The following is a 55,757-nucleotide window of genomic DNA, read 5'->3' as shown; positions in this document are numbered from 1 at the left end:
AATAGCGGAAGAGGGTGGGAGAATTTGAGCTCATGACGTCACTTTGGAGCCGTGTCGGGCTGGCACTTGCGCTGGCCGGGATGACCCAAATCGGCGCCGCGACGATCCGGTCCGTCGAGCAGCCGAAGCCGGCGCCGGTGAAGCGGCAGGCGCAGGCGGCGCAACTTGTCGCCCAGCCGGTAACAAGAGCGCCCGTCGCACCCGCCTACCTTCGCGACCGGATCGATGCGCTCGGCAACGCCTTCGACGGCCGTGTCGGAATCGCCGTCAGGTCGATCGACCAGGGGTGGCAAACCGGCTGGAAGGACAATGAGCTTTATCCGCAGCAGAGCGTGTCCAAGCTCTGGGTATCCCTCACCGCGCTCGACGCGGTCGACAAGGGGAGGGTGCGGCTCGACGACAGGGTTACCCTCACCCGGTCCGACCTGACCTTGTTCCACCAGCCGATCCGGTCGCTGATCCTGGGTGGCGGCTACACTACGACGCTTTCCGACCTGATGGTTCGTGCGATCACCACCAGCGACAATACGGCCAACGATAAGCTGATGCGCTCGGTGGGCGGAGCGGCCGCGGTTCGAAAGATGATCGCCGACAAGCGCCTCGGCGCGATCCGATTCTACGACGGCGAGCGTGCGCTCCAGAGCAAGATCGCGGGACTCCTGTGGTCGCAGAGCTATTCGGTCGGCAACGCCTTCTTCGAGGCTCGCAACGCCCTGCCGCGCTCTGTCCGCCGGGCCGCGCTGAACCGCTACATCGAGGATCCCTATGACGGCGCCTCGCCCAGCGCGATCGTCGCCGCACTCGCTCGCCTGAAGCGCGGCGAGCTCCTGTCGCCCGAATCAACGGCTCGGCTGCTCAACATCATGGGCAACACCCACACCGGCCCCAACCGTCTCAAGGGCGGGCTGCAGCCCGGCTGGACGCTCAGCCACAAGACCGGGACCGGCCAGGAGCTCGACGGAGTGCAGGCGGGTTATAACGATATCGGAATCCTGACCGCCCCGGACGGCCGCGCCTATTCGGTTGCGGTGATGATCAAGAAGACTTCCACTCCGCTGCCGGTTCGGATGAAACTGATGAACAACGTGGTGAAAGCAGTGATCACTCAGCACGACATGCAAAAAGGGTCCGGCTACGGGCTGTGACTCCTCCGCAGTGGCTGAACGCCTCGCCGGCACTCCCGGCGTTCAGAAGGTGCCGAGCGCCAGCCTCGACCTGTTCATCGTCCGCGACTTCCTTCCCCCCGAGCTCTGCGACGCGATCATCGAGCGGATAGACAGCCAGCGACGGCCGTCGACCATCGCCGACGACAGCGGGATCGCGAATTTCCGAACGAGCGAAACCTGCGACCTCGATTCAGGCGACGCGGTGGTCGCTGACGTCGACTGCAGGATTGTCGGCCTGCTAGGGCTCGACCCGGCACTCGGCGAGCCGATCCAGGGCCAGCGCTACGCGGTCGGCCAGGAATTCCGCGCCCACACCGACACGTTCAACCCGGGGAGCTATGATTATTACGTCCACACCGCCGCCGGCGGGCAGCGGACCTGGACGGCGATGCTCTACCTCAATGATCCGGAGGACGGCGGAGCGACACGGTTCAAGACCATCGGCAAGACCGTCCACCCGGAGCGCGGCAAGCTGCTCGCCTGGAACAACCTCCTTGCCGACGGAGCCCCAAACCCCGCTACCCTCCACCACGGGATGAAGGTGCGCAAAGGCGTGAAGTTCATCATCACCAAATGGTTTCGGGAGCGGCCGCTGGTCTGACGAAAACGCTGCCCTTTTCGACGGACAGCGGATTCGGCGCCTCCCCAAGCTTGATTCGTTCCGGTGCCGGTCGCATGCTCGCCGCCTATCCAGGGGGCAGTAGATATGGCCGTTCGTCACGTGCTTGCAGCCGCGCTTTGCGTGTCGGCTGCCATTCCCGCTCACGCTCAGGACGTCACCGCGCAAAGTCTTCTCGACAAGAATCTCGAAGCCCGAGGCGGCGCCCAGGCGTTGGCCGCGATCAAGGCGATCGCCCTTCACGGTAAGCTGATTTTTCCCGGCGACTTCGAGCTCGCCTATGGCGAAATCCGCGCACGCGGCGGAAGCGACGGGATCGAGGCGCGCATGGAAGGCAATGTCCAAGGCCTAACCTACATGCAGGGCTATGACGGCCAAACCGCCTGGCGGATCAATCCCTTCCAGGGCCGCAAGGACGCGGAGACGATGTCGGCGGACGAAGCTCGGTCGATGGCTGACTCGTCGCGAATCGACGGTGTCCTGCAGGACTCGCGCAAGGACGGAAGCACCATCGCCTACCTTGGCCGTGAGAATTTCGATGGGACCTCGGCCTACAAACTCAAGGTCACGCAGAAGGACGGCGACGAGTTCACCTACCTTCTCGATCCCGACACGTTCCTCGAGATCAAGATGACCGAGGTGCGCCGGATTCGCGGCGCTCCGCAGACCACCGAAACCGAGCTCGGCGACTACGAGAAGGTGGACGGAGTCTATTTCCCGATGTCGCTCGAAAGCTGGTCTCAGGGCCAGTCCAACCAGCGCCAGCGCGTGCTGATCGAAAGCGCGGAGGCGAACCCGCCGGTCACTCCTGCCCTGTTCACCCAGCCGGCCGGCCCCTCGTCGGCGATGATCGGCGGCGCTCCGCCCGACGCATCGAACAAGCCGCCTGAGCAGCAGCCGCCAACGCCCGCCACCCAGCCCCAGGATTCCTCTCAGCCGCCGAAGGGGGAGTGACCGTGATGCTCCGTCAAATCTTGCTCGCATCCGCGGCCATCATCGCCGCCCCCTCCATCGCCGCGACGGTCCCGCCGACCGCGAACAGCGCTGCAATCTCAGGTCTTGGAATCCGGAATATCGGATCGGCGGCGATGTCCGGCCGGGTTGCGGCTTTGGCCGCCCGCCAGGAAGCCGACGGCAAGGTCACCATCTTCGTCGGATCAGCCTCGGGCGGAGTGTGGAAGTCCGAGGACGGAGGGACAACGTTCAAGCCCGTCTTCGACAGGCAGGACGTCCAATCGATCGGAGCGCTTGCGCTCGACCCGTCGAACAAGGAAGTGGTCTGGGCCGGCACCGGTGAGCCGTGGACCCGCAACTCGGTTTCCGTCGGCGACGGCATCTACAAATCGACCGACGGCGGCGAGACCTGGACCCGGATGGGCCTCGGCGGGACAGAGCGAATTACGAAGATCGTCGTAGACCCGTCCGACAGCAACACCGTCTACGCCTGCGCGCCCGGACCCCTGTGGTCGGATTCGCCCAATCGCGGCCTGTACAGGACCAGCGACGGCGGCCGGACCTGGTCGATCGCGCTAGCCGGAGCGAACCTGTCGACGGGCTGCTCGGCAGTCGCGATCGACCCGTCAAACCACAACCACTTGCTTGCGGGTACGTGGGACTTCCGCCGCAAGGCCTATGAGTTCCGCTCGGGCGGCAACGGGCCCGACCAGCCGTCGGGAAGCCGCTTCGCGGAAAGCTTCGACGGCGGCCGCAGCTGGGCCTACCTGAACTCGACCGACCGTGCCGGCCTTCCTCCGCAACCCTGGGGCCGGCTCGAGATCGAATATGCGCCGTCCGACCCCAAGCGGGTCTACGCATTCATCGAGAACGTCCACTCCGCGCTGTATGTCTCGGACGACGGCGGCAAGAGCTGGAAAGCCCGCGACGCGAGCCAGGGCATGGTGTGGCGCCCCTTCTACTTCGGCAACATCGTCGTCGATCCCAAGGATTCCAACCGCCTGTTCAAGATGGGCTATTCGATCATCGTTTCGGAAGACGGCGGAAAGAGTTTCGCCAACACCGCCGGATCGTCGCACGGGGACTGGCATGACGTGTGGATCAACCCAACCAACACCAAACATCTGGTCGGCGGCGACGACGGCGGGCTGTGGATCAGCGTCGACGGCGGCAATCGGTGGATCAAGAGCAACAACCTGCCGATCAGCCAATTTTATCACGTCAGCGTCGACAACAAGGACCCGTACCAGGTCTACGGCGGTCTCCAGGACAATAGCGACTGGGTCGGCGACAGCGAATATCCGGGCGGAATCACCAACAACCGCTGGGAGAATCTCTACGGTGGCGACGGCTTCTGGACCTGGGCCGATCCGGCGGACCCGGAGAATTTCGTCTATACCGAAGCGCAGGGCGGCTACATCGGCCGGGTCAACCGCAACACTCATGAAGCGACCGACATCAAGCCGCGCGGCGGGTACAAGGAGAAGCTCCGGTACAACTGGAATACGCCAATCGCGCTCTCGCCAAACGAGAAGGGCACGATCTACATCGGCTCACAATTCCTCTTCCGGAGCCGCGACCATGGCGCCAGGTGGGACCGGATTTCGCCCGACCTGACGACCAACAATCCGGTCCGGCAGCGGCAGGAGCAGTCGGGCGGGATCACCGTCGACAATTCGGCCGCCGAGATGAACACGACGATCTACTCGATCTCGGAAAGCCCGCGAGCTCCCGGCCAGATTTGGGTCGGGACCGACGACGGCAACGTCCAGCTGACCCGCGACGGCGGGCAGAACTGGACCAACGTCACGAAGAACCTGAAGCTTCCGGCGGGCAACTGGATCAGCTGGGTCGAGGCGGGCCGGTTTAACCCGGCCGTCGCTTACGTAACCAATGACAGGCACACGTCCGGCGACCTGGCCCCGTACCTCTACCGAACTGCCGATTACGGACGGACCTGGCAGCGGCTGATCGGGCCGGGCACGCCGGGGGTCCGGGGTTATGCGCATGTGGTCAAGGAGGACCCGGTCGACCCGAACATCCTGTTCGTAGGCACCGAGTTCGGCCTTTACGCCTCGCTCGATGCCGGCAGGACCTGGAATAAGTTCAAGCCGGACAACTTCCCCGACGTCGCGGTTCGCGATCTCGCTTTCGGGCGGGGCGACGACCTCGTGCTCGCTACCCACGGTCGCGGAATCTGGATCGTCGACGACATCAGCCCGTTGCGCAAATTGACGTCCGAAACGCTCGCAAGCACCGTCGCCCTGATCCCCGGAGCTCCGGTCCAGCAGCGGATTCAGGGCAATGGCGGCTGGGCCGAGGGCGACGCCAGCTACGCCGGGGAAAACCCGGCACCGGGCGCCGTCATCACTTATTACCAGAAGGCGCGGCACGTTATCGGCAGGATGAAGATGGAAGTGCTCGATTCGTCCGGGAAGGTGATCGACGAGATCCCCGTTTCGAGGCGCGTCGGCCTCAACCGCGTCTCCTGGTCGATGCGCACCAAGCCGCCGGTGGTTCCGCCAGCGGCATCGCTCGGCGGGGCTTCGACCCAGGGCGAGCGTTTCCTTCCGGGCAATTACACGATCCGGCTGACCAAGGCCGGGCAGGTGACCACCGAGCCGCTGACCGTCACGCTCGACAACCGAGCGAAGTTCACCGTGGCCGACCGGCAGGCGCAGTTTGCGGCCGCGGAGCGGGCGAAGGGGCTGTTCGCGCGCATGAGCAAGCTGGTCGGCGAGATCAACAGTGTCCGCTCGGGCGCCGATTCGCTCGCTAAGAAGGAGACTACGCCGGCCGCGCTAAAGGCCGCTGCTACCAAATTGTCCGCCAGGGCCGACGACCTTCGAAAGGAAGTCGTCGCGACCAAGGAAGGCGGGGCGATTACCGGCGAAGAGCGGCTTCGCGAGCATGTTGACGATGTTTACGGCGGGATCACCTCGACCGAGGGCCGTCCGCCCCAGTATATGCTCGACCGGCTCGACGCCCTGGACCGCGAGCTGAGGGACGTCGAATCCGAGTTCGAGGCGTTCAAGGCGAAGGACCTTGCCGCGTTCAACGCGACCCTTCAGCAGTCCAACCTGCCGCCGATCACGGTCGCCGAATTCGACCTCGATTCCGACGGCCAAGGCCGCGGCGGCCGCGCGTCGGCGCTTGTGGAAGGGCTAGTCGGAACCCGCTTCTACGGCGATCTGCATTCGATCGAGGAGCAGGGCGAAAAGGACTGAGGGTTTGAGCGTTGTCCTCGGCAGTCCTCGGACTGCCTAGCGTCAACGCTGGAGCGGGCGAAGGGATTCGAACCCTCGACCCCAACCTTGGCAAGGTTGTGCTCTACCCCTGAGCTACGCCCGCTCGATTGGCGCTGAGCCGCCGGACCGGCGGCGAGGTGGCGGGCGCCTAGCATGGGCCAAGCCCCCGCTGCAAGCGCCCGCACATCGTCTTGTGACCGGCGCCCCGCCGCGCCATATGACTCGCCCGCACGAGTAGGAAAGGTCCAGCGTGGCGACTTTGGGAATGAGCGAGGCCGAGCGCGCGGCGGTGACCAAGCTCGAGAGCGAGGTCATCGAGCCGTCGATGACCCATCTCGTGATGCTCGACTTCTGGGCCGAGTGGTGCGGGCCCTGCAAGCAGCTTTCGCCCGTGCTCGACAAGATCGCGAAGGATTATGCGGACAAGGGCGTCAAGCTGGTCAAGATCGACGTCGAGGCCGACAAGATCATCGCTGCCCAGTTCCAGGTCCAGTCGATCCCGACCGTCTACGCTTTCTATCAGGGGCGGCCGGTTGCCGACCTCACCAACTATCGAAGCGAGGGGCAGATCGCCAAGGTCCTCGACCAGCTGCTCACTCAGCTCGGAGTAACCGGGGAAGCCGCACCGAAAACCGCCGAGATCGGTCCCCTCCTGGCAATGGGCGAAGAGGTGCTCGCCGGAGGCGATCCGCAGCGCGCTGCCGGAATCTTCCGCCAGGTGCGCGACATGGCGCCTGAGGATGCCGGAGCTGCGAGCGGCCTGGTCCGGTCGCTCGTGGCCGGCGGAGAGCTCGACGAAGCGAAGGCTACGCTCGACGGCCTAACTGCGGAAATGGCAAGCGATCCGGCGATCGGGCGGGCGCGGGCGGCGCTCGAGACCGCTTTGGCCGGAGCCGGATCGGACGCCGCGGAACTCGAGAAGAAGGTCGCGGCGAATCCCGACGACCTTCAGGCGCGCTACGACCTCGCCGGAGCGCGAATGGCCGGCGGGGACCGCGACGGCGCAGCGGACGAGCTCCTGGGGATCATCGAGCGCGACAAGGAATGGAACGAGGGCGCCGCGCGAAAGCGGCTCCTCCAGCTCATCGAGGCGCAGGGACTCGAGGACGGCTGGGCACGGGCCCAGCGACGCCGCCTTTCGGCCTTGCTGTTCACGTGAGCGGCGCGCTCCCGATGCGGGCGCCCCTGTTCCCGATCGCCGGGGCAATCCTGTTTCCTCGAGCGCAACTGCCGCTTCACATTTTCGAACCGCGCTATCGCGAGATGGTTCGCGACGCGGTCGACGGCGACGGACGCATTGCAATCGTCCAGCCGCAGCTCGTCGAGGTCGAAGACGACCGCAAGCAGCCGATCTATCCGGTCGGCTGCGTCGGCGAAATCGTCGGCCTGGAAGAGCTTGAGGACGGCCGGTTCAACATCGTCCTCAACGGATCGAACCGATTCCGGATCATCAGCGAGGTCGACCTGGAGACTCCCTACCGCAACGCCGACCTCGACGTCGGAGCCTTCGACGACCGCGAGCCGGAGCCGCTCGGGATGGTCGAGCGCGCAGAGGTCGAGCGCGAGGCGCGCAGGCTCGGCGACGCGCTGGGGCTGGCGGTCGACTGGTCGGCGGTGAGCCGGCTCGACGACGAGATGCTGGTCAACGCAATCGCCCAGGTCGCGCCCTTCGACGTTTCGGCAAAGCAGGCGCTACTCGAGTCGGAGACGCTGGATGCGCGAACGGACCTGCTGGTGCAGCTCATGCAGTTCCTCCGGCTGAGCCAGGGAAACAGCGAGCTTCAACCGACCCTGCAGTAATTAGATCGGCAAACCGCGGAGCAGGAGCGGCAGGTCGCCGCTTGTGCCGCGCGCTTCGCTCATCAGCCGGTCCTTGATCGGCCCGATCCGGTCGATCAGCCCCATTCCGAACCGCCGGACGGCCGAAGCCGTCCGCCCCCGGATCCCGTAGACCCGGGTGAGGCCGTCGGTCGCCATCGCCACCATCAGGGAGTCGAGCGAGCGCCAGCGCTGGTAGCGGTCGAGCAACTGGCGGTCGCCGAGGTCAAGTCCGAGCCGGGCTCCCTCGACCAGCACCTGCGCCAGGGCCGCTGCATCCCGGAAGCCGAGGTTGAGCCCCTGGCCGGCGATCGGGTGGATTGCATGAGCGGCGTCGCCGATCAGCGCCAGCCGGTGATCGGTGATCCGAGCCGCATGATGGAAGCCGAGCGGATAGGTCGAGCGTCGCGCGGCGAGTTTTATCTTGCCGAGGAAGCCCCCCATCGCGTGGCGCGCTTCCTCCGCGAAATCGTCGTCACCGAGCGAGAGAAGCCCCGGAGCATCGTCCTTCTTCACCGACCAGACGATCGCGGAGCGGTGGCGCTTCTTGTCGTCGGTCATCGGCAGGAGGGCAAACGGCCCGCCCGGATAGAAGATCTCATAGGCGACATTGTCGTGCGCAAGCTCGTGATGGAGCACCGACACGATCGCCATATGATCGTACCGCCACCGGGCGACGCGGATCCCCGCTTCCTCTCGCATCGGCGAGTTTCGGCCGTCGGCTGCGATCAACAGAGGCGCTGCGAGCTGGCGGCCGTCCTCCAGTGCGACCGTGACTCCGTGCTCGCCGCGCTCGACGCTCGCGATCTTCGATTTCCACAGAAGCCAGAGGTTCTTGCCGGCCTCGGCGCGGGCCCGAAGCGCGGCACGAAGATGGCGGTTCTCGTGCATCCAGCCGAGCGGCTCGTCCTCCTCGCCCGGGTCGAAGGCCAGTCCGCCGGGCTCGAGGCCGTCCGCGACCTGGATTTTCCGGATCGGGCAGCCCGCCGCCGGAAAATGGTCGGCGACGCCGGTCGCCTGGAGCATCCGCATCGAGCTCGACGAAACAGCGCTGGTGCGGCCGTCGAACGCCGCGTCCAGCCGTTGGTCGGGATCGGCGGGGTCGACGACGATCGCCGAAAGTCCGCTGGAATCCAGCGCCGCTGCAAGCGCCAGGCCGACGAGCCCGCCGCCGAGGATGATGACGTCCGCACGGTCCATGCGTGGCCGATTAGCCCTCCCGCCGCCTGATTGCGAGCGTGACGTCAAGAAAGCGTTTGACCGGTGACTCCCGGACAAGGCATTTTAAGCGCGCGGAAATTTAAGGGTGGGAAGATGGCAACGGCTGCAGCGCGGCCAAAAGAGCTTGGACCGGACTGGCGCGACCGTCTGCGCGAGTCGATCCGAAGGCTTGCCCGGCGGAGCATGGGTGCGCTCCTTGTTGCGCTCGCCTTGGCTGCGACCGCCGCGCTGATCTCGCACAGCAGCACGGACGCGTCCTTCACCACCGCTGCCGGCGGAGCGCCCGAGAATTGGCTGGGCACGGTTGGCGCCTACGGAAGCGACCTCGCGCTTCTGCTGCTCGGCATCGGATGCGTCCTCATCCTTCCCGTCGTAGCCATTGCCGGCCTTCGAATGATCCGCCTTGCGCACCTGGAGCGCACAGGCCGCTCGCTTCTCTTCGCGGCCATCGCCGCCTTGCTCGTCGGAGTCGCACTCAGCCTCACCAGCGGCTCCGCGGTGTCCGGTCTCCCCGGCGGCTGGGGCGGAGCAATCGCGCTTGCTGCAGCCAACGGCCTTCGGGCGCTCGTGGCGCTGATTCCCGACGCCCGCTTCATCGAGCCTGTCCGCATCGGCCTCCTCGTCCTGTTTGCCTGCGCCGGCCTCCTGCTCGGCTGGATCGCACTTGGCCTGTCGCAGGAGGAGCGTGTGTGGTTCTCGGGCCTCTTCTCCCGCTCGTCCGAAAGGAAGGCGCTGCCTCGCAAGACCGAGGAACGCAGGGATGATCGATCGGCAATCGCCGCACCGCCCAAGCCACGGCCCGCAGTCGCAGTCACCGAACCGGCAGCCGCTCCCGCGCGCTCCAAGGGCGGAATTCGGAGGCCGGGGATCCAGCCGGGCCTCGCCCTTGGCGATAGCTTTGTCCTCCCGGACGTCGGGCTTCTCGCCCCGGTTACCGAAAAGGCCAAGACCCAGATCGACCGCGCCGCGCTGGAGCGCAACGCCAAGATTCTCGAGGCGGTGCTCGAGGACTTCAACGTCCGCGGCAATATCGTCGAGGTTCGCCCGGGCCCGGTCGTCACCATGTACGAGCTGGAGCCGGCGAGCGGGATTAAGGCGAGCCGGGTCATTGCGCTCGCCGATGACATCGCCCGCAACATGCAGGCGATCTCGGCCCGAGTGGCGATCATCCCTGGTCGCAGCGTGATCGGAATCGAACTTCCCAACGCACGCCGCGAAACGGTGGTCCTGTCCGAGCTGATCGCAAGCGATTCGTTCAGCGACGGCGACATGTCGCTGCCGCTGATCCTCGGAAAGAATATCGCCGGCGACCCGGTTATCGCCGACCTGGCGCCGATGCCCCACCTGCTCGTCGCCGGCACCACCGGATCGGGCAAGTCGGTCGGGCTCAACTGCATGATTCTGTCGCTGCTGTTCCGCTACGGCCCCGACCAGTGCAAGCTAATCATGATCGACCCGAAGATGCTCGAGCTGAGCATGTACGACGACATCCCGCACCTGCTTGCGCCGGTCGTCACCGAGCCGGGCAAGGCGATCCGCGCGTTGAAATGGACGGTCGAGCAAATGGAGGACCGCTATCGCAGGATGGCGAACCTCGGAGTCCGCTCGCTCGCAAGCTTCAACCAGAAGGTCCGCGACACCAAGGCGAAGGGCTCGAAGCTCAAGCGGCGGATCCAGACCGGCTACGATAGCTCGACGGGCCAGCCGATCTACGAGGACGAGGAGTTCGAATACGAGGTCCTGCCGCAGATCGTCGTCGTCGTCGACGAGCTCGCCGACCTTATGATGACCGCGGGCAAGGAGGTCGAGTTCCTGATCCAGCGGCTTGCGCAGAAGGCGAGGGCAGCGGGGATTCACCTGATCATGGCCACCCAGCGACCGTCGGTCGACGTGATCACGGGGGTGATCAAGGCCAACCTGCCGACTCGGATCAGCTTCCAGGTGACGAGCAAGATCGACAGCCGGACGATCCTCGGCGAGCAGGGCGCCGAGCAGCTGCTCGGCCGGGGCGACATGCTCTACATGCCGGGCGGCAAGCAGATCCTTCGCGTCCACGGGCCGTTCGTGTCTGACGAGGAAGTGCGCGCCGTCGCCGAGCATTGGCGCAAGCAGGGGGTGCCGGAATATGTCTCGGCGGTCACCGAGGAGCCAGAAGAGGGCGATTACCTGTTCGACGGCCAGCCGACCGGCGACGACGATCCCGAAACCCAGCTCTACCGAAAGGCGGTCCAGATCGTCGCTGAGAGCCAGAAGGCGTCGGTTTCCTATCTGCAGCGGCAACTCCGGGTCGGCTACAACAGCGCAGCCCGGCTGATCGAGCGGATGGAGAAGGAGGGCAAGGTCGGGATGCCCGACCACGTCGGCCGGCGCGAAGTACTGATCGACCCCGAAGGTCACGCGATCTGACCGGCGCGCCATGCTGAACGTGGCGGAACCGTAAGGTTCAGAGCGCATTCAATTGCGAAACGCCAGTTTCCGGCCAAATCCTTTCAGGAGCTTCGACATGTCCCTTTCAACCATCTTCGCGCGCGCGCTGGTTCCGGTCGCCCTGGTCGCTGCGCCGGTCGCCGCGGTCCACGCCGCCAAGTCGTCGGACCTTGCGCTGGTGAAGTCGCACCTCAGCGGTGTCGACTCGATGACCGCCAATTTCGTCCAGACCGATTCCAAGGGCCGGTCGCTGTCCGGCACTCTTCAGCTCAAGCGTCCGGGGCGGATCCGCTTCCAGTACGGCAAGGGCGTAAATGTCCTGCTGGTCGCCGACGGACGAAAGCTGACGTTCATCGATTATGATGTCGGGCAGAAATCCAGCTGGGACCTCAACAAGACGCCACTTGGAATCCTGCTCTCCTCCAATCCGGATCTCGACCGCATCGCGCGGATCGTCAGCAGCGAGGATCCGAACGTCGTGGTCGTCCGGGCGATGGATCCGTCGCATAACGAATATGGAAAGCTGATCCTCGCCTTCATCCGCCAGGGCGGCGCTCCGGGCGGGCTGATGCTCTATGGCTGGACCGCTGTCGACGCGCAGGGGAAGCAGACGATCGTGAAGCTGTCGAACCAGCGTTATAATGCCGCGGTGCCGTCCAGCGCGTTCACCTACGCCGAGCCGAAGCGAAAGGCGCGGTGAAAAACGTAGCAGATCAAAACCTGTTCATTCTGGCGTCAGGTAACGAAGCGTAAAAAATAGAAGGTTGCCGCATTGGCTTGGGGTTTCCCCCTGTTACCCTTGCCGCGGCGATCCCTTGCGTGACGAACGCTAGGTCGGCCCTCGTTCCAAGCCCCCGGAGCGAGGGCCTTTTCCTGCTCTTCCGCGGCAGAGCAGAAAAGGCCTCCCTTGGCTGACGGGCAGGGCCCTCCTTTTTCTTCTGCTCAACTACAGGCTAAGCGGCTGACGTGACCAAGCGCCTGAAAATCGCCTCCTGGAACATCAACTCGGTTCGAGCGCGGATCGCGCTGGTCGAGCAGCTGATTCGCGAGCAGCAGCCCGACATTCTCTGCCTCCAGGAAACGAAGGTCCTCGACAGCATTTTCCCGGCCGAGCTGTTCCTCCAGCAGGGCTACGTGCACCACGCCCTCAACGGCCAGCGCATGCACCACGGGGTGGCGATCCTGAGCCGCGTGCCGCTCAAGGACCCCGGCAAGCATGACTGGCAGGACAATGGCGAAGCGCGGCACATCGGCGTCCGGCTTGAATGCGGAATCCGCCTCGAGAATGTTTACGTTCCTGCGGGCGGCGACACCCCCGACCGCAATCTCAACCCGAAGTTCGGCCAGAAGCTCGATTTCATCGAGCGGATGACCCGCTGGTCGGAGACGCTCGGAGAGCCGACGGTCATCGTCGGCGACTTCAACGTCGCTCCGCTCGAATGCGATGTCTGGAGCCACAAGGCGCTCATCAACGTCGTGAGCCACACGCCGGTCGAGGTCGAGGCGCTGACCCGGCTTCAGCAGGCGCACGACTGGATCGACATCGGCCGCCGCTTCGTCCCTGCGCCGGAGCGCTGCTTTACCTGGTGGAGCTATCGATCGCGCGACTGGACGAAGAACGACCGCGGACGCCGGCTCGACCATATGTGGGCGTCGCCGGAACTGGCGAATCATCTCAGCGCGCATCAGGTGCTCGAGCCCTGCCGCAACTGGCAGCGCCCGTCCGATCACGTTCCGCTGATCTGCGAGCTGGCTGTTTGACCAAGCGGTCCGAGCTTCGGTCGGCGATCGCCGCGCTGAAGAGCGGGCGGCGGGTGCGAATTCTTTCCGCCAACCCGCTGACGGTCGCATCGGTCGAAACGACCGACTTGGACGCTCTCGATACTCTTGGCGCCCGCTCCCTGCTGATCAGCGGATGGCGGGCCACGGCGCTGTCGCTCGCCAACCGACTCGACGCGGCCGACCCAGCTGAACCGGTGCTGCTCGAACGGCCGGAATGGCTGGACGCCGACGCGGCTCGGGCGATCTGCGATCCGGGACGCGACGGCGAGCGGGCGCCGACCGGACCGCTGGCGCCGCTTCCGCTCGACCGGGGTGACGAAGCCAAATCGGCGCTGAAGCTGGCGCGGCTGGCGGGACTTCTCCCGGCGCTTTGGGTATTCGACGATGCGCCGGACGTAATGGGGGTCAACGCAGACATCGTGGCCGCCAGCTCGGCCAAAGTGACGCTGGTGGCGCGCGCGCGGCTTCCTTTGGAGGACATGCCGGAGACGCAGATTGCGGTCTTCCGCGCTGCCGACGGCGAAGAGCATGTCGCGCTCATCGTCGGAGCGTTCGGCGGCAAGCCGCCGCTCGTCCGGCTGCACAGCGAATGCCTGACCGGGGACGTGTTCGGTTCCCTCAAATGCGACTGCGGCCCACAGCTCCAGGCGGCGCTTCGACTCATCGCGGCTGCGGACGGCGGAGTGCTGCTTTATCTCCGGCAGGAAGGGCGTGGGATCGGGATCGGCAACAAGGTCCGCGCTTATGCGCTTCAGGATCGCGGCTTCGATACGGTCGACGCGAACCTGCGGCTGGGCTTCGCCGACGACGAGCGCGACTATGAGGAAGCGGCGGCGATCCTTCGTGAGCTCGGCATCTCCGAGGTGCGGCTGCTCACCAACAATCCGTCAAAGGTGGAGGGGCTGGAGAAGGCTGGGATCGAAGTTGCCGAGCGGGTGGGCCACCACATGCCGGCCAATCCCCACAATGCCGATTATCTCGCGACAAAGCGCGAGAAGAGCGGGCACCTGCCTTAGTCGGCGAACAGCGCGGTCCCGACCCGGACGGCAGTCGAGCCGAGCGTCACGGCGGCGCGATAATCGGCGGACATTCCCATGCTGAGCCCCGCGACTCCGTTTTCGCCGGCGATCTTCGCCAGCAAAGCGAAGAATGGCGAAGGCTCGAGGCCCAGCGGAGGAATGCACATCAGGCCTTCGAGCGGCAGCGGCGATTGGCGGACCGCGGATACCAGGCTGGCCACCTCATCGATTGCGCAGCCGCCTTTCTGCTCCTCTTCGCCGATGTTCACCTGGACGTAGACGCCTGGACAGCGGTTCGCTTTCTCCGCCTCCCTCACCAGGGATTCGAGTAGCGACAGGCGGTCGAGCGAGTGGATGGTGCCGAACAACCGCACCGCTTCGGCCGCCTTGTTCGACTGAAGGCGGCCAATGCAGTGGAGGGTGAGATCGTCATGCGCGGCCAGCAGTACCGGCCATTTGTCGAGCGCCTCCTGAACCCGGCTTTCCCCGAAGTCGCGCTGTCCTGCCTCGATCAATTCCCGGATTTCGCCGATGGTGCGGGTCTTGCTGACGGCAACGAGCGTTACGTCAGCCGGCTCGCGCCCTGCGAGCTTTGCAGCCGAGACGATCGTCTGAAGGACGTTTCGGCGTCGGTCGGCGGCGCTGCTCATGGCAAGGCGCTATAGGAAGGCCGATGAAGCGCCGCCAGACTCCCCGCCAATGGCTGGCACTCGACCGGGACGAGCAATCCGCTTGGCGGACCGTTCGCCGCCTGCCGCCCGGCACCGGCGTGCTCCTGCTCTGCCGCGATCTTTCGAAGCGGGAGCGGTCGGTTATGCTGGCGAAGCTTCGCAGAATTGCGGCAACGCGCGGTCTCACAATAAGCGACGAGGCGGAGGGCGGCGGGGCTCGCGTCCACAATATGCGCGAGTTGCGGCGAGCCAACCTCGCGAAAATACCGCTGATCTTCCTGTCGCCGGTCTTTCCGACCGCTAGCCATCCCGATTGGCGGCCGCTGCCGAGGATGCGCGCAGCAGCGATGATTCAGCTTGCCAAGGCGCCCGTCATTGCCCTCGGCGGAATGAGCGAGCGGCGGTTCTGGCTGGTGAAGGCGCTGGGATTTCAGGGTTGGGCAGGAATCGGGGCCTGGGCTCGAAGCAGGTCCAAACGCTCAAGTTAGAACTTGAAGGCGGTGCCCACGTAGACGGCCTGGCTGTCGACCCGATTGTCGGTCAGCGTGGTCAGCCGGTCGCGCTCGACCTTGTAGCGAACCCCGCCGGTGACCGAGAGGCGACGGGTCAGCGCGTAGGAGCCCGCGACGTCGAGCGCGTAATTGTCGGGATCGCGGAGCGCCGGAGCAGCGTGCCCCTCGCCACGGTCGGCCGAAACGGCCACTCGTCCGGTGAAGCGCGGAAGCGAATAGCTGACCCCGACCATCGCCTTCTCGCGGCCGTCGACGGGTGAGCCGGCCGGCTTGACCTTGCCCACGTCGCCCGCAATCGCGAAGCGGCGCCAGCCGACGGCAACGCCGAGGTTATAGCTGACGGGAGCGAGTGCGTTGACCGGCGAGCCCGAGCTGTTCGAAGCAAGCTCCTGCGGCGAACTGGCATGGGCGCGGATCGCGACCCGCACCTGTGACGGGCGGCCCTTGGCTGCCGCCGGGGTGAACTTGAAGTCGCCGAGCGAAGCTGCGCGTCCGGAGAAAGCCGCCGCAAGCCGCGGGTCGGCGGAAGCCGGAGTGAACTGGAAATCCTGGCTGGCGCTGAGCGAGATCGCCGGTGGCCGCCCGCTCGAGTCGGCGAACGCGGGCGACAGGGAAAGGCCCGCTGCGCCTAGCGCAAGGGCGATGGTGACTGCAGTGACGCCGACGCGACTCACTAGCGGCAACTCCCTGTTCCGCGAATGCATATAGGCCGGGCAAGCTGAAGGTTCCATGACCGACTCGATTCGGCGCGAGTCTGTTGCACCGGAACCACAAGGCGTTTCCCGAAGGCCCCCGCTTGCGGCCTCGACGGCAGCATCTATAACGCCGTCGCAACGCCACTCTCGAGGATCGCCGATGTCCCGCCTAAAGCTGATTGCCGCCGCGCTGATCATTACCGGACTGGCCGCATCCGGTTGTGCCCGCAACCGCAACCTTCCTACGCAGCTGGCCCCCTCGAGGATGACCACGATCGGCGTCAACGGCTATCTGTGGCAGGCGGCGCTCGACACCGTTTCCTTCGCTCCGCTCCTTCAGGCCGACGCCAACAGCGGAGTGATCATCACCGATTGGTACGCCAACCCGAAGACGCCGGGCGAGCGGGTCAAGCTGACTGTGACCATCCTCGCCCAGGACCTTCGCGCTGACGCCCTTCGAGTCGCTGCGTCGAGGCAGATCCAGCAGAACGGGACCTGGGTGGCGGCGCCCGTCACTGCCGCGACCGTCCAGAAGCTCGAGGATATCATCCTGACCCGGGCCCGCGACATCCGCCGAACCACCGTCCCTGGATAAGAACTGGATCGAACCATGACCGGAACCGGCCGCTTCGATCCGGCCGTTGCGGATGTCCGCTGGCAAAAGCGCTGGGACGACGAGCGCTGCTTTATCGCCGACACCGATAGCCCCAAGCCCAAGGCCTATGTGCTGGAGATGTTCCCCTATCCGTCGGGGCGCATCCACATGGGCCACGTTCGCAATTATACGATGGGCGACGTCCTCGCGCGCTATCGCCGGATGCAGGGCTTCGAGGTCCTGCACCCGATGGGCTGGGATGCGTTTGGAATGCCGGCCGAGAATGCGGCGATGGAACGCAAGGTCCATCCCGGCGGCTGGACCCGGTCCAACATCGCGGCGATGCGAGACCAGCTCAAACGGCTGGGCTTCGCGCTCGACTGGAGCCGGGAGATCGCGACCTGCGATCCCGAATATTACGGGCACGAGCAGGCGCTGTTCCTCGACCTGTACGATGCCGGGTTGGTCTATCGGAAGGAGAGCGAGGTTAACTGGGACCCGGTCGACATGACCGTTCTCGCCAACGAGCAGGTGATCGACGGCAAGGGCTGGCGATCGGGCGCCCAGGTCGAACGGCGCAAGCTGTCGCAATGGTTCCTGAAGATCACCGACTTCGCCGACGAGCTTCTCGACGGCCTGCAGACGCTCGACGACTGGCCGGACAAGGTGAAGCTGATGCAGGAGAACTGGATCGGCCGGTCCAGCGGCCTCCGCTTCCGCTTCAAGCTGACCGGCGAAGGCGCGGATGCCGACTATCCCTGGATCAAGGCCGGTCTTCTCGCCGCTCCCGAGATCGAGGTGTTCACGACGCGTCCCGACACGATTTTCGGGGCGAGCTTCGTCGCCGTCGCTCCCGACCATCCGCTCGCCCAGGCGGTCGCGTCGGAGAACCCGGACGCCGCGGCGTTCATCGCGGACTGCAAGGCAGGGGGAACGAGCGCGGCCGAGGTCGAGACTCAGGAGAAGCGTGGCTTCTTCACCGGCATCGAGGCAGTCCATCCTCTTCAGGGCGAGTGGCGGCTGCCGGTCTGGATCGCGAACTTCGTGCTGATGGAATATGGGACCGGTGCCGTGTTCGGAGTGCCAGCGCACGACCAGCGCGATTTCGAATTCGCCACCAAATACGATCTGCCGATCCGGCGGGTTGTAGCCCGCGCAGACCAGGACAGGGACACGCCCATCGGCGACGAGGCCGAGCCGGGCGAAGGGGTTATCGTCAACTCCGGATTCCTCGACGGCCTGTCGGTCGAAGAAGCGCAGGACTCCGTGATCCGCCGCGCCGAGGAGCAGGGCTGGGGAAGCCGCGAGACCGCCTACCGGCTTCGCGACTGGGGCGTTTCGCGCCAGCGCTACTGGGGCACGCCGATCCCGATGATCCACTGCTCCAAGTGCGGAGCGGTCGCGGTCCCGCGCGATCAGCTGCCGGTGGTCCTACCCGCCGACGTCAGCTTCGAGCTTCCGGGCAATCCGCTCGATCGCAACGAAGGGTGGCGACGAACGAGCTGTCCGAAATGCGGGGGCGAAGCGCTTCGCGAGACCGACACGTTCGACACGTTCGTCGATTCGAGCTGGTACTTCATCCGCTTCGCGAGCCAACCTGTCGACAAGCCGTTCGACCGCGCCGCTGCGGAGGCGTGGCTTCCGGTCGACCAATATATCGGCGGCGTCGAGCATGCGATCCTCCACCTGCTCTACGCCCGGTTCTGGACCCGCGCGCTCAAGCGGATTGGGCGGATCGGAATCGACGAGCCGTTCAAGGGGCTGTTCACCCAGGGGATGGTGACCCACGAGACATTCCGCACGGCCGACGGACGCTGGCTCGCTCCTGATGAAGTCTCGGCTGACGGCAAGGGCAAGCTGGCCGATGCCGCCGGCGCGGCGGTGGAGCGTGGCCGGGTCGAGAAGATGTCCAAATCGAAGCGCAACACCGTCGACCCTGAGCCGATCGTAGCCAGGTACGGAGCGGACGCGGTGCGTTGGTTCATGCTATCCGACAGCCCGCCGGAGCGCGACCTCGAATGGTCGATCGGCGGGATCGAGGGCGCCGCCAGGTTTGTCCAGCGTGTGTGGAAGCTCGCGACCGCCGCAAGCGTCGGCGAGGGCGAGGACCAGGCGCTGGAGCGCAAGCTTCACCGGACGATTGCCGCGGTTGGCGAGGCGATCGACGGCCTTCAGTTCAACAAGGCGGTGGCGAGCCTCTACGAACTGGTCAACGCTGTTGAAAAGGCCGCGCCTTCCACAACGCGATCGGACGCCGTCCGTGCGCTGGTGAAGCTGGCTTCGCCGATGGCTCCGCACTTGGCCGAGGAATGCTGGAGCGCGCTGGGGCAAGAGGGATTGGTCGCCAATGCCGAATGGCCTAAATTCGATCCTGCGCTTCTCATCGAGGACCAGGTCACGATCGCGGTTCAGGTGAACGGCAAGCTTCGCGACACGCTGACCGCCCCGCGCGGCCTCGACCGAGAAAAGGCGGAGGCGCTGGCGCTCGCTTCCGAGAAGGTCCAGCGGCAGCTCGCCGGCACCGCCCCGCGCAAAGTCATTGTGGTGCCGGACAGGCTGGTCAATATCGTCGCCTGATGCTCCGACTCCTCATTGCAGCTTCGATCCTGGTCCTTCCGGGATGCGCGCTCCACCCGCTCTATGCCGGCGGATCCTCGGGAGTCGTTGCCGGATCTCTTCGCCAGGTCAGCGTCGACACGATTGAGGGCCGCAACGGCTGGCTGGTATTCAACAAGCTCAAGGAGCGGCTCGGCGAAGCCGGCACTGCGCAGCCGGCGTACCGCCTGCAAGTCCAGCTCGACGATGCGATCATCGGACTCGGGATCCGAGGCGACCGCGCCGTGACTCGTGAGCGGCGGACGCTTCGGGCGCGCTACCAGCTGGTGAGCGCGTCGACCGGGCAGGTTGTCCTCGACGCCACAGCCGGCTCGGACGCGGGAATCGACGTCGTCAGCTCCGAATATGCCACCGTTGCCGCCGAGCAGACGGCTGCCGAGCGCCTTGCCGACGATGTCGCGGATCAGATCGTCGCTCGGCTTGCCCTATACGCAACCCGCGCGGGCAAGCCGCGGTGAAGTCGGCGAAGGGAACGATTGGGCGGGCGCTCGACCAGCCGGATAGCGGCATACGTTTCTACCTTTTCTACGGCCAGGACGAGGGCCAATCGCGCGGCCACGCCGACCGGCTGCTCAAGGGGCTCGCGGCGGAAAAGTTCGTCGTTCCCGCCCAGGCAGCAAAGTCCGACCCTGCCCTGCTCGCCGACGAGGCGTCCGCGATCGGTCTGTTCGGGGACAGGCGCGCCTTGTGGATCGAGCCGGCGGGTGATGAGATCGAGCCCGCGGTCGCGGCACTGCTCGAGGCAGCGGCTGTCGAAAGCCCTGTGATCGCGATCGCGGGGGCGCTCCGCAAGACGTCTGCGCTCGTCAAGCTGACCGAAGCGCACCCGCTGGCGCTTGCGCACATCTCCTACGAGCTCAATGAGCGCGAGGCCGAGAGAGTGGTCGAGGACCTCGCACGCGAAGAAGGATTGCGGCTAGCGCCGGGGCTTGCCGCGCGCATCGCATCGCTTGCCGGCAACGAGCGCGGCATCGTCGCGCAGGAGCTGGCCAAGCTCGCCCTCTATGCGAACGCCAGTGCTGATGCGCCCAAGCAGATTGATCGCGACGTCCTCGACGAGATTGGTGCCGGAGCGGAAGGCGATTCGATGAAGCTTGGCGATCTCGCGCTCTCCGGCGACGCCGTCCGGCTGTCCCACGAGCTGGACTGCAGTGCCGGAGACGCGGAGCCGATTTCGGTCATCCGGGCGCTTCAACGTAGGCTGCTGATGCTCGCGCCAATCCGCGCCCGCGTGGACCGCGGCGAGCGGCCCCATGACGCCGTGACGTCAGCAGGCAAATCGGTGTTCTGGAAGGATAAGGACCTGGTGTCCAAGCTGGTTGGCCAGTGGGACTCGAGCACTCTAGCGCGGGTGTTCGAGCGATCCGGCGAGCTCGAGCGGCGGCTGATGAGCGCCGATTCGCCGCCGGCCGCGGAAGCGCTGGAAGAAGAGCTTGTGGCGATAGCGAGGACCGCGCGCCGCAAGTAGCGGCTAGATGGGCTCGCCCGAGAGGCGCTGGCAGATCATGTCGAGCTGGTCGAGGCTCGAATAGCTCAAGGTGACGGTGCCGCGGTTGCCATTGTTCGCGACCTTGACCTTCAGGCCGAGCATGTCGCCCAGCTGTCGCTCCAGCGCGGCGAGATCAGCATCGCTGCCCTGCTGTGCTCGCGGAGCGGATGCGCGCGGCGCTCCCTCCGGAGAACCGGGCTTGCTCCGTTTCGCCAAGGCCTCCGCCTGGCGCACCGAGAGACCCTTTTCGACGATTTCCCAGGCGAGGCCGGCCGGATCTTCGCTGGTGGCCACAGCCCGGGCATGACCCATGCTGATATCGCCTTGCAGTAGCATTTGCTTCACTTCCAGAGGAAGTTCCAGCAATCTCAACAGGTTAGCTATATGGCTTCGCGACTTGTGAACCAGCTTGGCCAACGCGTCCTGCGTGTGGCCATATTTTTCGACGAGCTTCTTGTAGCCCTCGGCTTCCTCAATCGCGTTGAGGTCCTGCCGCTGCACGTTCTCGATCAGAGCAATCTCGGCCGACGTCGAATCGTCGATGTCGCGAACGATCGCAGGGATGGTGTGCAGGCGAGCCCGCTGGGCTGCCCGCCAGCGGCGCTCGCCGGCGACCAGCTGGAAATTCTCGCCGTCAGGCCGCAACAGGACCGGCTGGAGAACGCCGCGCTCGCCGATCGAATCGGCCAGCTCCGCGATACTCTCCTCATCGAAATGCATTCGCGGTTGGGCGGGATTCGGCCGGATTCTGCCGATTTCCACCTCGCGCACGCCTGTGGCGGATGGAATTTGGCCAGCCTCCGCCTGCGGCGCTGCCGCGGGGCGAACCGCTTCATCGAGCAAGGCGGCCAGGCCGCGGCCGAGTCCCGAAGTCTTCTTGTCGCTCATGCGGCTTCGGCCCTACGCGGGAGACGAGCGATCAGCTCGCGTGCAAGGCTCACATAGGCTTCCGAACCGGGGCAGCGCAGGTCGTAGATCAGTGCCGGCAGGCCATGGCTCGGCGCTTCCGACAGGCGAACGTTACGCGGCACCACGGTGTCGAACACCACGCGGCCCAGGCAGGCGCGAACGTCGTCGGATACCTGCTGCGAGAGGCGATTGCGGCGATCAAACATCGTCAGCGCAACGCCGAGGATCGCAAGCTCCGGATTGAACGCAGTGCGGATCCGCTCGACGGTCTGCAGCAGCTGGCTAAGTCCTTCTAAAGCAAAGAATTCCGACTGAAGCGGGACCAAAAGGTGCCGCGCAGCAACGAGCGCGTTCACGGTCAGCAGTCCAAGCGACGGCGGGCAGTCAATCAGGCAGATGTCCCACCGGCCGGGCGTCGTAGCCGAAAGCGCATTGTCGAGGCGGTGCGCGCGGTCGTTGAGGGAAACGAGCTCCACCTCAGCACCGGAAAGGTCGACGGTGGCCGGCAGAAGATCGAGCCTCGGCACACGCGTCGGGATCACGCTCTCCTGGACTCCTGCCGAGCCAATCAGCACGTCATAGCTCGACTTCTCGCGCTTCGACTGCGGGACGCCGAGCCCCGTCGAGGCATTGCCCTGCGGGTCGAGATCGACCAGCAGGACCTTCCAGCCGATCGCGGCGAGCGCCGTCGCCAGGTTGATCGCTGTCGTCGTCTTGCCGACGCCACCCTTCTGGTTCGCGATCGCGACGCGGATCATCGCCCACCCCTTGGCTTCACGTTCCGCAGCACGAGGATCTCGGAATCGGGATCGGTGAAGCTGGGAACTGTTTCGGCCTCACAATGCCAGCGTCGCCGGGCTTCAGCCAGTTCCGATTGCGCGCTTCGACCCTTCGGGAGCACCCACAGGCTATTTCTTGTGGACAGATGCGTGGATAGTTGCAGCAATTTGTCGACCGAGGCGACCGCGCGGGCAGTGATCGCGTCGAATCGGCCAGTGGCCTTCTCGACCTTCGACGCAGCGACCGCGACTCGGTTCCCCAGCCCAAGCTCGGCGACGCAGCGCTCGAGGAATTCGGCCCGAAGCCGGCGCGGCTCGATAAGGAGGATGGGCCCTTCCACCAGCGCGGCAATGACCAGCCCTGGAAGTCCGGCGCCGGAGCCGATGTCGGCCCACGATGCGCCATCAAAAGGCTCGAATCGCACTAGCTGGGCGCTGTCGAGGATGTGCCGTTCCCATAACGACTCGAGCGTCGACGCAGCGACCAGGTTTTGCCTGGCCGATTCGTCACGAAGCAGCTCGGCATACCGCTGCAGAAGGTCAAATGTTTCACGTGAAACCTTGCGGGTGGCCGCTTCGGCCAAGCGGTCGATCATGCCGCAGCGCGGCACGCCGCGACGTACAAGGCAGACAGCGCCGCCGGCGTGACTCCCGCGACACGCGAAGCCTGATCGAGCGTTTCCGGCCGGGCTGTGGATAGCCGCTCCACCATTTCGTTCGAGAGCCCCGGAACGGAGGCGTAATTAAAGGCGCCACCGAGCCACACCCGAGAGTCGCGCCGGACCGCTTCCCACTCGCGCTCTTGCCGTTCCAGGTAGGGAGCATAGAGCCTGTCCGCTCGCCCCTCCTCAGTGTCTCCCCACGCCGCGGAGCCACGCAACTCTAGGTGCCCCTCGATATGTTCTTGGCGGCGCTGCGACACGCAGCCCGAATCCAAGGCATCTCGACCTAGGCGCGTCGCGGCATTATCGGCGCGAAGGGCAAGGCGATATTCGGCCCGTGCGGTCATCATGCGATACGGCTCGCTGACGCCCTGAAGCGTCAGGTCGTCGATCATCACGCCAATGTAGGACGTCCGCCGGTCGAAGCGCACCGCGCTCAGGCCCAGAGCGGCGGCCGCAGCGTTCAGCCCGGCGACGAGGCCCTGGGCCGCGGCCTCCTCGTAGCCGGTCGTGCCATTGATCTGCCCCGCTAGGAACAGGCCGGCGATGTCCTGGACCTCCAATGTCGTGCCGAGCCGCCGCGCGTCGACGAACTCATATTCGACCGCATAGCCTGGCCGAACGATCTCGGCTCGCTCGAGACCGACGATCGAACGGACGAAGTCACGCTGGACGTCCTCGGGCAGCGAGGTGGAGATCCCGTTCGGATAAACCAGGTGGTCAGCTAGTCCCTCCGGCTCGAGGAAGATCTGGTGCCCGTCGCGTCCGCCGAACCTTTTCACCTTGTCCTCGATCGACGGGCAGTATCGCGGACCTCGCCCCTCGATCGCACCGGCGAACAGGGGAGAACGTGTGAAATTCGTCTCGATGATCTCATGCGTACGGTCGTTGGTGCGAGTGATCGCGCAGTGAAGCTGGGGAATGCGCAGGCAGTCGTCGAGCGCGGACATGCGCCACGCCTCTCCCTCGCTGGGCTGCCGTTCCAGTCTCGCCCAATCGATCGTCCGCCCATCCAGCCGAGGGGGTGTTCCGGTCTTGAGCCGCCCCTGCCCCAGCCCGATCTCTCGGACCTGCTGCCCAAGCGTGACGGACGCCCTCTCGCCTTGACGTCCGCCTGCAAGCACCTTCTCGCCCACGAACAGCCGCGCATCGAGAAAAGTGCCCGTCGCGATCACGAGCGCCTTGCATTGAATCAGGCCGACGCTCGTATCGAGCGCCTCGACACGCCCCGCTTGGATCACCATCCGGAGCGCCTCGCAGACCAGCACCTCGACGCCACTGTCCGCGAGCAGCTCGGCGGCTGCCCTGCGATAGAGGGCCCTATCAGCCTGGAGCCGCGGGCCCTGGACTGCGGGCCCCTTGCTCCGGTTCAACATCCGACGGTGGATCGCGGCTCGGTCGGCTGCGCGTGCCATCAATCCGTCGAACACGTCGAGCTCGCGGACGAGATGGCCCTTGCCGACGCCGCCGATCGAGGGGTTGCACGACATCTGCCCGACATCCGCGGCGCGGAAGGTAACCAGCCCTACTCGCGCCCCGCGGCGCGCGGCGGCGGCCGCGGCTTCGCAGCCGGCGTGTCCGCCTCCGATGACCAGCACGTCGTACATGACCGGCGCCCTTAGCCGAACCTCGCGCCTGTGGCGACGTGTTCCACGTGAAACATCACTTCCCCAGACAGAAGCGGCCGAACAGCGAATCGAGAAGGTCCTCGACACCGGCGCGACCGGTCAGTCGGTCGAAGGCGGTCCTCGCCCGACGCAGCATTTCCGCGACAAGTACGACATCGTCACCGACCGAAGCCGACCGGAGTCCGGCTTCCGCTTCAGCAATCGCCTCCGACTGGCGGCGATTAAGGGCAAGGTCGCCTTCTACAGGAAGCAATTGCCTTGCTTCCCGGACGATCGCATCGGCAAGCTCCGACAAGCCTCGACCGGTCAGAGCCGAGACAGCAAGCGCGTCCGGAGGGGCGCAGTCCCGACCTGGGAGGTCACTCTTCGAGTGGACCCTGATGAGGTGCGGATGCTGCGGCGCCGCGCTTTCCCCAAGCCACAACAGCACGTCAGCCATGGCGATCAACCGACCGGCGCGCTCAACCCCCATTCGTTCGACCTCCTCGTCCGATTCTCGCAAACCGGCCGTGTCGGTCAGACGCAGCGGAACACCTTCCAGGGACAGCGGGACGTCGATGTGATCTCGCGTCGTGCCGGGGGTATCGGTGACGATGGCTCTGTCTTGGCCAACCAACGCATTGAGAACGCTGGATTTTCCGGTATTTGGCGGGCCGGCAATCACCACTTTTATGCCATCCTTGAGTGGCTCTGAGCGGGGCCGGAGAAGCCATGAGCGTAGCTCTGACGCTAATGCGCTGCAATCGCGCGAAAGTTGCGGATCCGCGTCAACCGACTCCTCTTCGACATAGTCGATCGCCGCCTCTGCCCGAGCTGAGAGGGAAAGCAGCGCCTCCTGCCACGCATCGATTTGCCGGCGCAGCCCCCCTTCGGCCATCGCAAGCGCGGACCGGCGCTGGCTCTCGGTCTCCGCCTCGATCAAATCGGCCAGGCCTTCGGCTTCCGTGAGGTCGATCCGCCCATTCTCGAAGGCGCGGCGGGTGAATTCCCCGGGTTGTGCCCCCCGGAGGCCTTCGAAGCGGCCGAGGGCGTCGAGCACCGCCGCCACCACTGCGCGACCGCCATGACAATGAAATTCGACGAGATCTTCGCCGGTCGACGACGAAGGGCCGTCGAACCGAAGAACAAGCGCTTCGTCGAGGAGCTCACCTTCCCGGTTGCGAAGCTCTCGCACCGCCGCCTGCCGGGCAGGAGGCAAATCTCCTGCAAACGCCCGCCCCGCTTGGTGAGCCGCTGCCCCGCTTACACGAATGACCGAGATCGCCGCGGGTGGGCTTCCGCTCGAAAGTGCAAAGATGGTGGCGGGCGTCACCTCAAGGCCACTAGCCTCAGCGGCACCGCTCCTCAAACCGCATTGGCGACGGCCGGCCAGCCAAGTACCGGGGCGACGTCGTGATAGCCGTCCCAGATCATCTTCACAGCAACCCACATGATAACCAGCAACCCAACATATCCGATCCAGCGGAAGCGATCGATGTAGCGGGCGATCACATTGGCCGCGATTCCCATCAGGATGACCGCGATAATCAGGCCAACGATGAGAATCCCAGGATGCTCACGCGCCGCTCCTGCAACTGCCAGCACATTGTCCAGGCTCATGCTGACGTCGGCAATTGCCACGCCCCACACGGCGCCGGAAAAGCTCTTCGCGGCGTAGACGCCCGAGCGCTCGTCCCCCACGATCTCTTCCGACCCCGGCGAGCAGTCTTTTGGGCGGCGCAATTCGCGCCACATTTTCCAGGCCACCCACAAAAGCAACAATCCGCCCGCAAGGATGAGGCCGACGACCTGGAGCAGCTGCGTAACGGCGAGCGCGAAGACGACCCTCAGGACAAGGGCCGCGAGCACGCCGATCATGATGACCTTGCGTCTCTGTTCCGAAGAGAGGCCCGCAGCCAGCGCGCCGACGACGATCGCGTTGTCCCCCGCGAGCACGAGGTCGATCATCAGCACCTGGAAGAAGGCAGCCATCGCCGCCGGCTCCCCCAAGTTGGAGAAGTCGCGGAGAATGTCCTGCCATATCCCGGCTGGCGGGCCGAGCCCCGCGACGAGCGCTGCGGCGCCACTTAGAAACAGACCCGACAAGCAATTCCCCACTTCAGTCACAAGCCTGCAACTCGAAGAGCCACAGGCTGCATTTTGTTCCGCCGCTAGCCGGCGCCGAGCACTTGCCTCAACCCCAACACGTGCTCGCCGCCCATCCAACCCTCGTAGATCATGCTGGCGGCGACATAGAGGATCACCGCGAGCCCGATATAATTGATCCAGTGATACCGCTGAATCAGCTTGGCGACGTAATTGGCGGCAAAGCCCATGAACAACACCGAGAACGTCAGCCCGATCACGAGCAGGGCCGGGTTCTCGCGGGCGATGGACGCAACCAGGAGTACGTTGTCGAGGCTCATGCTGAGGTCGGCGATGGTGATTTGGATCGCGGCCTGGAGGAAAGTCTTGGTCCGCGGCGGACCTTCGACCACTTCCGTAAGCTCGTCGTCCGCAACGACGATCGGGCGCGGCCTGATCTCGCGGACCATGTTGTACGCGACCCAGAGCAGAAGCAGCCCGCCGGCAAACACCAGCCCGGTGATCTTGAGAAGCTGAGTCGCGATCACCGCGAAGGTGATCAGGAAGCCGAGCGCCATGCCGACGCCCAGCATGAGCACTCGCCTTCGGTCCCGCTCCGGCAGGCCCGAGGCAAGCGACCCCATGATGACGACGTTGTCGCCGGCCATCGTCAGGTCGCCGACGATGATCTGGCCGAGCTGAGCCATGCCGGTAGGGGTGAAAATACTCGAGAAGCTGAACCCGCTAAGCATGGACGGTTCGAACCGCGCCGAGCGCTACTGGTTCATCGAAGCGAAGAAATCCTCGTTCGACTTGGCGTCCTTCATCTTGTCGAGGAGGAACTGCATCGCATCGACCGTGCCCATCTGCATCAGGATGCGGCGAAGCACCCACATCTTGGTGAGTGTGCCCTGGTCGACCAGCAGCTCTTCCTTGCGGGTGCCGGACTTGCCGACATCGAGCGACGGGAAGATGCGCTTGTCGGCAACCTTGCGGTCGAGCACGATTTCGCTGTTGCCGGTGCCCTTGAACTCCTCGAAGATCACTTCGTCCATCTTCGAGCCCGTATCGATGAGCGCGGTCGCGATGATCGAAAGCGAGCCGCCTTCCTCGATGTTGCGCGCGGCGCCGAAGAATCGCTTCGGCCGCTGAAGGGCGTTGGCATCGACACCGCCGGTCAGAACCTTGCCGGAGCTCGGGACCACGGTGTTGTAGGCGCGGCCGAGGCGGGTGATGGAATCGAGCAGGATCACGACATCCTTCTTGTGCTCGACCAGGCGCTTGGCCTTTTCGATCACCATTTCGGCGACCTGGACGTGACGCTGGGCAGGCTCGTCGAACGTCGATGAAATGACTTCGCCGTTCACCGACCGCTGCATGTCGGTCACTTCCTCCGGCCGCTCGTCAATCAGGAGGACGATAAGGATCACCTCGGGATTGTTGTCGGTAATCGCCCGGGCGATGTTCTGGAGAAGCACGGTCTTGCCGGTCCGCGGCGGAGCGACGATCAGGGCGCGCTGGCCCTTGCCCAGCGGCGAGACGATATCGATGACCCGGGCCGACTTGTCCTTGATGGTCGGGTCGAGCGTGTCGAGCTTGAGCTTCTCGTCCGGGTAGAGCGGCGTGAGATTGTCGAAATTGACGCGGTGGCGGACGGTGTCCGGATCGTCGAAATTGATCGACGTGACGCGCGTCAGAGCGAAATAGCGCTCGCCATCCTTAGGGCCGCGGATTTCGCCTTCGACCGTGTCGCCCGTTCGAAGGCCGAAGCGCCGGACGACCGACGGGGCGACGTAGATGTCGTCCGGGCCGGCGAGATAATTGGCTTCCGGCGATCGGAGGAAGCCGAAGCCGTCATTCAGGACTTCGATCGTTCCGCTGCCGATGATCTGAACGCCGTCGTCCGCTTCGATCTTCAGGATCGAGAACATCAGATCCTGCTTGCGCATCGTCGATGCGCCTTCGACGCCGAGTTCCTCGGCCATCGAGACCAGCTCGGCCGGCGATTTTTGTTTCAAGTCTTTCAGGTGCATGGGATTCGCTTTTTGGGGCGTGGGGGACGTTCAGCGTTTCAAAGCCTTGGCGGCGGACGCCGCGGATGGACGGAAGGCTGAACGGCAAAGGAGAAATACAGGCGGTACAGCCTTGGCTCGCGAGTTAGGGAGCGGCTCCCCTTTAGTCAATCGCCTCCGTCGCCGATTTCAGAACGGCCGGACGATAACCAGCACGACGATTATGGCAGTCGCGATGCCGGGAACCTCGTTCATGATCCGGAGCGCCTTGCTGTCGGACGACCGGGTGCCTGCTGCCAGCCGCTTCCCATAAACCCCAAGCCAGCCCTGGTAAGCGCTCAGAGCGATCACGAGCGCAAGCTTAGCGTGGAACCAGCCTTGGCTGAATGCGCCGATGTGGAAAGCCAGCATCAGCCCAAGCACCCAGACTGCGATCATCGCCGGAGTGAGAATGATGTTGCGAGCCCTGCGCTCGCGCTCGACCCACGCCCTGTCCTCGGCGGATCCCGGCGCGGTCTCGTGGTGATAGACGTAGAAGCGCGGGACGAGCAGCAGCCCGGCGATCCAGAAAATGACGAACGTCACGTGCGCCGCCTTCACCCATGGATAAGCGGCGCCAAGGAAGCCGGTAAGGTCAGCCATTCGTCCCCTTTACGAGCGCAACCAGCTGCTCGACATGATCGATCGGAGTTTCGGGAAGGATTCCGTGCCCGAGGTTGAAGATGTGCGGGCGCTCGGAGAAAGCGTCAAGCACTTGCTTGACGGCGACACGCATCGCCTCTCCGCCGGCAAGCAAGGCGAGCGGGTCGAGGTTGCCCTGGACCGGAAGACCTTTGGGAAGCTCGCGGTTCGCCCAATGGGGATCGACGGTTTCGTCGAGGCCGACGCAATCGACACCGGTTTCGCGGGCATAGGCCGCGATCTTCCCGCCCGCGCCCTTGGGGAAACCGACGATCGGGACGTCAGGGTGTTCGTGACGGAGCTTCTCCACCAGACGCGCGGTCGGGGCGATCACCCATTTCTCGAATTCGCTCGGCGCAAGGCTCCCGGCCCAGCTGTCGAACAGCTGAAGCACCTCTGCACCGGCTTCCACCTGGCCGCAGAGATACTGGAACGTGACCTTTTCGATCCTCTCGATGATCGCGGAGAAGCGCCCGCTGTCGGAATAGGCCAGGCGCCGGGTCTCGGACTGGTCGCGGCTACCTTGGCCGGCAATCATGTAGGTGGCGACCGTCCACGGACTTCCGGCAAAGCCGATCAGCGTCTTGTCCGGCGAAAGCCTCGTCTTCACCTTGCGCACGGTCTCGTAGATCGGCTCGAAGCGGGTCAGGGTCGGGGTAAGCGCATCGAGATCCGCCGAGACCAGCGGCGGAGTCAGACGCGGCCCTTCGCCGGCGACGAAGCTCAAATTCTGACCGATCGCGAACGGAACGATCAGGATGTCGGAGAAGAGGATCGCCGCGTCGAAGTCGAAGCGTTCGAGCGGCTGGAGCGTGACGTCGGCCGCAGCCGCGCTGTCGCAGACCAGGTTCAGGAAGCTGCCCTTGTCCTGGCGAAGGCGGCGATATTCCGGGAGATACCGGCCCGCCTGCCTCATCAACCACATCGGCGGCGTGGCCAGGCGCTGTCCTCGAAGCACGCTGAGCAGGGGCTTGTCTGCTCCGCTCGCCGGCACTGCGTTGCGGGGCGAACGGGCCACCCTCTCTCTCCCTATAGAGATTCTTAGAATCTAATTGGTGATGTAGTTGTCCGGCTGGACTCGGGAAATAGAGGAGCGTTCCGGAATTTCCAACAGGCGCGGGGTAACGGGATGTCAGCGAATCCCGCGAGTCGCCGGCTGAGTCCCCCGCGATTCACAGGCTGGGGATAGATGCACCCGCTTGTGAATGGATGTGGGCACTGACCCGCCAAGCGGGTGGACAGCTGGCCCGTTGAGACTGCCCACCTCCTCGCGCTAGGGGCAGGAGCACGCTTTTCCACAAGGTTGTTCAATTGACCCTAATCCTCGCTTCCTCGAGCCCGATCCGGCGCCAGATGTTGGAGCAGGCGGGAGTTCCATTCGACAGCATCCCCGCCGACGTTGATGAGGCCAGCTTCAAGGAGCGGCACCGCGATCCGGCGCAACTGGCGACAGCGCTGGCGGAGGCAAAAGCGCTCGCGGTGAGCAAATCGCGCACCAGCGATTTGGTAATCGGAAGCGATTCCGTAGTCAGCGTCGCCGGAACCCTGTTCGGCAAGCCAGTCGACCGCGAAGAGGCGGGGGCCCACCTGCGCCACTTTTCGGGCAAGCCGATCACCCTCACCAGCGCCGTCGCGCTTGCCCGCGGCGGAAAGCCCCAGTGGAAGCATTGCGACCAGGCGACCCTGCAGGTCCGGCCGCTGTCTGAAGGGTTCATCGAGGAATATCTCGACGCCGAATGGCCGGAAGTCGGCTATTGCGTCGGTGTGTTCCGACTGGAAGGCCGAGGCGTGCAGTTGTTCGACACCATCGAAGGCAGCTTCTTCACCATCCTCGGCATGCCCCTCCTTCCTCTCCTGGCGGCCCTTCGCGAGCGCGGAGTGATGAGCTCGTGATCCGCCTCGCGCTCACCGGCTCGATCGGAATGGGCAAATCGACGGTCGCTGAGATGTTCAGGCGCGCCGGTGTGCCCGTGTTCGATGCCGACGCGGTCGTGCGCCGGCTGCAGGGCCCGGGCGGATCGCTCGTCGGCAAGATCGAGGAAAGATTTCCGGGAACGACCGGTCCGGATGGAGTGAACCGCGACGCGCTTTCGGAGCGGGTGCTTTCGGATCCGGACGAGCTTGCCGCGCTGGAAGCCATCGTCCACCCTTCGGTCCACCACGAACGGACTCGCTTCATCGTCGAAAACGGTGACCAGCCGGCGCTGTTGTTCGAGATTCCGCTGCTGTTCGAAACCGGCGGAGCGGAGGTGTTCGATAAGGTCATCGTCGTTTCCGCGCCCGCAGAGATTCAACGCGAGCGGGTATTGGCGCGGCCGGGAATGACCGAAGAGAAGCTCGCCGCGCTGATCGCTCGTCAGATGCCCGACGAGGAGAAGCGCGCGCGTGCCGACTTCGTGGTCGATACGGGCGGCGACCTATCCACAACTGAGCGCCAGGTCAGCGACATATTGTCTTGTCTTGGCCTCAAGGCCGGTGGTTAAACAGGGGTATGCGCGAAATCGTCTTCGACACCGAAACCACGGGACTGGACCCCGCGGGGGGCGACCGGATCGTCGAAATCGGCTGCATCGAGATGATCAACCGCGCCGAGACCGGCCGCCACTTCCACGCTTATTTCAATCCTGAGCGGCCGATGCCGCCGGGGGCCGAAGCGGTTCACGGCCTCTCGGACATCTTCCTGTCGGACAAGCCCCGCTTCTCGGAGAAGGCGGGCGAGCTGCTCGAGTTCATCGAGGATTCGCCGCTTGTCGCGCACAATGCCGGCTTCGACTTCGGCTTCCTCAACTTCGAACTCGGGCTGTGCGGGCATCCAATTGTCTGCACCAGCCGCATGGTCGACACCCTATCGATGGCAAGAAGTCGCCACCCAGGTGCGAAGCACAGCCTCGACGCGCTTTGCACCCGTTTCGGAGTCGATCGCAGCCACCGGGTCCGGCACGGGGCGCTTCTCGACGCGCAGTTGCTCGCCCAGGTCTATATCGAGCTGACCGGCGGCCGGCAGATCGGCCTGGGACTTGTCGAGGAGACGGACGACACCGGATTGACTCCGTCCGCAGGCACGGTGACGGTTCGCGAGCACCGGATTGCCCGTGCACATTGTGCTGCCGATGAGGAGCTTGAGCGCCATCGAGCGTTTATAGCGAAGCTGGCCAACCCGCTCTGGGCACGGTTCACCGCTGCAAGTTGACGCAGCGGCGAACGCCGCCCTAAGCGGCCCGCCAAGTCGCAGGAAAAGGAGCCTCGCCCGTGGATGTTCGTGTCGCTGACCACCAGGTCGAAACCGGCGACTCCATGAAGGAGCGCGCGATCCAGCGGATCGAGGAGATCACCGAGAAATATTACGCCCGATCGGTCGGCGCCGACGTGACTTTCGGCAAGGGCCCGCAGAACGATTTCACGTGCGACATCGTCGCTCCCGTGGGGCAGGGCGTGGTCCTGAAAGCCGCTCACCGGGCGCCGACCGCGCAGATCGCGTTCGAAGGCGCCGCGGACAAGATCGAGAAGCAGCTTCGCCGCTACATGAGGCGGCTGAAGGAGCACAATCAGGGCCACGACGTGACTCCGTTCCTCGAAGCGAATGCGGCCTATCGCGTGTTCGCTTCGAGTGCCGAAGAGGAAGAGGCGCCGGAGAACCCGACCATCGTCGCCGAGACCAAGGTCGACATCCCGGAGGCCAACGTAGCTGACGCGGTGATGATTCTCGATCTTCGAAACACCAATGCCCTTTTGTTCAAGAACAGCGGCACCGGCGAGCTCAACATGGTCTATCGCCGGGAAGACGGAAATATCGGTTGGGTCGAACCGAACGAGAGCTAATCCGCCGGCCCCAGTTCACGACCCGTCGCCGCCGAAACGCGAGCGTCGGCTTTGCAGAGTTCTCGCCAATGCGCCTGACCGATTTCCTGGACTTCGACGCGATCAAGCCCGGCTTGTCGGCCGGCAACAAGCGTTCGCTGCTCAACCAGCTGGCGAACCTGGCGGCCAGCAGGCTCGGGATCACTCCGGCGGAAATCGTTGCAACGCTTACCGAGCGCGAGAAGCTCGGCTCGACCGGATTCGGTCACGGCGTCGCAATCCCCCACGGCAAGGTCGACGGACTGAGCCAGATCTACTGCCTGTTCGTGCGGCTGTCGGAACCGGTCGGCTACAAGGCGATCGATGGCAAGCCGGTCGACCTGGTATTCCTGCTGCTTTCGCCGCCGGAAGCCGGCGCCGAGCATCTGAAAGCTCTCGCCGCGATCAGCCGGGTGGTCCGCAACGCCGCGACTTTGGAGAAGATGCGGGGAGCCCGGAGCCGCGACGCGCTTGCGGCGGTGCTGATGGGAGCGGACGAGCGCGACGCCGCCTGACTGAGCGATGAGCGAGGCTCGCCTGAGTGCCTCGGTGGAGGCCAGCAGCCTCATGCGCCGCGCCCAGGCGGAGGGTGGCTTTGCCGCGGTGCTCCACAAGGGCGACAGCGATCGCGGCTCCATCATTCTCGTGGTTCGAGGCCGCGGAGCCTATGTCGCGTGCCTGGAACGGGCACTCGACCTTGACGGAGCCTATCGCTGGGCTGTCGCCGGACCGCCACAGGACGCGGCCGAGGAAGTGGCGGATTTCCTTGCCCGGCGCGTGAAATTCGATCCGGATTCGTGGTTAATAGAACTAGACGTCGCGCAGCCGGAACGATTCATCGCTGAAACGACCTCTCCGGGTTGACCCTGAGACGCCGCCCGGGGAAAGGCGAACCAGATAGTGAGAGTGGGGGCGCTTTCCCGCCGGAAAATCCGAACGGAAGCGCCACGCGAGACGGGGAATCACCCTGGGGCAAATGCGGTACGAAACCGCGAGTAAGAGCCTCGTCCTTTGGGCGGTTCACCGCAATGACAAGCGAAAAATATGGTCGTTTCCCTCCGTTCGGCGCTGCTGATCTGTGCCGCGATGAGCGCAAGCTCGGTCGCTCCAGCCCAGGTTGGCCCGGCTTCTGCGCCGCCGGTGCAGACGGCTAGCGCCGTCAACCCGTCGGCAATCGCCCAGGAATTGTTGCGGAACGCGGACAATATCGCGATTCCGGTCGAGCCACAGGCGGAGCCTCAGCCGGAGGCAACCGACACGGATGAAGACAGTGCGACCCTGGATATAGACGCCAGCCAGGACCTTCCGACCCTGGTGGCGCAGCTGAGAAGCTCGGACCCGGGCAGCCGCCAGCTCGAATGCCTGGCCGCCGGAATCTATTTCGAATCCAAGAGCGAACCGCTCGCCGGCCAGCTCGCCGTCGGGCATGTCATCGCCAATCGCGCCGAGAGCGGTCGCTTCGCCAGCACCTATTGCGGAGTGCTGTTTCAGCGCGGGCAATTCTCGTTCGTTCGCGGCAAATCCTGGCCGCACATCGCCAAGGACGGCCGTCAGTGGAAGACCGCGGTGGCGATCGCCAAGATTGTCGACCAGGACCTGAAGCCCTCCGCGGCTGCCAACGCGCTCTACTTCCACGCCCGGCGGGTCCACCCGGGCTGGCGCCTGAAGCAGGTTGCCGCGATCGGTAACCACATCTTCTTCCGCTAGGGCGCGCCGACGCGAAGGACCGACATGGGTCCTTCCCCTATGGTCTCGATTTGTTCTAGCGTGTCGGGGTGAGCACCGCCACCGATTCGCTACTCCAGCCTTGCTTCGAGGATTCGCCGCCGCTTTCGATCGACGTCGCCCGCGGGGTGACGCGTTTGTTCTGCCGGCAGGAGCTATTCGCGATCTGCGAGGTGCCGCTTCCGAACGGAAGACGCGCCGACCTGATGGGAATCGATCCCAAGGGAAACCTGACGATCGTCGAGATCAAGGTCGCCAGGTCCGACCTTCTGGGCGACTGCAAGTGGACGGATTATCTCGACTATTGCGACCATTTCTACTGGGCCGTGCCGCCCGGCCTCGCTGCGATACTCGACCAGCAGCATTATCTACCCGACGAAGCCGGGCTGATCGTCGCCGACCGTTATGACGCTGCTTTGGTCAGGCATGCCGCGCACCGGCCGCTTGCCCCCGCCCGCCGCAAGGCGGAGCTGCTTCGATTTGCGCGGAGGGCGGCCCGTCGGCTGTCGGAACAGATCGACCCGACGCTTGGCGAGGGCCGTTAGGGCTTGGGTTTCTTGGCTTCGATGATCCGCAAGATCTCGGGGGTGCGACTGTCGAGCCTGGCGTAATCGCGCGCCGAATAACCCTGAGCGGAATCGGCCTTGTCGGGATTGGCCCCGGCTGCGACCAATGCGCGGACGATCGGGATCTGCCTGCGCTGGACAGCAATGATGAGCGCGGTTTCACCCATCTTGTTCTCGGCATCGACCTTAGCGCCCATGTCGATCAACCAGTCGGCGGCTTCCGTCAGGCCGACCCGGGCCGCAGCCATGAGCGGAGTCTCGCCGGTCCTCGCGGCCAGGTTGGGATCGGCGCCCTGTTGGAGAAGGTAGCCCGCCCATTCGCGGTCGCGATTGTCGATCGCGGCGATCAGGGCCGTCATTCCGTCGAAATCGCGGGCGTTCACCAACGAGGGCTTGGCCTTGAACAGGTTCACCGCGTCGTCGTTCTTGCCGTCCTGGATCGCCTTGACGAACTGGGCGCCGTCATAGCCGCCGTCCTGAGCCGCAGCAGGAAGGGCGATGGACGCGACCGCAATTACGGCCAGCGCGCGCTTGAACGGATGCATTCTCAATTCCCCCGCAGCTTGGCTTGATCGGCACCGGTTAGCAGAGCATGGCTGGCTTTGTCATGAACGCCGACAAGCCTTTCTGGGAAAAGCCTTTGTCCACCCTCGATCGGGGCGAGTGGGAGGCGCTGTGCGACGGCTGCGGCCGATGCTGCACCCACAAGCTCGAGGATGAGGAGACCGGCGAGCTCTATCCGACCAACGTCGCCTGCCGCCTGCTCGATCGGCGAAGCGGACGCTGCACTGATTATGCGCACCGCAAAGCGCGGGTTGCCGACTGCGTGAAGATCGACCGCCGCAAGCTCGCTTCGCTCGACTGGCTTCCGGAAACCTGCGCCTATCGTCTGCGTGCAGCAGGCAAACCTCTGCCCGAATGGCATTACCTGATCTCGGGAAGTCGCGAGACGGTCCACGAGGCGGGACAGTCGACTCGCGGCTGGACGGTCAACGAAGACGACGCCGGCGACCTCGAGTGGCACGTGGTGGAGCGTGAGCTCTAGACCCGCCGCAAGCCATCCGGATCTTCCGCTCCCGGTTGTCCTCCGGCCGATCAGGAACGCCCGGCGAATGCGGCTTCGGTTCGACGAGCGCGAACGGGTGCTCAAGCTCACTCATCCCCGCGGTGTGAAGCCGGCGGCGGCGCTTGCCTGGGCAGCAAGCCAGAAGCTTTGGGTCCAGCAGCAGCTCGATTCGGCGCTTCCGGCCGAGCCGTTCGTCCAGGGTGGTGTCGTTCCGATCGAGGGCGCCGACGTTGAGCTTTGCTGGTCGAGCGAGCTTCCACGTAGTCCGAAGCTTCACGGCGGCCGGCTGGAATGCGGCGGTCCCGAAACCGGCTTTGCTCGCCGGATCGAGCTTTTCCTCAAGCGAATGGCGCTTGCCACCCTGTCGGCGGAGACCGCCGAGATGGCTCAGCGCGCCGAGGCCAGAGCATGTTCGGTGGCGATCGGCGACGCGCGCACACGCTGGGGAAGCTGCAGCAGCGGCGGGTCCATCCGCTACTCCTGGCGATTGATCCTCGCCCCCCCGGAAGTGCGCCGGTTCGTGGTCGCCCACGAGGTGGCGCACCTCAAGGAGCTCAACCACGGCAAGCAGTTCAAGACGTTGGAGCGCGACCTGTTCGGCGGCGACGTGAAGCGGGCGCAGGCCTTATTGCGAGCCTGGGGCCCCAGGCTGCGGCGCATTGGGGTCGCTCGTTGAGCGTGGTGGCTGCGGCTGCGGTTGCTGCTGGGGTTGGGTCGGAGCGGTAGCAGGCGGAATCGGCTGGCCAGGAGGCCGCGGCTGTTGCCGGTCGCGGCCGGAGCCTAGGACATTATCTAGCCATTGCTGTGACAGGCCGCCGGGCGGTTGCTGCCCCGGGGGAAGCTGCTGCTGTTGGCCGGGGTCGTAGCCGGGCGGATAGGCGGGCTGTCCCGGGATCGGGTTGCCGTTCTCGTCGACCATCGGCGCCGTGTTGAGGTCGATATATTCGCCGGCGGTATATTCCTCCTCGGGCTCAAGCTGCCAGTCGGGCATCGGGACGGTGGTCTCGAACTGCTCGACCGGACGGTTGGCGACGGCAACGCTCATGAAGTCGTGGAAGGCTCGCGCCGGAGCCGTGCCGCCGTAAAGGCCGCGGACGGGACGGGCGTCGTCGCGGCCCATCCAGACTCCCGTGGTGAGGCCGCTGGAAAAGCCGATGAACCAGCCGTCCTTGTTCGAAGTCGTGGTCCCGGTCTTGCCGGCGACGGGGCGGCCGATCTGTGCCGCCCGGCCGGTGCCGGTGAGGACGGCGGACTGAAGAAGATCGGTCATCTCGGCGGCAACCCATGGGGCGACGAGCACGCGCTGCTCGGGCGGGTCGTGGCGATAGAGCTCGCGGCCGTTGACGGTCACGACCCGGCTAATGCCGTAGGGCGTGACGGCAGTGCCGTGGGCGGAGACTCCAGCGAACGCCTGCGTCATCTCGATAAGCCGGGCCTCGCTCGAGCCGAGCACCATCGACGGGTAAGTCGAGATGTTGGTCGAGATCCCGAAGCGGTGCGCCATGTCGGCGATGGTGGAGAAGCCGAGCTGCTGCCCGATCTGGGCACTGATCGTATTGATCGACCGCGAGAAGGCCTCACGCAAGCTGACCGGCCCGGCGAAGTTGCGGGTGTCGTTGCGCGGCGTCCATCCGTTGATGGTCACCGGCTGGTCGACCATCGTGTCGGTCGGCTTCATCCCCGATTCGAGCGCCGCGAGATAGACGAACAGCTTGAACGACGAGCCGGGCTGGCGGACGGCCTGGGTCGCGCGGTTGTAGATCGACGACGAATAATTCTTTCCGCCCACCATCGCCCGCACGGCGCCGTCTCGATCGATCGCGACCAGGGCGCCCTGCGCGCCGTCGGGGGCATTGGCGACGATCGCGCGCTCGGCGGCTTCCTCCATGCGGATGTCGAGCGTCGTCCAGACGTCGATCGGCTCCGAGGTCTCGTCGATCAGCGTGTCGAGCTGAGGGAGCGCCCAGTCGGTGAAGTAGCGGGCGGCGTCCTGCTTTGCGGTCGGCTGGATTCGGATTTCTGCCGGATTCACGCTCGCGGCGACGTCCGACGTGATGAAGCCGTTGTCGACCATGGTCTTGAGCACAACCTCGGAGCGGCGGCGGGCGGCCTCGACATCGGCGGTGGGTGCGTAATTGGACGGCGCCTTCACGAGGCCTGCGACAATCGTCGCCTCGCCCAGCGACAGATGGTCGGCGCCATGTCCGAAGAAGCGGCGCGACGCCGCGTCGATGCCGTAGGCGCCGCCGCCGAAATAGACGCGGTTTAGGTAGAGTTCGAGGATCTGGTCCTTGGAGAATTTGCGCTCAAGCGCCAGCGCGAGGATCGCCTCCTTGATCTTGCGGCCCATGCTCCGGTTGTTGCTTAGGAAGATGTTCCGAGCGAGCTGCTGGGTGATCGTCGAGGTGGCACGGACTCGGTGCCCGCCGATTACCGCCGAGCCGATCGCGCGGGCGAGTCCGAGCGGATCGATGCCGACATGGCTGCGGAAACGCCGGTCCTCGATCGCGATCATGGCCGAGCGCATGGAGGCCGGAATCTGGTCGTAACTCAGCCACTGGCCGAAGCTGGGGCCGAGCGAGACGAGGACCGTCCCATTGGATGCGTGGACCCGGATCATCTGTCCGAGATCCGAGCGGCGCGACAATTGCTCGTAGCTAGGCAGCGAGGCGACGGCGACGGCGACCGCAACCACCAAGGCCACGAGCCCGAGAAGCCCCGCATAGAGCGCGAGCTTGAGTCCGGTGATGAGCGGGCGCCGTGCGGAGCCGGTTTGCGATCGGGCCATCTGGGTCAGGCGATAGAAAGCGCGGACCGATCCGGCAAGAACGACCTTCGCCCCAATCCGCCGGGCCGAAGCGGCACCGGGACGGCGCAGTCGAGTTAGGCGGACATTAACCCTGTTTTAGCCTGTCGCCCGTAGCAGCATGCGCATGGCGTCCCGTTACGCCCTTGCGAGCCTATTTGCCGCCGCAGCCTTCCTTGGCAGCGCGAACGAGCCCGTGCGCGCCCAGTGCCGCCTGTGCTCCACACCGACCACCGAGGCCGAAAAGCCCGAAGACGGAACGCCCCTCCGGCTGGAGGTCGCGGCCACTCTGGACTTCGACCGCCTGGTTCTGCTCGGCGCCGGCAATGGAAGCGCGACCCTGCTCCCGAACGGCGAGCGCAGCACCAGCGGCACCATCGCGACTGTAAGCGCGAGTGCCATGGTCGGGACGGTAACCGTCCACGGCGAGCCGAACCGGATCGTCCGTGTCGACCTTCCCGGAAGGATCGACCTCTACTCGGTCGGCGGCTCGCGAATCGCGATCGATCGAATCGAAACGGACCTGTCCGGGCTTCCAAAGCTCGATGCGGCAGGAAACCTCAGCTTCCGATTCGGCGGGCGGCTGCAAGTCAGCGGCGATTCCGAGGGCGAATATCGCGGCGATGTTCCCATCACCGTCGACTATCTTTGAACCTCCGCCAGACCGGAGGAATCCTTAAAGAGCCGGTAACCATTCCCTTGAGGGAAGGGGTAAGCGGAGGCGGTTAATGGGATGCTCACGGGTGACCGGACCAGCGGTCGGGCAGCCGCTGTCTATTTGAACCAGTGGGGAATTGTGAAATGAAGAAGGTTCTGATTGTCGCCAGCGCGGTCTCCGCCCTGGCTCTTACTGCCGCTCCGGCCGAGGCTGCGACCCCGACCCAGCAGGCAACTGCAACCGCTCGTATCGTCCAGCCGCTGACGCTGGCCTGGGTCCAGGATCTGGACCTCGGGACCATCGTCCTCAGCGGAACCGGCCCGTACACGGACACGATCAGCATCACCAACGCGGGTTCGTTCACCTGCGGCGCTGACGTGACCTGCTCGGGCACTCCGCAGACGGCTCGCTATAGCGCGACCGGCACCCGCGACCAGACGCTCACGGTCACCGTGTCGCCGACGATCGCGCTGGTGAACCAGACTCAGACGTCTCCGGATCTCACCCTGACCGTCGACGCTCCCACTGCCGGTTCTGTCGTTCTCGATTCGACCGGCGTGACGACGTTCGACCTTGGCGGTTCGATCGACGTCAGCGACACGACCGCGGACGGAGTTTACCAGGGCACGTTCGACGTCAGCGCCGACTATCAGTAATCGGAACTGACCGAACGCGGCCAGGTTGCCGCTAGTGAAGGGGTCGCCGGGAACGGCGGCCCCTTTTTCTGTCGTTCCGCCGGCGGTTGAACCCCCATGGTGAACAGAAAATCAACCATTCCGGGGGTACACGGCGATCACTCCGTAACGGAGCAAATGTGGGGATCGTCGAAATGAACTCTTTGTCCAGGGCCGTTGCCGCGGCCGCGTTGATTGTTGCGTCCGTTCCGTTCGCACTCCAGCCAGCCTCGGCCGGCGTCGGCGACCTCCTGGTCGCGCCGACCCGCCTCGTCCTCAACGGCGGGCGAAGCGCCGAGGTCATCCTCAACAACATCGGCGACGAACCCGCCACCTATCGAATCTCGGCCGAATTCCGGCGCATGCGGCCGGACGGAACGCTCGAGGAGGTCACCGATCCGAGCGCTTCGGAAAAGGCCGCTCGCGACATGCTGGTCTTTGCGCCACGGCGAGTGACCCTCGCCCCGCGCGAGCCGCAGTCGGTGAGGATCGCTGCACGCCCGGCGCAGGGCCTGCCCGACGGAGAGTATCGGGTTCACCTGCTGTTTCGTGCGATCCCGCCCTCGACTCCGGTGACACAGGCCGCGAGCGCACCGGCCAGCGGCCTGAGCTTCAAGCTGGTCCCCGTCTACGGAGTGACGATCCCGGTGATCGTCCGGCTCGGCAATCTCAGCGTGAAAGCGGGTATCTCGGACGTCCACGTCGAGCAGCGCGACGGCAAGCCCGTCATCGCGCTCAAGCTCGACCGCAACGGAAGCCGGTCGACCTTCGGCGAGCTTCGGGTGCTCAAGCCCGGAGTGAAAGACCCCGTCGCAATTTCACGGGCGGTCGCGGTCTACACGGAGCTCAACGAGCGCGAAGTGACCGTCCCGGTCAGCGAGGCGTTCAAGGGCCAGCTCTCCGGGCCGGTGACCGTCGAATATCTCGAAACCTACGACGACGGCACCAAGACGATCGCCGAAACCCACGCAGTGCTCCGCTAGGGCCGAAGCGAGGCGGGTGAAAAGCAATGGTCGGCGCCGGCACCTGGCTCGGCAAGACGGGCGCGCTTGTCGCGGCCGCCTGGCTGACGGCCGTCGGCGCCGGCGCCGCAACGCCGATCACCGGCAATTGGGCGGCGGACCCGGACGACCAGTTCCTTCTCGACGTCAAGCTCCACCAGTACCGGCTCGGCGACGGCGTCCGCGCCTACAACACGCCCGAGGGGACGTGCGTCGTCTTCGGCGACTTTCTGACCACCCTCGATGTGCCGATGAAGATCGACCTGGCTGCAAAGAAAGCGAGCGGCTGGGCCTTCAAGGAAAGCAACGCAATCTCGATCGACAAGGGCGCGGGAACCGTCGCCTATGGCGGCAAGAGCGAAGCCCTCGCCAAGACCGACATTCGCGAGACTCCCGAAGGCTGGTGCGTAAACTCCGCCGCGCTGGCGCGCTGGTTCGGAGTGGGGGTGAAGCCGCTGACCAACGGGTCGGTGCTCGTTCTCGAAACCGAGGCAAAGCTTCCGGTCGAGCTCGCCATCGAACGGCAGAAGAGGGCCGAAAACCTCCAGCATCGGGCCAAGTTCGACCTTGCGACCCTGCCGCAGGTTCGCCTGCCGTACCGGATGTGGCGAGCGCCCGCGCTCGATTTCGTCGTCAGCGCCGGGATGACCTACCGCGCCGACACGGGTGCAAAGGTCGACCGCAGGAGCTCGGTCTATGCAGCCGGCGAGATCGCGCACATGTCCTACGACGCGCAGGTCGCGACCGACCAGAAGGGCGTGCCCACTTCGCTTCGGATGCGCGCCTACCGATCCGATCCTGACGGCGACCTGCTCGGACCTCTCCACGCGACGCATTTCGGCTTCGGCGATGTCGCGGGGCTCACCACGACCCTCGGGGGAAGCCCGACGAGCGGCCGCGGAGCAGTGCTCACCAACCGCCCGGTGGTGAACCCGACCAATTTCGACCGCACGCGCTTCGAAGGCGACCTGCCTTCGGGCTGGGACGCGGAAATCTACCGGAACGGCGAACTTCTCGCCTTTGCGACCGCGGATTCGCGCCAGCGCTACGTCTTCGACGACGTCCAGCTGCTATACGGCGAAAACCAGATCCAGATCGTGCTTTACGGTCCGCAGGGGCAGATTCGCACACGCGACGAGCTGATCAACGTCGGTGAGGACAACGTTCCCGCCGGAAAGACCTGGTATTGGGCCGGATTCAACCAACCGAGCCATGACCTCGTCTCGCTGAACAAGGAGGAAGTCAGCCCGCTCGAGCCAAAATACCAGGCTGCAGTCTCAGTCGAGCACGGGCTGGACGACCGCACGTCGGTCGGAGTGCTCGCCCGCACCATGCTCCTCGACGACCAACGGGTGACTTTCGTCGAAGGCTCGGTGCGCCGCTCCATCGGGGGCGCGCTCGTCGAGGTCGGCGCAGCCAGGGAAAGCAACGGCGGAACCGCTGCGCGCGCTCAGCTGCTCGCGAAGCTCGGATCGCTCAACGTCAGCGCCCAGGCGCTCACGGCGAACGACTTCGACCTTCCCGGGGCTCGCAACTCAAACCTTCGTGAAGCCCGGCTGGCGCTCGACGCTCCGATTCATATCGGGCGCGCGGTGATCCCCGCGCACACTGACATCCACTACACCGATCGCGCCGACGGATCGGCGCAGCTTGACGCGGCGGCCCGGCTGGGAGCGCAAATCGGCCGATTCAATCTCGCGGCCGACGTGCGATATACCCAGCAATATCTCGCCAAAGGCCCGGCGCCGCCAGCAAATGTCGTGACGAGCCTCATCGGGACCGGCCGGGTCGGTCCCGTCAGGCTTCGCGGCTCCACCAGTTTCGAGGTCAGCCCCACCAGCCGGTTCCGCTCAGCAGAGCTGACCGGCTATTGGTCTGCCTCGGACAATGCCGATTGGGAGGGCACCCTCGCTTATGACGGCCCGCAGCATCGCGGCCGGATGCGGCTTGCGCATATCCGGCGATTCAGCGGGCTTGCGCTGGCGGTGACCGGCGAAGCGGCGACCGACGGATCGGTTGCGATCGGGCTGAACCTCAATTTCTCGCTCGACCCGACGCACGGCTTCAGCTTCTCGCGCGACCGACTCGCGGCTGCGGGCTCGGTTCGGGCGCGAGTCTATCGCGATCTCAACGACAATGGGGTCGCAGACGCCGGCGAACCCTTTGAAAAGGGCGCTTTGATCACCGCCGGGCACGCGATCGCTCAAAAACCGACCGACGACCACGGTACCGTGACCATCGCCGGCCTGCAGACATTCTCCCCGATCACGGTCGGAATCGACCGAAGCAGCCTTGGCGACCCGATGCTGGCTCCGAAGAAGGCGCTTCAGGTGGTCACTCCAAGGCCCGGCGTACCCGCGGAAGTGGACATTGGCCTGGTCGGCGCGGGCGATATCGAGGGCGCGATCGTCAAGAATGGCGGACTCGGCTTCGAAGGGCTCGACCTGGAGCTCGTCGATTCCTCCGGAGCCGTCGTTTCGACCGCGCGTACGGATTACGACGGCTATTTCCTGTTCGAAGGCGTCCCTTACGGCAGCTATCGCGTGCGGATCGCGAAGGCCTCAGCCGACGCGGCCGGCATCGATCCCAACCTGAAGCTGCAGGCGACGGTCAGCGTGGAACAGCCCGTGGCTCGAACCGGGTCAATCCACCTCGACCCAAGACCGAAAATCGCCTCAAGCCAATAGTCGTCTAAGGCGACTTCTAGCCGGCAGGCGCTGTTGCGACGCAGTCGCAGCAGGACGATGGCTGTGATCCGGTGTATGAGCAATCGGTCGCCAGTCCGCCGGACTGGCTTCAACAATATGCTGGTGCGGTCGAGAAGACTCGAACTTCCACGGCCTTTCGGCCACAGCGACCTCAACGCTGCGCGTCTACCAGTTCCGCCACGACCGCACGTGCATGAGAAATGGACGGCTTTGCTGCCGTCGCTCCTGGCAAGGCCGCGCCTCTATCAAAGCGATTCAGAGCGCGCAATGGCGAGGGCCGGTCCCGCATCGGGACAGTCCTTAACGACTTGTTTACCATTGCCGCCCGGGAGCGTTACACAAAGAGCATGATGCTCCTCGCGATCCTCGCCTCGGCGACAGCTGCCGCACCCGCGCAGTGGACGCCGGCGCGGGAGCCTGTGGTGCAGGCGACCGCGAGCGTCCGAATCGTGCCGGGAGCAAGGATCTCATCGGCCAGGATTCCGGCGGAGGCGATGGTGAGCGAGAGGAAGATACGCGGCGCCGACGGTGTCGAGCGCAACGCGAGGATCGTCGAATTTCCGTAAGGAGCTCAGCCCTTTAGGGTGAGCGTAACAGTCGAGTCAGGCCCGCTGGCAGGGACGTCCATCTCGGCGCTGTTGAAAGTCGCGGTAGCGCCCGGCGCCAGAGTCCGCGTGGGCGGCGCAATCTCCCAAGAATAGAGGAGCTTTCCGGCCTTGTCGCGAAGCTCGGCCTTGATCGGCGGCACCTGCTGGGCGGCTCCGCTCGGGTTGATGACGCGCCCGCTCACCACCACCAGCTCGTTGCCGCTGGCGAGCTTTTGCCTTTCCGGAGTTCCCGGGGCGATCTGCAGGGGACTATGCGTCGTTGCTGCCAGGCCGATCCGCTGCCGAACCGAATCGGGCGCGAGCAGCCAGAGGCCGCCGACGATCGCCACCACCAGGACGATGCCGATGATGGCGGCCATCACCCAGTTGCGCTTGCGGTCCGCCCCCGTCTCGCTTTCCGCTGCAGCGATTTCCTCGTTGTCCGGAATTTCCTTCTCCGGCTCAAACTGCTCCTCGGAGGTAGTGGGCGCCAACCAGGAGTCCTCATCGGGCGGAGGGACTGGGACCGACGCCGGACCTTCCACCAGCTCGGCGCCGGGAGGTATCGGCTCGACACGGTCGTAACCGGCCGGCCCGGGCTCGGCCGGCACCTCGTCATAGTCGTCGCCGCTCTCCTCCGGCCCTCCTGCTGGCTCGCGGAAGCCTGCCGCAAACGCCGCCGGATCGCCCGGCTCTGGCGCGTCGGCCGGCGGAGCCTGATATCCGACGTCTTCGTCTGCAGCCGGGGCTTCGGGGAGTTGGTGCCAGCTATGTCCGCAGGAAGCGCAGCGGACTTTACGTCCGCCTTCCGGAATGGCGCCGTCCTTGACCGCATATTGGGTCCCGCACGACGGGCAAGTCAGGATCATTGGCCGTGCGCCTCCGCTAATTGCCCTTGCGTAAACAGGAATGCGCAGGCGTTGGCAAGGCGGCTGGCTCATGCGACAAGCCGAGGCGGTTCGGGAGGGAATGCTCTGGCGTCGGTGGTTCAATTCGAAAGCGTCGGACTGCGCTACGGGACGGGCGCCGAGGTGCTTCGCGATCTCGATTTTACGTTGTCGAAGGGCGGCTTCTATTTCCTCACCGGTGCATCGGGTGCGGGCAAGACTTCGCTCCTCAAACTGCTCTATCTGGCGCAGAGGCCCACACGCGGCCGGATCCGGCTGTTCGGCGAGGATCTGAGTGAGGCTCCGAGAGAGCTTCTCCCCGACTTCCGCCGACGGATCGGGGTGGTGTTCCAGGACTTCCGGCTGATCCGCCACCTTTCGGCCTATGACAATGTCGCACTTCCACTTCGGATCGCCGGCCGGGAGGAGGCGGAGATCAGCTCGGCCGTCCGCGAGATGCTCGACTGGGTGGGCCTTGGGGACCGCGCCGGCGCCCGGCCTGCAACCCTGTCAGGAGGAGAGCAGCAAAGGGTCGCGATCGCCCGGGCTGTGATCACCCAGCCCGACCTCCTGGTTGCCGACGAGCCGACCGGCAACGTCGACGCCGAGATGGCCAAGCGCCTGATGCACCTGTTCAGCGCGATGAACGAATTCGGCACGACGGTCGTCGTCGCGACCCACGACTTCGGCCTCATCGCCTCCAACCCGGCCGCCGAGATCATGAGATTGGATTCGGGAGCTCTGGTCGACCCGACCGGATCGCTGAGGAACCCGCCGCGAATGGACCGGATTGAGGTGCGGCCGTGATACTTGACCGGATCTGGGCGTCAGGCCCCGAATCGAGGCTGCTCCCGGCCGAAAAGCTCCACGGACCGACTGTTGCGCTGATGGCGATCATGACCTTCGCGATGATCCTCGTTGCCGCCGCCGGCCTTGCGCTCGCCAACGCAGCCTCCAGCGTCAGCAGTGCAGCGGAGGCGCGTTACGTGCTGGAGCTGCCGTCGGCGGCTGCGGCACAGCTACCCAAGACAATTGCCGCAGCGAAAGCCGTCCCCGGGGTGCGCGATATTACGCCGGTGCCGGAAAGCGAGATGCGCCTCACGCTCGAGCGCTGGCTGGGCGCGGAAGCCTCGGCGCCGGACCTGCCGGTCCCTGCGCTGGCGATGGTCGATCTCGATCCGAGCGCCAATCCGGAGGCCGTCTCGGCGGCAGTTGCAAAGCAGGTCCCGGAAGCGCGGATCAACGCCGAGAGCGCCCAACTCGCGCCGCTTCTGGCGCCGGTCCGTGGGCTCCAGTGGCTCGCTCTTTCGCTCGTCGCGCTGATGGCGGCTGCCACCGCCGCGGCCATCATCCTCGCCGCCAGGGGCGCTCTCGACACGCACCGGGGGACCGTCGAGATCATGCACCGAATCGGCGCGACTGACAGCCAGGTCACGCGGCTGTTCCAGCGCAAGATCGCGGTTGATTCGGTCGTCGGTGCGCTGGTCGGGTTGACCGGCGCCGCTGCCGTTCTGCTGCTGCTCGGCGCTGGTGTTGCCGCCGCCGCCGGCGAACTCTCCACAAGTCCGCTGACCTGGACCGATGCCGCGATCCTGGGGCTGGTGCCGGTCGCGGCCGTCGTCATTGCCGTTGCCGTTGCGCACTGGACTCTGCTCAGGGCGTTGCGCGCCACCCTATGATCGTCCGTTTCTTCTCGATCGTGCTGCTGCTCTATTTGATCGGCTTCATCGTCTTTTCGGTGACATTGGGCTCGTCCGCCGGCGGGAACCGAACCGACGGGATCGTGGTGATCACCGGCGGAAGCGGGCGGATCGAGCACGGGGTGGACATGCTCGCCAAGGGTTATGCCAAGCGAATGCTGATCTCGGGAACGGACCCTTCGGTAACGAAGGCGGACCTGGTGCACAGGCTCGGCGGACGCAAGCGGCTGGTCGGCTGCTGCGTCGACCTCGGAAGCGAATCCGTCGACACCCGCTCCAACGCCGAGGAGGCGAAGCGCTGGCTGGACAAGCACCATTACAGCAGCTTCCGGCTGGTCACGAGCGACTGGCACATGCGTCGGGCGCGGTACGAATTCCGGCGGGTGATGCGCGACAAATATCGCCTGGTTCCCGACGCGGTTCACACCGAGCCTCGCTTCGTCACTTTGTTCGGCGAATATAACAAGCTGTTGCTCCGGCGGATCGCCGTCGTCTTCGAGCTCTAGGCATGCAGGCGCTTCGCTCGCTCATTTATGCGCTGATCTTCTATCCCGCGACGGTTGTCTTCGTGATTGCCGGCATCGTCGCGACCCTGTTCGGAAATCCGACAACGCGGTGGCTGGTCCGGACCTGGACGGGGTTCAACAAAGGCCTGGCGCGGATCGTTCTCGGCATAAGGCCAAAGGTGGAAGGGCAGATTCCGCCGGGCGCGATGCTGATCGCGGTCAAGCATGAGTCGATGTACGAGACGCTGGAGATGGTCCGGCTGGCCAACACGCCGGTGATCGTCCTCAAGCGGGAGCTGTCGCAAATCCCGTTCTTCGGGTGGCTGACGCGCCGCTACGGCGTGATCCCCGTCGACCGCCAGGCCGGATCGAAAGCGCTCCGCTCGCTCATCGCCGCTGGCAAGTCGGCGATCGCCCAAGGGCGCGCGGTCCTGATCTACCCCGAAGGAACGCGGGTGCCGCCCGGAGAATCGCCGGAGCTGCAGTCCGGCTTCGCCGGCCTCTATCGCGCGCTCGGGCTCCCGGTGGTCCCGGTCGCGGTCGACAGTGGACGTCTATGGCCGAAGGGGCTGCTCAAGCAGCCCGGCGTGATCCGCTTCAAGGTTGGCGAGGTGATCCCGGCGGGACTGGCGCGTCAGGAAATCGAATTTCGAGTCCACGCCGCGATAAACGCGCTCAATTCGACCGCAGCTTCGCCCCAAGCTTCTCCGCGGAAGCAACGATCGCCTTCGAGATCGCCGCGATCTCCTCGTCGGTGAAGCTCTTGTCGGCCGGCTGAAGCGTCACTTCGAAAGCGAGCGACAGGCCGTCCGCGCTTTCGAACCGGTCGAACAACCGAACCTGCGTTATCGCATTCTTGTCCGCGCCTCGAAGCGCTCGGGCAAGATTGTCGGCGGGCAGGTCGGCCGGAACCAGGAAGGCGAAATCGCGGCTGACTGGCTGAAGCGCGGCCGGTGCGAACTGCGGGCGAGTACGACCGGCACTGCGCGGCTCGGGGATGGCGTCGAGGTAAATCTCGCCCGCGACCAGGCCTTCCGGCGCGTCGAGCGCCCTGGCCAAAGCCGGGTGAGGCTCACCGAGGCTTGCGAGGATGGTCTTGGCCCCCAGACCCAGCTTCGCCGAGCGGCCCGGATGCCAGTTCGATCCCGCATCGGGGAAAACCTGGTGGCTGGCCACCGGCGCGCCCGCCGCTTCCAAAATGGCCAGCACCACGGCCTTCGCGTCGAATGCGTCGAACGGCTTTGCCTTGCCCGATTGCCAGTTACGCACCTGCCGGTTGCCGGCGAGCACAAAGGCAAGGGTCGGCCGTTCGCCCTCCGCGAGGTAGCGCCTGCCGATCTCGAACAGACGAATGCTCGAGCTTCCCCGGGCCATGTTTCGGGCGGCGGCGGCGACAAGGCCGGGCAGCAGTGAAGGCCGCATGACCTTCATGTCTTCGCTGATCGGATTGTCGAGCCGCCAGGCGGGGTCGAAGTGGGCAGCTTCCTCTTCGGAGATGAAGCTCCAGGTCACCGCTTCATCGAGGCCGCGAGCGGCAGCGGCGCGACGGGCGCGTCGTTCGACGAGCTGCGACCGGGTTGCCGTCGGCCTCGCCACCCCAGGCTCGCGCTCCAACGGAGTTGACGGAATCTGGTCGTAACCGACGATTCGGATGACTTCCTCGACCAGGTCGGCGGGCCCGTCGACGTCCGGCCGCCAGCTCGGCACGCGAACGCTCGCCGCCCCTTCAAACTCGAAGCCAAGCGACAGAAGGATTGCCCGCTGCCGGTCCTCGGCCACCTCAACGGCCCCAAGCGAAAGCGTGCGATCCGGATCGAAGGGAAGCGTCTTCGCTGCCACGGGCGGCTCGCCAACGAGCTGCGCCTGTGAAGCTTCGCCGCCGCAAGTGTCGAGGATCAGCTGAGTTAGGATGTCGAGCCCGTCGGCGAGGAAGGCAGGGTCCACACCGCGCTCGAAGCGGCTCCGCGCGTCGCTGGTCAAAGCGAGCTTCTGCCCGGTCTGCGCGATCCGCGACGGATCGAAGTAAGCAACCTCGAGCATCACGTCGGTGGTGTCCTCCGATACGCCCGAATGCTCGCCGCCCATGATCCCGCCGATGTCATGCACCCGGCTTTCGTCGGCGATCACCGTCATCGTCGGGTCAAGCGAATATTCCTTCTCGTTCAGGGCGAGCAGCGTCTCGCCCTCGTGTGCGCGGCGAGCGACGAGGGCGTGGTCGAGCTTGGCCACGTCGTAGGCGTGGCTCGGCCGCCCAAGGTCGAGCATCACATAATTGGTGATGTCGACGATCGCCGAGATCGGCCGCTGGCCGGCGCTTTTCAGCCGCCGCTGAATCCACTCCGGCGAGTGCCCGTTGGCGAGGCCGCGGATGGCTCGTCCGTAGAAAGCAGGGCAGCCTTCCGGGTCCTCGATCCGGATCTCGATCGGGGGAGCGAAGCTGCCCTCGATCTTTGGCACATGAAGAGGCTTGAGCGTGCCCACGCCGGCAGCGGCGAGATCGCGGGCGATACCCCGAACCCCCATGCAGTCCGCGCGGTCCGGCGTGATCGCAACGTCGAACACAGGATCGTTGAGCTCTGCATAATCGGCGAAGGCGGCGCCGACGGGTGCGTCTGCCGCAAGCTCGATGATCCCGTCATGCTCCTCGCCAAGCTCAAGCTCGCGGACCGAGCACATCATGCCGTGGCTCTCGACGCCGCGGATCGCCGCGACCTTCAAGGTCATGGCGCTGCCCGGCACGTAGGCGCCCGGCGGGCCGAACACGCCCAGCAGCCCCGCGCGCGCATTCGGCGCTCCGCACACAACCTGGATCGGACCGTCGCCGGCGTCGACCGTCAACACCTGCAGCTTGTCCGCCTGCGGGTGCCTGGCCGCGGTGAGCACTTTCGCCACCTTGAACGGCGCCAGAGCCTCGGCCGGATTGCTGACCTCCTCGACCTCGAGGCCGATATTCGTCAGCCGCTCGGCGATCTCCTCGGCCGACGCGTCCGTATCGAGATGGGCTTTCAGCCACGAAAGGGAGAATTTCATGCGCCGACCCCGCCGGACAGGGTCGGCACGTCGAGCGAACGGAATCCGTAATGCTTGAGCCAGCGAAGGTCGCCGTCGAAGAAGGCGCGCAGGTCGTCCATCCCATATTTCAGCATCGCCAGGCGGTCGACTCCCGTTCCGAACGCGAAGCCCTGCCATTCATCCGGATCGAGCCCGCAATTGGCGATGACCTTCGGGTGGACCATTCCCGAGCCGAGGACCTCCATCCAGCCTTCGCAGCCGCCGACGACCCGGCGGCCCTTTTCCATCGACCAGCCGACGTCGACTTCGGCCGACGGCTCGGTGAACGGGAAATAGGAGGGCCGCATCCTCAGCACGATGTCGTCGCGCTCGAAGAAGGCCTTGAGGAAGGTCTCCAGAGTCCATTTCAGGTGACCCATGGTGATGCCCTTGTCGATCACCAGCCCTTCCACCTGGTGAAACATCGGCGTGTGGGTCGCGTCGCTGTCGGAGCGGTAGACGCGGCCGGGTGCGATCAGCCGAAGCGGCGGCGGCTGTGACGTCATGGTTCGGATCTGCACCGGCGAAGTGTGAGTGCGAAGGACGTGCGCTTCTTCTGCCGGATCGCCTCCGATGCGCCGGCAATAGAAGGTGTCCTGCATCGCCCGCGCCGGGTGAAACTCGGGCATGTTGAGCGCGGTGAAGTTGAACCACTGCTCCTCGATCTCAGGCCCTTCGGCGACGGAAAAGCCGAGGTCGGCGAAAATCTCCGCAAGCTCGTCCAACACCTGGCTGACGGGGTGGACCGTTCCCTGGGGTCGCTCCGGCGCCGGAAGCGACAGGTCGACCTTTTCGGTCGCGAGCCTTTTCTCCAACTCGGCGGCTTCAAGCTCGGCCTTGCGGGCCGCGATGGCTTCGGTGACCGCTTCGCGAGCTGCGTGGATCTTGGGAGCTTCGGCGGAGCGCTCGTCGGGGCTCATCTTGCCGAGCGATTTCAGCTGGGCGGTGATCGATCCGGACTTGCCAAGCGCCGACACGCGCAGTGCATCAAGCGCGCCAAGGTCGGGCGCGGAACGGATCCGGTCGAGAAGCTCGCTATCAGCCATGGCGCGGCCTTATCCTTGCTGCCGCGCAAAATGCAAAGCCGTGTGCTAGTCGAGCGCAAATGAGTCGCTGGCCCGAGCTGACGGTCGATCACGATCACGAGACGCTGGCGGTCTTGCACCTCGCATCGCAGATGCTCGGCAAGGTTCGCGTCGCGCATGCGCCGTGGACGAACCATGGCTGGCATGTCGCGCTTCAGCCCAACGCGCGCGGGCTCGCCACCCTGCCGACGGCAGCAAGCGGCGGCCGGACGTTCACCCTCACGCTCGACCTGTGCCGGCACGCGATCGTGCTTTGGGTCAGCGACGGCGGTCGCGAGGAACTCCCGCTCAATGCCGGCAGCATTGCGGCCCTTCATCGCCGGCTGATCGCCATGCTCGACCGGCACGGCCTGCCCTCAACCTTCAACGGCGTTCCGAACGAGATTCCGGATGCACTGCCGTTCGCCGATGACAACCAGCCACGAAATTACGACCGCGCCTCGGCGGAACGTTTCCGCGGAGCGCTCGCGGCGATGATGCCGGTGTTCGCTCGCTTCCGCGCCGGCTTCATCGGCAAGGCGAGCCCGGTGCATTTCTGGTGGGGAAGCTTCGACCTCGCGACCAGCCGCTTTTCGGGACGGATGGCGCCCAACCACCCCGGCGGAGTGCCCGGGCTTCCGGACCGGATCACGCGTGAAGCCTATAGTCACGAAGTGACCAGCGCCGGCTTCTGGGCGGGCGGCGCGACTGCGGCCGAGCCCTTCTTCTACAGCTACATCTATCCAGAGCCGGAGGGGTATCGGACAGCGAAAGTGGCCCACGGCCATTTCGACGAGACCTATTCCGAGTTCGTGCTTCCGTTTGCTGACGTGCAGGCCGCCGACGATCCGGACCGGATGCTCGCCGAGTTCCTTCATTCCACCTACGATGCCGCAGCGAACCTCGCGAAATGGGACCGCGCCGCATTCGAGCGGGAGCCGGTAGCGCCCTAGCTGGCGACGAATGGATAGGGCGAGATGGTCTTGCGGTTCTCCTCGACCGCGAGCTTGCGCCCAGCGGGAGCCGTCGCCCGATAAGCGCAGCCGATTCGCGGGCAGATGGCGCAGGCGGGCCCAACCGGAGTCGCAGGAGTGTTCACCAGGTCGAGGCCGTCGGCATAAGCGATCCGCGGTGCGTAGCGGACGTCGCAGCCAAGCCCGATCGCCAGCAGCGCATCATCGCGAAGGTCCGGGCGGATTGGCCGCTCGATCGTCCGGCTGATGGTGAAATAGCGCTGGCCGTCGGGTGTCTCGATCAGCTGGCGGATCGTCTGGCCGGGCGTCTGGAACGCGGCATGGAGGTGCCAGCGCGGGCAGGTTCCGCCGAAGTGGGAGAAGGGGAAGCTTTCGCCGGCGTAGCGCTTGGAGATGTTCCCGGCCGGATCGACCCGGAGCATGAAGAAGGGCACGCCGCGTGCGCCGGAGCGGCCAAGCGTGGTGATCCGGTGCGCGACCTGCTCGATATTCGCCCCGAACTGTCCGCACAGCCGGTCGAGCGCGTAGCGATGCTCCTCGGCCGAGCGCAGGAAACGGCCGTAGGGCATCATGATCGCCCCGGCCGCATAATTGGCGAAGCTCATGTGGAGCAGGTGCCGGCTTCCGGCGTCCGGCGGCCGTGCGCTTTCCACCAGCCGCTCGATCAGGGGCGCGAATTCGAGAAGCGCCAGCTGATAAGCGAGGCCGAAGGTGCGGTTCTCCGGCCGGAGGAGCGAGGAGAGCATGAAGGCTCGGCGTTGCGCATCGTAATGCTGGCTCGCGTCCTCCAGCATCTCCGGATCGACGACCCGCGAGTCGACTCCCCACGCCTCCTTCAGCCGCCGCCGAAGCGCCTCGGCCACGGACAGCGGATCGCCAAGCGCCCCGCCCAGCGTCTCCGCGCCCTCTTCGAGCTCGAGGAAATGGTTGCGCTGCGCCTGGATGTAATCGCGCACCCAGGTCTCGGGCGTGATCAGTACGCGCGGATCGGAACCGGCTTCGTCGGCCGGCTGCCGCTGAAGCTCACGGACGGCGGTGTAGAGGCGGGCGATGCCGTCGGCGATGGCGGGAGCGCTGTCGGCGAGTTCGACCAGCTCGATCCGAGTCACTCCAAGGCCGGTGAGCATCGGATCGGAAAAGATTTCGGCGAGCTGATCGGGGCCCGCCGACTCCCCGCCCTCTGCTGCGAAGGTCTTGATGTCGACGTCGAACGCTTCCGCGAGGCGCAACAGGATTCCGGCGGTTACAGGCCGCTGGTTGCGCTCCAGATGGTTGAGGTACGAAGGCGAAATCCCGAGATCGGCGGCCATCGCATTCTGGTTGAGCCCACGCTCGCGCCGGAGCCGCTTCAGCCGCGCACCGAGAAAGAGCTTGCGTCCAGCCACTTGTGAATTTGTGAACCAATTTACAGAATTTACAAGTCGCGCGCTGACACATGCGCCTCTTTCTGTGCATCTTTTTCAACTCAGTTGCGGTTTGATGCTCCCGTCAGACAGGGAAAGGGAGCGGCGATGGGTGATTTCAGCGAGGTCGTATCGGCGCCGGCAGGCCGGTTCGATAGCATAGAGCGGCCTTATTCGGCCGAGGATGTGCTGAGGCTTCGCGGATCGATCCCCATCGAACACACTCTGGCCCGCCGCGGAGCGCTCCGGCTGTGGGAGCTTCTGAAGTCCGAAGAACCGGTGCGCGCTCTCGGCGCCATGACCGGCAACCAGGCGATGCAGATGGTCCGCGCCGGGCTCAAGGCGATCTACCTTTCGGGCTGGCAGGCTGCCGCGGACGCCAACACCGCCTGCTCGATGTACCCCGACCAATCGCTCTATCCGGCCAATACCGGCCCCGAGCTCGCCAAGCGCATCAACCGCGCCCTTCAACGCGCCGACCAGGTCGAGCATGCCGAGGGCGGAGCGAAACGCGACTGGTTCGCACCGATCGTCGCCGACGCGGAAGCCGGCTTCGGCGGGCCCTTGAACTGCTTCGAGATCATGAAGGCCTATATTGAGGCGGGCGTCGCCGGCGTTCACTTCGAGGACCAGCTGGCGAGCGAGAAGAAGTGCGGCCACCTGGGCGGCAAGGTGCTGATCCCCACCCAGGCGGCGATCCGCAACCTCGACGCGGCGCGGCTTGCCGCCGACGTTTCCGGAGTGCCGACGATCCTCGTCGCGCGAACCGACGCTGAAAGCGCCAAGCTACTCACCTCGGACGTGGACGATCGCGACGCGCCGTTCATCACGGGCGAGCGCACGGCCGAGGGCTTCTTCCGCCTCCGCGACGGAACCGGCCTCGATAATTGCATCGCGAGGGCAAAGGCCTTCGCTCCCCACGCGGACCTGCTCTGGTTCGAAACCAGCAAGCCGAACCTGGAGCAGGCCCGCACCTT

55 protein-coding genes and 2 tRNA genes (1 of these 57 running past the window's edge) are annotated in these 55,757 nt (G+C 65.4%); 36 read left to right on the top strand and 21 right to left on the bottom strand.

From position 1 onward, the window contains the following. Positions 1-32 precede the first annotated feature (32 nt). From LZ519_RS08945 to LZ519_RS08930, 4 genes are all read left to right on the top strand, one after another. A complete protein-coding gene (locus LZ519_RS08945; RefSeq protein ID WP_249868331.1) occupies positions 33-1,145 on the top strand; it encodes a serine hydrolase in 1,113 nt (370 codons plus the stop codon). Between the two features lie 10 nt (positions 1,146-1,155). Continuing rightward, entirely contained in the window at positions 1,156-1,767 is a 612-nt protein-coding gene (locus tag LZ519_RS08940; protein WP_249868330.1) for a prolyl hydroxylase family protein, read from the top strand. 105 nt (positions 1,768-1,872) lie between these two features. After that, positions 1,873-2,739, top strand: a complete 867-nt coding sequence (locus LZ519_RS08935) for a hypothetical protein (RefSeq protein WP_249868329.1) — start codon at positions 1,873-1,875, stop codon at positions 2,737-2,739. 5 nt (positions 2,740-2,744) lie between these two features. Continuing rightward, positions 2,745-5,966: a WD40/YVTN/BNR-like repeat-containing protein gene (locus tag LZ519_RS08930; protein WP_249868328.1), complete on the top strand. Its 3,222-nt coding sequence runs from the start codon at positions 2,745-2,747 to the stop codon at positions 5,964-5,966. Positions 5,967-6,015: 49 nt separating this feature from the next. On the opposite strand, the gene LZ519_RS08925 is transcribed toward LZ519_RS08930, so the two are convergent. Then, positions 6,016-6,090 (bottom strand) — tRNA-Gly (locus LZ519_RS08925). A 162-nt stretch (positions 6,091-6,252) separates the two neighbouring features. On the opposite strand from LZ519_RS08925, the gene LZ519_RS08920 reads away from it, so the two are divergent. After that, positions 6,253-7,146 carry a tetratricopeptide repeat protein gene (locus LZ519_RS08920; protein WP_249868327.1) on the top strand — a complete coding sequence of 298 codons (894 nt, stop codon included), beginning with the start codon at positions 6,253-6,255 and terminating at the stop codon, positions 7,144-7,146. Continuing rightward, on the top strand, positions 7,143-7,787 hold the full coding sequence (locus LZ519_RS08915) for an LON peptidase substrate-binding domain-containing protein (RefSeq protein WP_348539390.1): 645 nt from the start codon (positions 7,143-7,145) through the stop codon (positions 7,785-7,787). Before LZ519_RS08920 ends, LZ519_RS08915 begins: the two co-directional genes overlap by 4 nt. Here LZ519_RS08915 and LZ519_RS08910 read toward each other — a convergent pair whose 3' ends face one another. Then, on the bottom strand, positions 7,788-9,005 hold the full coding sequence (locus LZ519_RS08910) for an FAD-dependent monooxygenase (protein ID WP_249868326.1): 1,218 nt from the start codon (positions 9,003-9,005) through the stop codon (positions 7,788-7,790). It abuts the gene before it with no gap. Between the two features lie 114 nt (positions 9,006-9,119). On the opposite strand from LZ519_RS08910, the gene LZ519_RS08905 reads away from it, so the two are divergent. The 4 genes from LZ519_RS08905 to ribA all read left to right on the top strand — a co-directional run bounded on the left by LZ519_RS08905 (position 9,120) and on the right by ribA (position 14,251). Beyond that, on the top strand, positions 9,120-11,432 hold the full coding sequence (locus LZ519_RS08905) for an FtsK/SpoIIIE family DNA translocase (RefSeq protein WP_249868325.1): 2,313 nt from the start codon (positions 9,120-9,122) through the stop codon (positions 11,430-11,432). 97 nt (positions 11,433-11,529) lie between these two features. Then, complete coding sequence (locus LZ519_RS08900; RefSeq protein WP_249868324.1) at positions 11,530-12,153, top strand: LolA family protein; 624 nt, start codon at positions 11,530-11,532, stop codon at positions 12,151-12,153. Between the two features lie 266 nt (positions 12,154-12,419). Next, the gene (locus tag LZ519_RS08895; protein WP_249868323.1) at positions 12,420-13,214 is read left to right on the top strand and encodes an exodeoxyribonuclease III; all 795 of its coding nucleotides are present in this window, start codon (positions 12,420-12,422) and stop codon (positions 13,212-13,214) included. Next, positions 13,211-14,251, top strand: a complete 1,041-nt coding sequence (ribA, locus tag LZ519_RS08890) for a GTP cyclohydrolase II (RefSeq protein WP_249868322.1) — start codon at positions 13,211-13,213, stop codon at positions 14,249-14,251. The genes LZ519_RS08895 and ribA overlap by 4 nt, the downstream gene beginning before the upstream one ends. On the opposite strand, the gene LZ519_RS08885 is transcribed toward ribA, so the two are convergent. Further along, a complete protein-coding gene (locus tag LZ519_RS08885) occupies positions 14,248-14,904 on the bottom strand; it encodes a YggS family pyridoxal phosphate-dependent enzyme (RefSeq protein WP_249868321.1) in 657 nt (218 codons plus the stop codon). The genes ribA and LZ519_RS08885 overlap by 4 nt on opposite strands. A 23-nt stretch (positions 14,905-14,927) precedes the next feature. On the opposite strand from LZ519_RS08885, the gene LZ519_RS08880 reads away from it, so the two are divergent. Beyond that, positions 14,928-15,413 carry a thiamine phosphate synthase gene (locus LZ519_RS08880; RefSeq protein WP_249868320.1) on the top strand — a complete coding sequence of 162 codons (486 nt, stop codon included), beginning with the start codon at positions 14,928-14,930 and terminating at the stop codon, positions 15,411-15,413. Here the strand turns inward: LZ519_RS08880 and LZ519_RS08875 are convergent. After that, positions 15,410-16,111: a hypothetical protein gene (locus LZ519_RS08875; protein ID WP_249868319.1), complete on the bottom strand. Its 702-nt coding sequence runs from the start codon at positions 16,109-16,111 to the stop codon at positions 15,410-15,412. The two genes, LZ519_RS08880 and LZ519_RS08875, sit on opposite strands and share 4 nt — an antisense overlap. Before the next feature lie 181 nt (positions 16,112-16,292). Here LZ519_RS08875 and LZ519_RS08870 point away from each other — a divergent pair, with 181 nt between their 5' ends. From LZ519_RS08870 to holA, 4 genes are read left to right on the top strand one after another with little or no spacing between them, the layout of a single operon-like run. Beyond that, positions 16,293-16,727, top strand: coding sequence for a DUF3576 domain-containing protein (locus LZ519_RS08870; RefSeq protein WP_249868318.1), 435 nt, complete (start codon positions 16,293-16,295; stop codon positions 16,725-16,727). A gap of 15 nt (positions 16,728-16,742) precedes the next feature. Next, positions 16,743-19,304 carry a leucine--tRNA ligase gene (gene leuS / locus LZ519_RS08865; RefSeq protein ID WP_249868317.1) on the top strand — a complete coding sequence of 854 codons (2,562 nt, stop codon included), beginning with the start codon at positions 16,743-16,745 and terminating at the stop codon, positions 19,302-19,304. Beyond that, complete coding sequence (gene lptE / locus LZ519_RS08860) at positions 19,304-19,801, top strand: LPS assembly lipoprotein LptE (RefSeq protein WP_249868316.1); 498 nt, start codon at positions 19,304-19,306, stop codon at positions 19,799-19,801. The genes leuS and lptE overlap by 1 nt, the downstream gene beginning before the upstream one ends. After that, positions 19,798-20,811 (top strand): DNA polymerase III subunit delta, encoded by a 1,014-nt coding sequence (gene holA / locus LZ519_RS08855; RefSeq protein ID WP_249868315.1) that lies wholly within the window; start codon positions 19,798-19,800, stop codon positions 20,809-20,811. Before lptE ends, holA begins: the two co-directional genes overlap by 4 nt. Before the next feature lie 3 nt (positions 20,812-20,814). Here the strand turns inward: holA and LZ519_RS08850 are convergent, their stop codons facing one another. The 10 genes from LZ519_RS08850 to hemE form a co-directional block, all read right to left on the bottom strand. Beyond that, entirely contained in the window at positions 20,815-21,720 is a 906-nt protein-coding gene (locus LZ519_RS08850; protein ID WP_249868314.1) for a ParB/RepB/Spo0J family partition protein, read from the bottom strand. Further along, positions 21,717-22,499: a ParA family protein gene (locus LZ519_RS08845; RefSeq protein ID WP_249868313.1), complete on the bottom strand. Its 783-nt coding sequence runs from the start codon at positions 22,497-22,499 to the stop codon at positions 21,717-21,719. Before LZ519_RS08845 ends, LZ519_RS08850 begins: the two co-directional genes overlap by 4 nt. Further along, the gene (gene rsmG, locus LZ519_RS08840; RefSeq protein WP_249868312.1) at positions 22,496-23,116 is read right to left on the bottom strand and encodes a 16S rRNA (guanine(527)-N(7))-methyltransferase RsmG; all 621 of its coding nucleotides are present in this window, start codon (positions 23,114-23,116) and stop codon (positions 22,496-22,498) included. The genes LZ519_RS08845 and rsmG overlap by 4 nt, the downstream gene beginning before the upstream one ends. Continuing rightward, positions 23,113-24,789 carry a tRNA uridine-5-carboxymethylaminomethyl(34) synthesis enzyme MnmG gene (gene mnmG / locus LZ519_RS08835; protein WP_249868311.1) on the bottom strand — a complete coding sequence of 559 codons (1,677 nt, stop codon included), beginning with the start codon at positions 24,787-24,789 and terminating at the stop codon, positions 23,113-23,115. Before mnmG ends, rsmG begins: the two co-directional genes overlap by 4 nt. 55 nt (positions 24,790-24,844) lie before the next feature. Further along, positions 24,845-26,122, bottom strand: coding sequence for a tRNA uridine-5-carboxymethylaminomethyl(34) synthesis GTPase MnmE (mnmE, locus tag LZ519_RS08830; RefSeq protein WP_249868310.1), 1,278 nt, complete (start codon positions 26,120-26,122; stop codon positions 24,845-24,847). A 32-nt stretch (positions 26,123-26,154) separates the two neighbouring features. Further along, the gene (locus LZ519_RS08825) at positions 26,155-26,781 is read right to left on the bottom strand and encodes a YjbE family putative metal transport protein (protein WP_431358113.1); all 627 of its coding nucleotides are present in this window, start codon (positions 26,779-26,781) and stop codon (positions 26,155-26,157) included. Positions 26,782-26,960: 179 nt separating this feature from the next. After that, positions 26,961-27,581 carry a YjbE family putative metal transport protein gene (locus LZ519_RS08820; RefSeq protein WP_249868308.1) on the bottom strand — a complete coding sequence of 207 codons (621 nt, stop codon included), beginning with the start codon at positions 27,579-27,581 and terminating at the stop codon, positions 26,961-26,963. A 69-nt stretch (positions 27,582-27,650) separates the two neighbouring features. Beyond that, positions 27,651-28,907, bottom strand: coding sequence for a transcription termination factor Rho (rho, locus tag LZ519_RS08815; protein ID WP_249868307.1), 1,257 nt, complete (start codon positions 28,905-28,907; stop codon positions 27,651-27,653). 168 nt (positions 28,908-29,075) lie between these two features. Continuing rightward, on the bottom strand, positions 29,076-29,528 hold the full coding sequence (locus LZ519_RS08810) for a CopD family protein (RefSeq protein ID WP_249868306.1): 453 nt from the start codon (positions 29,526-29,528) through the stop codon (positions 29,076-29,078). Next, positions 29,521-30,585, bottom strand: coding sequence for a uroporphyrinogen decarboxylase (hemE, locus tag LZ519_RS08805; protein ID WP_249868305.1), 1,065 nt, complete (start codon positions 30,583-30,585; stop codon positions 29,521-29,523). The genes LZ519_RS08810 and hemE overlap by 8 nt, the downstream gene beginning before the upstream one ends. Before the next feature lie 293 nt (positions 30,586-30,878). Between hemE and LZ519_RS08800 the strand changes: the two genes are divergently transcribed. The 8 genes from LZ519_RS08800 to LZ519_RS08765 all read left to right on the top strand — a co-directional run bounded on the left by LZ519_RS08800 (position 30,879) and on the right by LZ519_RS08765 (position 35,674). Continuing rightward, positions 30,879-31,460, top strand: coding sequence for a Maf family protein (locus tag LZ519_RS08800; RefSeq protein ID WP_249868304.1), 582 nt, complete (start codon positions 30,879-30,881; stop codon positions 31,458-31,460). Further along, positions 31,457-32,050, top strand: coding sequence for a dephospho-CoA kinase (gene coaE / locus LZ519_RS08795; protein ID WP_249868303.1), 594 nt, complete (start codon positions 31,457-31,459; stop codon positions 32,048-32,050). The genes LZ519_RS08800 and coaE overlap by 4 nt, the downstream gene beginning before the upstream one ends. Positions 32,051-32,058: 8 nt before the next feature. After that, the gene (gene dnaQ / locus LZ519_RS08790; RefSeq protein WP_249868302.1) at positions 32,059-32,757 is read left to right on the top strand and encodes a DNA polymerase III subunit epsilon; all 699 of its coding nucleotides are present in this window, start codon (positions 32,059-32,061) and stop codon (positions 32,755-32,757) included. 59 nt (positions 32,758-32,816) lie between these two features. Continuing rightward, entirely contained in the window at positions 32,817-33,386 is a 570-nt protein-coding gene (hpf, locus tag LZ519_RS08785) for a ribosome hibernation-promoting factor, HPF/YfiA family (protein WP_249868301.1), read from the top strand. Positions 33,387-33,454: 68 nt separating this feature from the next. Continuing rightward, the gene (locus tag LZ519_RS08780; protein ID WP_249868300.1) at positions 33,455-33,919 is read left to right on the top strand and encodes a PTS sugar transporter subunit IIA; all 465 of its coding nucleotides are present in this window, start codon (positions 33,455-33,457) and stop codon (positions 33,917-33,919) included. A 7-nt stretch (positions 33,920-33,926) separates the two neighbouring features. Continuing rightward, positions 33,927-34,268: a DUF1491 family protein gene (locus tag LZ519_RS08775; RefSeq protein ID WP_249868299.1), complete on the top strand. Its 342-nt coding sequence runs from the start codon at positions 33,927-33,929 to the stop codon at positions 34,266-34,268. A 180-nt stretch (positions 34,269-34,448) separates the two neighbouring features. Next, a complete protein-coding gene (locus tag LZ519_RS08770; protein WP_249868298.1) occupies positions 34,449-35,111 on the top strand; it encodes a cell wall hydrolase in 663 nt (220 codons plus the stop codon). A gap of 68 nt (positions 35,112-35,179) precedes the next feature. Continuing rightward, positions 35,180-35,674, top strand: a complete 495-nt coding sequence (locus LZ519_RS08765) for an MmcB family DNA repair protein (RefSeq protein ID WP_249868297.1) — start codon at positions 35,180-35,182, stop codon at positions 35,672-35,674. Here the strand turns inward: LZ519_RS08765 and LZ519_RS08760 are convergent. Next, complete coding sequence (locus tag LZ519_RS08760; protein WP_249868296.1) at positions 35,671-36,240, bottom strand: ankyrin repeat domain-containing protein; 570 nt, start codon at positions 36,238-36,240, stop codon at positions 35,671-35,673. The two genes, LZ519_RS08765 and LZ519_RS08760, sit on opposite strands and share 4 nt — an antisense overlap. Positions 36,241-36,287: 47 nt before the next feature. Between LZ519_RS08760 and LZ519_RS08755 the strand changes: the two genes are divergently transcribed. Continuing rightward, the gene (locus LZ519_RS08755) at positions 36,288-36,740 is read left to right on the top strand and encodes a YcgN family cysteine cluster protein (protein ID WP_249868295.1); all 453 of its coding nucleotides are present in this window, start codon (positions 36,288-36,290) and stop codon (positions 36,738-36,740) included. 67 nt (positions 36,741-36,807) lie between these two features. Then, a complete protein-coding gene (locus LZ519_RS08750; protein ID WP_249868294.1) occupies positions 36,808-37,437 on the top strand; it encodes a M48 family metallopeptidase in 630 nt (209 codons plus the stop codon). On the opposite strand, the gene LZ519_RS08745 is transcribed toward LZ519_RS08750, so the two are convergent. Then, positions 37,387-39,549 carry a transglycosylase domain-containing protein gene (locus tag LZ519_RS08745; RefSeq protein WP_249868293.1) on the bottom strand — a complete coding sequence of 721 codons (2,163 nt, stop codon included), beginning with the start codon at positions 39,547-39,549 and terminating at the stop codon, positions 37,387-37,389. The genes LZ519_RS08750 and LZ519_RS08745 overlap by 51 nt on opposite strands. Positions 39,550-39,694: 145 nt before the next feature. On the opposite strand from LZ519_RS08745, the gene LZ519_RS08740 reads away from it, so the two are divergent. From LZ519_RS08740 to LZ519_RS08725, 4 genes are all read left to right on the top strand, one after another. After that, the gene (locus tag LZ519_RS08740; protein ID WP_249868292.1) at positions 39,695-40,219 is read left to right on the top strand and encodes a DUF4402 domain-containing protein; all 525 of its coding nucleotides are present in this window, start codon (positions 39,695-39,697) and stop codon (positions 40,217-40,219) included. Between the two features lie 149 nt (positions 40,220-40,368). After that, positions 40,369-40,881, top strand: coding sequence for a DUF4402 domain-containing protein (locus LZ519_RS08735; protein WP_249868291.1), 513 nt, complete (start codon positions 40,369-40,371; stop codon positions 40,879-40,881). A gap of 158 nt (positions 40,882-41,039) precedes the next feature. Then, the gene (locus tag LZ519_RS08730) at positions 41,040-41,882 is read left to right on the top strand and encodes a fimbrial biogenesis chaperone (protein WP_249868290.1); all 843 of its coding nucleotides are present in this window, start codon (positions 41,040-41,042) and stop codon (positions 41,880-41,882) included. 26 nt (positions 41,883-41,908) lie between these two features. Further along, positions 41,909-44,587 (top strand): MSCRAMM family protein, encoded by a 2,679-nt coding sequence (locus LZ519_RS08725; RefSeq protein WP_249868289.1) that lies wholly within the window; start codon positions 41,909-41,911, stop codon positions 44,585-44,587. A 121-nt stretch (positions 44,588-44,708) separates the two neighbouring features. Here the strand turns inward: LZ519_RS08725 and LZ519_RS08720 are convergent. Continuing rightward, positions 44,709-44,795: transfer RNA gene (locus tag LZ519_RS08720), tRNA-Leu, on the bottom strand. 160 nt (positions 44,796-44,955) lie between these two features. On the opposite strand from LZ519_RS08720, the gene LZ519_RS08715 reads away from it, so the two are divergent. Then, on the top strand, positions 44,956-45,174 hold the full coding sequence (locus LZ519_RS08715) for a hypothetical protein (protein WP_249868288.1): 219 nt from the start codon (positions 44,956-44,958) through the stop codon (positions 45,172-45,174). Between the two features lie 5 nt (positions 45,175-45,179). Here the strand turns inward: LZ519_RS08715 and LZ519_RS08710 are convergent, their stop codons facing one another. Further along, complete coding sequence (locus LZ519_RS08710) at positions 45,180-46,064, bottom strand: zinc-ribbon domain-containing protein (protein ID WP_249868287.1); 885 nt, start codon at positions 46,062-46,064, stop codon at positions 45,180-45,182. 105 nt (positions 46,065-46,169) lie between these two features. Between LZ519_RS08710 and ftsE the strand changes: the two genes are divergently transcribed. The 4 genes from ftsE to LZ519_RS08690 are packed head-to-tail and all read left to right on the top strand — an operon-like array spanning position 46,170 to position 49,046. Continuing rightward, entirely contained in the window at positions 46,170-46,889 is a 720-nt protein-coding gene (ftsE, locus tag LZ519_RS08705; protein ID WP_249868904.1) for a cell division ATP-binding protein FtsE, read from the top strand. Continuing rightward, positions 46,886-47,761: an FtsX-like permease family protein gene (locus LZ519_RS08700; RefSeq protein WP_249868286.1), complete on the top strand. Its 876-nt coding sequence runs from the start codon at positions 46,886-46,888 to the stop codon at positions 47,759-47,761. The genes ftsE and LZ519_RS08700 overlap by 4 nt, the downstream gene beginning before the upstream one ends. Next, complete coding sequence (locus LZ519_RS08695; RefSeq protein ID WP_249868285.1) at positions 47,758-48,288, top strand: YdcF family protein; 531 nt, start codon at positions 47,758-47,760, stop codon at positions 48,286-48,288. The genes LZ519_RS08700 and LZ519_RS08695 overlap by 4 nt, the downstream gene beginning before the upstream one ends. 2 nt (positions 48,289-48,290) lie before the next feature. Further along, positions 48,291-49,046, top strand: coding sequence for a lysophospholipid acyltransferase family protein (locus LZ519_RS08690; RefSeq protein WP_249868284.1), 756 nt, complete (start codon positions 48,291-48,293; stop codon positions 49,044-49,046). Here the strand turns inward: LZ519_RS08690 and pheT are convergent. Beyond that, a complete protein-coding gene (gene pheT / locus LZ519_RS08685; RefSeq protein ID WP_249868283.1) occupies positions 48,964-51,318 on the bottom strand; it encodes a phenylalanine--tRNA ligase subunit beta in 2,355 nt (784 codons plus the stop codon). The genes LZ519_RS08690 and pheT overlap by 83 nt on opposite strands. Beyond that, a complete protein-coding gene (gene pheS, locus LZ519_RS08680; protein WP_249868282.1) occupies positions 51,315-52,385 on the bottom strand; it encodes a phenylalanine--tRNA ligase subunit alpha in 1,071 nt (356 codons plus the stop codon). The genes pheT and pheS overlap by 4 nt, the downstream gene beginning before the upstream one ends. Positions 52,386-52,444: 59 nt before the next feature. Here pheS and LZ519_RS08675 point away from each other — a divergent pair, with 59 nt between their 5' ends. Next, positions 52,445-53,356 (top strand): DUF5996 family protein, encoded by a 912-nt coding sequence (locus LZ519_RS08675; protein WP_249868281.1) that lies wholly within the window; start codon positions 52,445-52,447, stop codon positions 53,354-53,356. Here the strand turns inward: LZ519_RS08675 and LZ519_RS08670 are convergent. After that, positions 53,353-54,762: a helix-turn-helix domain-containing protein gene (locus LZ519_RS08670; RefSeq protein ID WP_249868280.1), complete on the bottom strand. Its 1,410-nt coding sequence runs from the start codon at positions 54,760-54,762 to the stop codon at positions 53,353-53,355. The genes LZ519_RS08675 and LZ519_RS08670 overlap by 4 nt on opposite strands. Before the next feature lie 126 nt (positions 54,763-54,888). Here LZ519_RS08670 and aceA point away from each other — a divergent pair, with 126 nt between their 5' ends. After that, positions 54,889-55,757: the 5' portion of an isocitrate lyase gene (gene aceA, locus LZ519_RS08665; RefSeq protein ID WP_249868279.1), read on the top strand. It continues 409 nt past the right edge of the window; only the first 869 of its 1,278 coding nucleotides appear in the window; its start codon is at positions 54,889-54,891; its stop codon lies beyond the right edge, outside the window.

The organism is Sphingomonas anseongensis (assembly GCF_023516495.1).
Classification (GTDB): domain Bacteria; phylum Pseudomonadota; class Alphaproteobacteria; order Sphingomonadales; family Sphingomonadaceae; genus Sphingomicrobium; species Sphingomicrobium anseongensis.
Note: the sequence above shows the minus strand (reverse complement) of the source record. Positions and strands in the feature narration are given on the sequence as shown.

What these genes read in the sequence shown, in the direction of transcription:
- LZ519_RS08945 (WP_249868331.1), top strand. Translation starts at nt 33, where the DNA reads ATGACGTCACTTTGGAGCCGTGTCGGGCTGGCACTTGCGCTGGCCGGG.
- LZ519_RS08935 (WP_249868329.1), top strand. Translation starts at nt 1,873, where the DNA reads ATGGCCGTTCGTCACGTGCTTGCAGCCGCGCTTTGCGTGTCGGCTGCC.
- LZ519_RS08930 (WP_249868328.1), top strand. Translation starts at nt 2,745, where the DNA reads ATGCTCCGTCAAATCTTGCTCGCATCCGCGGCCATCATCGCCGCCCCC.
- LZ519_RS08920 (WP_249868327.1), top strand. Translation starts at nt 6,253, where the DNA reads ATGAGCGAGGCCGAGCGCGCGGCGGTGACCAAGCTCGAGAGCGAGGTC.
- LZ519_RS08910 (WP_249868326.1), bottom strand. Translation starts at nt 9,005, where the DNA reads ATGGACCGTGCGGACGTCATCATCCTCGGCGGCGGGCTCGTCGGCCTG.
- LZ519_RS08905 (WP_249868325.1), top strand. Translation starts at nt 9,120, where the DNA reads ATGGCAACGGCTGCAGCGCGGCCAAAAGAGCTTGGACCGGACTGGCGC.
- LZ519_RS08900 (WP_249868324.1), top strand. Translation starts at nt 11,530, where the DNA reads ATGTCCCTTTCAACCATCTTCGCGCGCGCGCTGGTTCCGGTCGCCCTG.
- LZ519_RS08885 (WP_249868321.1), bottom strand. Translation starts at nt 14,904, where the DNA reads ATGAGCAGCGCCGCCGACCGACGCCGAAACGTCCTTCAGACGATCGTC.
- LZ519_RS08880 (WP_249868320.1), top strand. Translation starts at nt 14,928, where the DNA reads ATGAAGCGCCGCCAGACTCCCCGCCAATGGCTGGCACTCGACCGGGAC.
- LZ519_RS08870 (WP_249868318.1), top strand. Translation starts at nt 16,293, where the DNA reads ATGTCCCGCCTAAAGCTGATTGCCGCCGCGCTGATCATTACCGGACTG.
- leuS (WP_249868317.1), top strand. Translation starts at nt 16,743, where the DNA reads ATGACCGGAACCGGCCGCTTCGATCCGGCCGTTGCGGATGTCCGCTGG.
- lptE (WP_249868316.1), top strand. Translation starts at nt 19,304, where the DNA reads ATGCTCCGACTCCTCATTGCAGCTTCGATCCTGGTCCTTCCGGGATGC.
- LZ519_RS08850 (WP_249868314.1), bottom strand. Translation starts at nt 21,720, where the DNA reads ATGAGCGACAAGAAGACTTCGGGACTCGGCCGCGGCCTGGCCGCCTTG.
- LZ519_RS08845 (WP_249868313.1), bottom strand. Translation starts at nt 22,499, where the DNA reads ATGATCCGCGTCGCGATCGCGAACCAGAAGGGTGGCGTCGGCAAGACG.
- rsmG (WP_249868312.1), bottom strand. Translation starts at nt 23,116, where the DNA reads ATGATCGACCGCTTGGCCGAAGCGGCCACCCGCAAGGTTTCACGTGAA.
- mnmG (WP_249868311.1), bottom strand. Translation starts at nt 24,789, where the DNA reads ATGTACGACGTGCTGGTCATCGGAGGCGGACACGCCGGCTGCGAAGCC.
- LZ519_RS08825 (WP_431358113.1), bottom strand. Translation starts at nt 26,781, where the DNA reads ATGGCTGCCTTCTTCCAGGTGCTGATGATCGACCTCGTGCTCGCGGGG.
- LZ519_RS08820 (WP_249868308.1), bottom strand. Translation starts at nt 27,581, where the DNA reads ATGGCTCAGCTCGGCCAGATCATCGTCGGCGACCTGACGATGGCCGGC.
- rho (WP_249868307.1), bottom strand. Translation starts at nt 28,907, where the DNA reads ATGCACCTGAAAGACTTGAAACAAAAATCGCCGGCCGAGCTGGTCTCG.
- LZ519_RS08810 (WP_249868306.1), bottom strand. Translation starts at nt 29,528, where the DNA reads ATGGCTGACCTTACCGGCTTCCTTGGCGCCGCTTATCCATGGGTGAAG.
- dnaQ (WP_249868302.1), top strand. Translation starts at nt 32,059, where the DNA reads ATGCGCGAAATCGTCTTCGACACCGAAACCACGGGACTGGACCCCGCG.
- LZ519_RS08780 (WP_249868300.1), top strand. Translation starts at nt 33,455, where the DNA reads ATGCGCCTGACCGATTTCCTGGACTTCGACGCGATCAAGCCCGGCTTG.
- LZ519_RS08775 (WP_249868299.1), top strand. Translation starts at nt 33,927, where the DNA reads ATGAGCGAGGCTCGCCTGAGTGCCTCGGTGGAGGCCAGCAGCCTCATG.
- LZ519_RS08770 (WP_249868298.1), top strand. Translation starts at nt 34,449, where the DNA reads ATGGTCGTTTCCCTCCGTTCGGCGCTGCTGATCTGTGCCGCGATGAGC.
- LZ519_RS08760 (WP_249868296.1), bottom strand. Translation starts at nt 36,240, where the DNA reads ATGCATCCGTTCAAGCGCGCGCTGGCCGTAATTGCGGTCGCGTCCATC.
- LZ519_RS08755 (WP_249868295.1), top strand. Translation starts at nt 36,288, where the DNA reads ATGGCTGGCTTTGTCATGAACGCCGACAAGCCTTTCTGGGAAAAGCCT.
- LZ519_RS08750 (WP_249868294.1), top strand. Translation starts at nt 36,808, where the DNA reads ATGCGGCTTCGGTTCGACGAGCGCGAACGGGTGCTCAAGCTCACTCAT.
- LZ519_RS08745 (WP_249868293.1), bottom strand. Translation starts at nt 39,549, where the DNA reads ATGGCCCGATCGCAAACCGGCTCCGCACGGCGCCCGCTCATCACCGGA.
- LZ519_RS08740 (WP_249868292.1), top strand. Translation starts at nt 39,695, where the DNA reads ATGGCGTCCCGTTACGCCCTTGCGAGCCTATTTGCCGCCGCAGCCTTC.
- LZ519_RS08735 (WP_249868291.1), top strand. Translation starts at nt 40,369, where the DNA reads ATGAAGAAGGTTCTGATTGTCGCCAGCGCGGTCTCCGCCCTGGCTCTT.
- LZ519_RS08725 (WP_249868289.1), top strand. Translation starts at nt 41,909, where the DNA reads ATGGTCGGCGCCGGCACCTGGCTCGGCAAGACGGGCGCGCTTGTCGCG.
- LZ519_RS08715 (WP_249868288.1), top strand. Translation starts at nt 44,956, where the DNA reads ATGATGCTCCTCGCGATCCTCGCCTCGGCGACAGCTGCCGCACCCGCG.
- LZ519_RS08710 (WP_249868287.1), bottom strand. Translation starts at nt 46,064, where the DNA reads ATGATCCTGACTTGCCCGTCGTGCGGGACCCAATATGCGGTCAAGGAC.
- LZ519_RS08695 (WP_249868285.1), top strand. Translation starts at nt 47,758, where the DNA reads ATGATCGTCCGTTTCTTCTCGATCGTGCTGCTGCTCTATTTGATCGGC.
- LZ519_RS08690 (WP_249868284.1), top strand. Translation starts at nt 48,291, where the DNA reads ATGCAGGCGCTTCGCTCGCTCATTTATGCGCTGATCTTCTATCCCGCG.
- pheT (WP_249868283.1), bottom strand. Translation starts at nt 51,318, where the DNA reads ATGAAATTCTCCCTTTCGTGGCTGAAAGCCCATCTCGATACGGACGCG.
- pheS (WP_249868282.1), bottom strand. Translation starts at nt 52,385, where the DNA reads ATGGCTGATAGCGAGCTTCTCGACCGGATCCGTTCCGCGCCCGACCTT.
- LZ519_RS08675 (WP_249868281.1), top strand. Translation starts at nt 52,445, where the DNA reads ATGAGTCGCTGGCCCGAGCTGACGGTCGATCACGATCACGAGACGCTG.